This is a genomic window from Streptomyces sp. NPDC005483 (assembly GCF_040606035.1).
Lineage (GTDB): Bacteria > Actinomycetota > Actinomycetes > Streptomycetales > Streptomycetaceae > Streptomyces.
The window spans coordinates 172,073-229,743 of the sequence record NZ_JBEXEA010000005.1; the positions used below are offsets into that span (position 1 = coordinate 172,073).

Annotated in this window: 47 protein-coding genes (2 of these 47 running past the window's edge); 6 read left to right on the top strand and 41 right to left on the bottom strand. The window is 69.9% G+C overall.

Features of this window, described 5'->3' with window-relative positions; all coding sequences use genetic code 11:
* The 4 genes from ABZT06_RS12050 to ABZT06_RS12065 all read right to left on the bottom strand — a co-directional run.
* On the bottom strand, nucleotides 1-1,514 hold the 5' portion of the coding sequence (locus ABZT06_RS12050) for an LCP family protein (RefSeq protein WP_355738679.1). It extends 280 nt beyond the left edge of the window; the window shows 1,514 of its 1,794 coding nt (coding positions 1-1,514); the start codon lies at nucleotides 1,512-1,514; its stop codon lies beyond the left edge, outside the window.
* A 16-nt stretch (nucleotides 1,515-1,530) separates the two neighbouring features.
* Entirely contained in the window at nucleotides 1,531-2,169 is a 639-nt protein-coding gene (nadD, locus tag ABZT06_RS12055; RefSeq protein WP_355738682.1) for a nicotinate-nucleotide adenylyltransferase, read from the bottom strand.
* 79 nt (nucleotides 2,170-2,248) lie between these two features.
* A complete protein-coding gene (locus ABZT06_RS12060; RefSeq protein ID WP_037716950.1) occupies nucleotides 2,249-2,413 on the bottom strand; it encodes a hypothetical protein in 165 nt (54 codons plus the stop codon).
* 118 nt (nucleotides 2,414-2,531) lie between these two features.
* Entirely contained in the window at nucleotides 2,532-2,690 is a 159-nt protein-coding gene (locus ABZT06_RS12065) for a hypothetical protein (protein ID WP_355738686.1), read from the bottom strand.
* Between the two features lie 156 nt (nucleotides 2,691-2,846).
* On the opposite strand from ABZT06_RS12065, the gene ABZT06_RS12070 reads away from it, so the two are divergent.
* The gene (locus ABZT06_RS12070) at nucleotides 2,847-3,947 is read left to right on the top strand and encodes a M48 family metallopeptidase (protein WP_355738689.1); all 1,101 of its coding nucleotides are present in this window, start codon (nucleotides 2,847-2,849) and stop codon (nucleotides 3,945-3,947) included.
* Between the two features lie 184 nt (nucleotides 3,948-4,131).
* Here ABZT06_RS12070 and ABZT06_RS12075 read toward each other — a convergent pair whose 3' ends face one another.
* The 5 genes from ABZT06_RS12075 to proB form a co-directional block, all read right to left on the bottom strand.
* Nucleotides 4,132-5,199 (bottom strand): hypothetical protein, encoded by a 1,068-nt coding sequence (locus ABZT06_RS12075; protein WP_355738692.1) that lies wholly within the window; start codon nucleotides 5,197-5,199, stop codon nucleotides 4,132-4,134.
* Between the two features lie 78 nt (nucleotides 5,200-5,277).
* Nucleotides 5,278-5,871, bottom strand: coding sequence for a hypothetical protein (locus tag ABZT06_RS12080; RefSeq protein ID WP_355738695.1), 594 nt, complete (start codon nucleotides 5,869-5,871; stop codon nucleotides 5,278-5,280).
* Nucleotides 5,872-5,992: 121 nt separating this feature from the next.
* A complete protein-coding gene (locus tag ABZT06_RS12085) occupies nucleotides 5,993-7,279 on the bottom strand; it encodes a glutamate-5-semialdehyde dehydrogenase (RefSeq protein ID WP_355738698.1) in 1,287 nt (428 codons plus the stop codon).
* A gap of 90 nt (nucleotides 7,280-7,369) precedes the next feature.
* Complete coding sequence (locus ABZT06_RS12090; RefSeq protein ID WP_355738701.1) at nucleotides 7,370-7,933, bottom strand: hypothetical protein; 564 nt, start codon at nucleotides 7,931-7,933, stop codon at nucleotides 7,370-7,372.
* Between the two features lie 184 nt (nucleotides 7,934-8,117).
* Entirely contained in the window at nucleotides 8,118-9,224 is a 1,107-nt protein-coding gene (gene proB, locus ABZT06_RS12095; protein WP_355739320.1) for a glutamate 5-kinase, read from the bottom strand.
* A gap of 253 nt (nucleotides 9,225-9,477) precedes the next feature.
* Here proB and ABZT06_RS12100 point away from each other — a divergent pair, with 253 nt between their 5' ends.
* Complete coding sequence (locus ABZT06_RS12100; protein WP_355738704.1) at nucleotides 9,478-11,463, top strand: hypothetical protein; 1,986 nt, start codon at nucleotides 9,478-9,480, stop codon at nucleotides 11,461-11,463.
* 69 nt (nucleotides 11,464-11,532) lie between these two features.
* Here ABZT06_RS12100 and ABZT06_RS12105 read toward each other — a convergent pair whose 3' ends face one another.
* The 18 genes from ABZT06_RS12105 to ABZT06_RS12190 form a co-directional block, all read right to left on the bottom strand.
* Nucleotides 11,533-12,726, bottom strand: a complete 1,194-nt coding sequence (locus ABZT06_RS12105; protein ID WP_355738707.1) for a glycosyltransferase — start codon at nucleotides 12,724-12,726, stop codon at nucleotides 11,533-11,535.
* Nucleotides 12,727-12,890: 164 nt separating this feature from the next.
* A complete protein-coding gene (locus tag ABZT06_RS12110) occupies nucleotides 12,891-14,951 on the bottom strand; it encodes a hypothetical protein (RefSeq protein ID WP_355738710.1) in 2,061 nt (686 codons plus the stop codon).
* Nucleotides 14,952-15,101: 150 nt separating this feature from the next.
* Entirely contained in the window at nucleotides 15,102-16,601 is a 1,500-nt protein-coding gene (locus ABZT06_RS12115; RefSeq protein ID WP_355738712.1) for a bifunctional cytidylyltransferase/SDR family oxidoreductase, read from the bottom strand.
* A gap of 144 nt (nucleotides 16,602-16,745) precedes the next feature.
* Complete coding sequence (locus ABZT06_RS12120) at nucleotides 16,746-17,939, bottom strand: hypothetical protein (RefSeq protein WP_355738715.1); 1,194 nt, start codon at nucleotides 17,937-17,939, stop codon at nucleotides 16,746-16,748.
* A 91-nt stretch (nucleotides 17,940-18,030) separates the two neighbouring features.
* Nucleotides 18,031-19,581, bottom strand: a complete 1,551-nt coding sequence (locus tag ABZT06_RS12125) for an alkaline phosphatase D family protein (protein WP_355738718.1) — start codon at nucleotides 19,579-19,581, stop codon at nucleotides 18,031-18,033.
* Between the two features lie 202 nt (nucleotides 19,582-19,783).
* On the bottom strand, nucleotides 19,784-21,301 hold the full coding sequence (locus ABZT06_RS12130; RefSeq protein ID WP_355738720.1) for an FG-GAP and VCBS repeat-containing protein: 1,518 nt from the start codon (nucleotides 21,299-21,301) through the stop codon (nucleotides 19,784-19,786).
* 100 nt (nucleotides 21,302-21,401) lie between these two features.
* Nucleotides 21,402-22,838: a GTPase ObgE gene (gene obgE, locus ABZT06_RS12135; protein WP_355738723.1), complete on the bottom strand. Its 1,437-nt coding sequence runs from the start codon at nucleotides 22,836-22,838 to the stop codon at nucleotides 21,402-21,404.
* Between the two features lie 121 nt (nucleotides 22,839-22,959).
* Nucleotides 22,960-23,214 carry a 50S ribosomal protein L27 gene (rpmA, locus tag ABZT06_RS12140; RefSeq protein ID WP_030961848.1) on the bottom strand — a complete coding sequence of 85 codons (255 nt, stop codon included), beginning with the start codon at nucleotides 23,212-23,214 and terminating at the stop codon, nucleotides 22,960-22,962.
* A 14-nt stretch (nucleotides 23,215-23,228) separates the two neighbouring features.
* Nucleotides 23,229-23,549 (bottom strand): 50S ribosomal protein L21, encoded by a 321-nt coding sequence (rplU, locus tag ABZT06_RS12145; protein ID WP_007381993.1) that lies wholly within the window; start codon nucleotides 23,547-23,549, stop codon nucleotides 23,229-23,231.
* 207 nt (nucleotides 23,550-23,756) lie between these two features.
* On the bottom strand, nucleotides 23,757-24,350 hold the full coding sequence (gene rfbC, locus ABZT06_RS12150; RefSeq protein ID WP_355738727.1) for a dTDP-4-dehydrorhamnose 3,5-epimerase: 594 nt from the start codon (nucleotides 24,348-24,350) through the stop codon (nucleotides 23,757-23,759).
* A gap of 6 nt (nucleotides 24,351-24,356) precedes the next feature.
* Nucleotides 24,357-26,360, bottom strand: a complete 2,004-nt coding sequence (locus ABZT06_RS12155; protein WP_355738731.1) for a glycosyltransferase — start codon at nucleotides 26,358-26,360, stop codon at nucleotides 24,357-24,359.
* On the bottom strand, nucleotides 26,357-27,253 hold the full coding sequence (gene rfbD / locus ABZT06_RS12160; protein WP_355738734.1) for a dTDP-4-dehydrorhamnose reductase: 897 nt from the start codon (nucleotides 27,251-27,253) through the stop codon (nucleotides 26,357-26,359). The genes ABZT06_RS12155 and rfbD overlap by 4 nt, the downstream gene beginning before the upstream one ends.
* Nucleotides 27,250-28,236 (bottom strand): dTDP-glucose 4,6-dehydratase, encoded by a 987-nt coding sequence (gene rfbB, locus ABZT06_RS12165; RefSeq protein WP_007381997.1) that lies wholly within the window; start codon nucleotides 28,234-28,236, stop codon nucleotides 27,250-27,252. Before rfbB ends, rfbD begins: the two co-directional genes overlap by 4 nt.
* Nucleotides 28,233-29,300 (bottom strand): glucose-1-phosphate thymidylyltransferase, encoded by a 1,068-nt coding sequence (locus ABZT06_RS12170; RefSeq protein WP_355738737.1) that lies wholly within the window; start codon nucleotides 29,298-29,300, stop codon nucleotides 28,233-28,235. The genes rfbB and ABZT06_RS12170 overlap by 4 nt, the downstream gene beginning before the upstream one ends.
* Nucleotides 29,301-29,535: 235 nt before the next feature.
* Entirely contained in the window at nucleotides 29,536-33,633 is a 4,098-nt protein-coding gene (locus ABZT06_RS12175; protein WP_355738740.1) for an Rne/Rng family ribonuclease, read from the bottom strand.
* 263 nt (nucleotides 33,634-33,896) lie between these two features.
* A complete protein-coding gene (locus ABZT06_RS12180; protein ID WP_355738743.1) occupies nucleotides 33,897-34,661 on the bottom strand; it encodes a TIGR03936 family radical SAM-associated protein in 765 nt (254 codons plus the stop codon).
* Between the two features lie 48 nt (nucleotides 34,662-34,709).
* On the bottom strand, nucleotides 34,710-35,897 hold the full coding sequence (locus ABZT06_RS12185; protein ID WP_355738746.1) for a hypothetical protein: 1,188 nt from the start codon (nucleotides 35,895-35,897) through the stop codon (nucleotides 34,710-34,712).
* Nucleotides 35,898-35,912: 15 nt separating this feature from the next.
* Nucleotides 35,913-36,440 carry a GNAT family N-acetyltransferase gene (locus tag ABZT06_RS12190; RefSeq protein WP_355738749.1) on the bottom strand — a complete coding sequence of 176 codons (528 nt, stop codon included), beginning with the start codon at nucleotides 36,438-36,440 and terminating at the stop codon, nucleotides 35,913-35,915.
* Between the two features lie 118 nt (nucleotides 36,441-36,558).
* Between ABZT06_RS12190 and ABZT06_RS12195 the strand changes: the two genes are divergently transcribed.
* The 3 genes from ABZT06_RS12195 (at nucleotide 36,559) to ABZT06_RS12205 (ending at nucleotide 38,929) form a co-directional block, all read left to right on the top strand.
* The gene (locus ABZT06_RS12195; protein ID WP_355738752.1) at nucleotides 36,559-37,143 is read left to right on the top strand and encodes a TerD family protein; all 585 of its coding nucleotides are present in this window, start codon (nucleotides 36,559-36,561) and stop codon (nucleotides 37,141-37,143) included.
* Nucleotides 37,144-37,280: 137 nt separating this feature from the next.
* On the top strand, nucleotides 37,281-37,979 hold the full coding sequence (locus ABZT06_RS12200; protein WP_355738755.1) for a DUF899 family protein: 699 nt from the start codon (nucleotides 37,281-37,283) through the stop codon (nucleotides 37,977-37,979).
* A 110-nt stretch (nucleotides 37,980-38,089) separates the two neighbouring features.
* The gene (locus ABZT06_RS12205; protein WP_355738758.1) at nucleotides 38,090-38,929 is read left to right on the top strand and encodes a class II glutamine amidotransferase; all 840 of its coding nucleotides are present in this window, start codon (nucleotides 38,090-38,092) and stop codon (nucleotides 38,927-38,929) included.
* Between the two features lie 63 nt (nucleotides 38,930-38,992).
* Here the strand turns inward: ABZT06_RS12205 and ABZT06_RS12210 are convergent, their stop codons facing one another.
* The 14 genes from ABZT06_RS12210 to ABZT06_RS12275 form a co-directional block, all read right to left on the bottom strand.
* Entirely contained in the window at nucleotides 38,993-39,406 is a 414-nt protein-coding gene (locus tag ABZT06_RS12210; protein WP_355738761.1) for a hypothetical protein, read from the bottom strand.
* A 136-nt stretch (nucleotides 39,407-39,542) separates the two neighbouring features.
* Nucleotides 39,543-40,226, bottom strand: coding sequence for a DUF4389 domain-containing protein (locus ABZT06_RS12215; RefSeq protein ID WP_355738764.1), 684 nt, complete (start codon nucleotides 40,224-40,226; stop codon nucleotides 39,543-39,545).
* A 177-nt stretch (nucleotides 40,227-40,403) separates the two neighbouring features.
* The gene (locus ABZT06_RS12220) at nucleotides 40,404-40,811 is read right to left on the bottom strand and encodes a hypothetical protein (RefSeq protein WP_355738767.1); all 408 of its coding nucleotides are present in this window, start codon (nucleotides 40,809-40,811) and stop codon (nucleotides 40,404-40,406) included.
* A gap of 464 nt (nucleotides 40,812-41,275) precedes the next feature.
* Complete coding sequence (locus tag ABZT06_RS12225) at nucleotides 41,276-43,246, bottom strand: TIGR03960 family B12-binding radical SAM protein (protein ID WP_355738770.1); 1,971 nt, start codon at nucleotides 43,244-43,246, stop codon at nucleotides 41,276-41,278.
* Between the two features lie 76 nt (nucleotides 43,247-43,322).
* Nucleotides 43,323-44,822 carry a CYTH and CHAD domain-containing protein gene (locus ABZT06_RS12230; RefSeq protein ID WP_355738773.1) on the bottom strand — a complete coding sequence of 500 codons (1,500 nt, stop codon included), beginning with the start codon at nucleotides 44,820-44,822 and terminating at the stop codon, nucleotides 43,323-43,325.
* A 65-nt stretch (nucleotides 44,823-44,887) separates the two neighbouring features.
* The gene (gene rodA / locus ABZT06_RS12235) at nucleotides 44,888-46,087 is read right to left on the bottom strand and encodes a rod shape-determining protein RodA (RefSeq protein ID WP_355738776.1); all 1,200 of its coding nucleotides are present in this window, start codon (nucleotides 46,085-46,087) and stop codon (nucleotides 44,888-44,890) included.
* Nucleotides 46,084-48,333: a penicillin-binding protein 2 gene (gene mrdA / locus ABZT06_RS12240; RefSeq protein ID WP_355738779.1), complete on the bottom strand. Its 2,250-nt coding sequence runs from the start codon at nucleotides 48,331-48,333 to the stop codon at nucleotides 46,084-46,086. Before mrdA ends, rodA begins: the two co-directional genes overlap by 4 nt.
* 80 nt (nucleotides 48,334-48,413) lie before the next feature.
* Nucleotides 48,414-49,091, bottom strand: a complete 678-nt coding sequence (gene mreD, locus ABZT06_RS12245) for a rod shape-determining protein MreD (protein ID WP_355738781.1) — start codon at nucleotides 49,089-49,091, stop codon at nucleotides 48,414-48,416.
* 11 nt (nucleotides 49,092-49,102) lie between these two features.
* Nucleotides 49,103-50,050, bottom strand: a complete 948-nt coding sequence (mreC, locus tag ABZT06_RS12250) for a rod shape-determining protein MreC (RefSeq protein WP_355738784.1) — start codon at nucleotides 50,048-50,050, stop codon at nucleotides 49,103-49,105.
* 115 nt (nucleotides 50,051-50,165) lie between these two features.
* Nucleotides 50,166-51,185, bottom strand: a complete 1,020-nt coding sequence (locus ABZT06_RS12255) for a rod shape-determining protein (RefSeq protein WP_004931372.1) — start codon at nucleotides 51,183-51,185, stop codon at nucleotides 50,166-50,168.
* 309 nt (nucleotides 51,186-51,494) lie between these two features.
* Entirely contained in the window at nucleotides 51,495-51,908 is a 414-nt protein-coding gene (gene ndk / locus ABZT06_RS12260) for a nucleoside-diphosphate kinase (protein ID WP_007382017.1), read from the bottom strand.
* Nucleotides 51,909-51,972: 64 nt separating this feature from the next.
* Nucleotides 51,973-52,365 carry a DUF4233 domain-containing protein gene (locus ABZT06_RS12265; protein WP_355738789.1) on the bottom strand — a complete coding sequence of 131 codons (393 nt, stop codon included), beginning with the start codon at nucleotides 52,363-52,365 and terminating at the stop codon, nucleotides 51,973-51,975.
* A 10-nt stretch (nucleotides 52,366-52,375) separates the two neighbouring features.
* The gene (locus ABZT06_RS12270; RefSeq protein WP_355738792.1) at nucleotides 52,376-53,860 is read right to left on the bottom strand and encodes a folylpolyglutamate synthase/dihydrofolate synthase family protein; all 1,485 of its coding nucleotides are present in this window, start codon (nucleotides 53,858-53,860) and stop codon (nucleotides 52,376-52,378) included.
* A 187-nt stretch (nucleotides 53,861-54,047) separates the two neighbouring features.
* Nucleotides 54,048-56,678, bottom strand: a complete 2,631-nt coding sequence (locus ABZT06_RS12275) for a valine--tRNA ligase (RefSeq protein WP_355738796.1) — start codon at nucleotides 56,676-56,678, stop codon at nucleotides 54,048-54,050.
* Between the two features lie 136 nt (nucleotides 56,679-56,814).
* Here ABZT06_RS12275 and ABZT06_RS12280 point away from each other — a divergent pair, with 136 nt between their 5' ends.
* Nucleotides 56,815-57,671 carry the 5' portion of a hypothetical protein gene (locus tag ABZT06_RS12280; RefSeq protein WP_355738799.1) on the top strand. Its footprint extends 118 nt past the window's final position, so only the first 857 of its 975 coding nucleotides appear in the window; its start codon is at nucleotides 56,815-56,817; its stop codon lies off the right edge, out of view.

The following is a 57,671-nucleotide window of genomic DNA, read 5'->3' on the forward strand; positions in this document are numbered from 1 at the left end:
CTCACCGCCGCGTCCTTGTCGGGGCTCTTCGCCTTGCCGCCGAGGACGTCCTTGACCACACTCGCGCCGGCCGCCGCGCTCAGGGTGCCGTCCTGCTGGACGGGCAGCAGCGCGGTCTTGTAGTCGCCGCTCTTGGCGAGGTCCGCGAGCTTGGCGAGGAAGGTGCCGAGGTCCTTGTCCGTCAGGGACGGGTCGAGGATCTGGGCCAGCGTCTGCACGGTGGTGGTCGCGGCCGTCGGGTCGGAGGACAGCTTGCGCAGTACGGCTTGCAGGACCTGCCCGAACCGCTCCAGCTGGGCGTTCTGGGCCTCGCCGGAGGCGCGGTAGGTGGCGTAGGCGACGGCCATCTTGCCGCTGAGGGTCTGGTCCTTCCCCTTGCTGACCAGGGGCGCCTGGCCCTTCTTCTTGGCATCGGGGTCGGGCACGGCGGCGTCGGTGTCGACGTCGATGTTCCCGACCAGGTCCACCAGGTTCTGCAGGTAGGGGGTGTCCAGCCGCCAGGTGCCCTCGATGTCGGTGCCGAGGACGGTGTCGAGGGAGTCGACGGTCCCGGAGGATCCGTCGTCGTCGACCGACTTGGCGAGGGTCGTCGTGGAGCCGTCGTCGGACGTCAGGTTGAGGGAGTTGGGGATCAGGACGGTGGTGCCCTGCTTGGTGGTGGTGTTGTCGACGAGCAGCGCCGTGGAGGTGCCGCCCTTCGTGGTGTTGTGGAGATGGACGACGATCACGTCGCGGTTCTGGGCGCTCGCCGCGACCGTGGTGTCCTTCTTGCTCTCCGACTCCGGCAGACCGGGCAGTTTCCCGGCGTACCAGAGGTAGCCGACGCCGCCCACCGCGACCAGGGCGAGGACGACGACCAGGGCGACGAGCCGGCTGCGGGCGCGGCGTTTGGCCTCCTCGCGGCGCTCGGTGCGGTTCTCGGTGAAGTTGAGCCAGTCGATGACGTCCTCGGAGTCACCGTCGGGGTCCTCGACGAACGCGAACTGCGCGGTGTGGTACTGCCGTTCGTCCCCCTCGGCGGGCTCCGCACCCGCCTGGCCCCCGCCGGGACGGCCTGCACCGGCACGCCCCGCGTCGGCCGGGTTCTCGTCGACCCGGGCACGGTGACCCTGCCCGGCCTGCGTTCCCCCGGCCGGCCCGCCCTGCTGCGGGATGTAGGCCGTCTGCTCGGCGACACGGGGCTGCTGGCCGCTGGCGGCGGCCCGGCCGTAGGGGTCGTACGCCGTCGCCGGACCGCCGCCCTGCTGGGCCCCGTCGGCGTACGGGTCGTAGGGCGGCACCGGCGCCTGCTGACCGGTGTCACCGGCGCCGTACGGGTCGTACGCGGGGTTGTGGGTGCCCGTGGCGTACGGGTCGTAGCCGTAACCCTGCTGGGTGTAGGGGTCGTACTGCTGCTGCGGGGCCTGTTGCGGCGGGATCTGCTGGTACACCGGCCGGCCGTACTCGTCGTAGCCGACGAGCGCGTACTGGTTCTCCTGGCCGTCGCCGTAGCCCGCGTCGTATCGGTCGTTCACCGGTGCCCCTCTCGACTCATTCGCCGCGGTACAGCTCGCGCTTGTCGATGTATCGCACGACTCCGTCGGGCACCAGGTACCAGACGGGGTCGCCCTTGGCGACTCTCGCCCGGCAGTCGGTGGAGGAGATGGCGAGGGCGGGGACCTCGACCAGCGAGACGCCGCCCTCGGGGAGCCCTGGGTCGGCCAGGGTGTGGCCGGGCCGGGTGACTCCGATGAAGTGCGCCAGGGCGAACAGCTCTTCCGCGTCCCGCCAGGTGAGGATCTGGCCGAGGGCGTCGGCGCCCGTGATGAAGAAGAGGTCGGTGTCGGGGTTGAGGGCCTTGAGGTCGCGCAGGGTGTCCGTGGTGTAGGTCGCGCCACCGCGGTCGATGTCGATGCGGCTGACCGAGAACTGCGGGTTCTCGGCGGTCGCGATGACCGTCATCAGATAGCGGTCCTCGGCCGGGGAAACCACGCGGTGGGTCTTCTGCCACGGCTGGCCCGTCGGCACGAACACCACCTCGTCCAGGTGGAACTGCGCGGCAACCTCGCTGGCCGCCACGAGGTGCCCGTGGTGGATCGGGTCGAACGTCCCGCCCATGACGCCCAGGCGGCGTTTGCCGGGCCTCGACGGGCTGTTGCCCGGGCCGGTAGGCATGTCCTGCTCTCCCATGCGTGCAGACCCTACCGGCCCGGCCTGAGGACCCCGGCCGGCGGTGGCCCGGAGTGCCCTGCTTTGGGCACCCGGTGCCTCAGCGGTCGCGGTTGAAACGGGTGGTGATCCACAGCAGGAGCAGCAGGATGATGAAGGCGCCGCCGCCGGTCACCAGGGGGTTGAGGCTCTCGTGGTTGCCGCCGTGCTCCTCGCCCTCTGCGGCGAGGGTGACCAACTGGGCAGCGGTGCTGTGGAAGCTCATCTTCGGCAGGACCTATCCGGTGGGCGGGATAAAGATGTCGGCCCATCGTAAGCGGGCGCGGTGAGGGCGATCACGCCGACTCCACCGTTGGGGGACGGCGGGGAACCTTCGCCCTTCCTCAGTCGTCCTTCCGCTTGTACCCCCGCAGCAGGAACCACGCGGTGAACGCACAGCCCACGAACATCACGATCAGTACGACCCGGAGCAGATTTCCGGACCCTTGCTGCTCGGCGGCGCTCGCGGCCTCGGTGAGCCAGGCGGCTCGGGTGTGCTCCATGACGTGGACTCCTTCGCTGTACTGCCCGTCCACGCTATCTCCGCCTACGCTGGGGTCTGCTTCGGGGGCGCAAAGGGCCGCACAAGGGTCCGCAAAGGATCTCGGAGGCCGAAGGGGCCGAAGAGGCACAGCCAAAGACGCACATGGGGGGAAGACATGTCCGACGACGGCCATCAGAACAACGGACACGAGCACGTGCCGAGCAGGCAGCGCAGGCGTTTCCCGGGAATCTCCTCACGTGCGTACGAGCACCCCGCCGACCGCTCCGCCCTGGTGGCGCTGCGCAAGCTGAGCGGATTCGACACGGTGTTCAAGGCGCTCAGCGGCCTGCTCCCGGAGCGGAGCCTGAGGCTGCTGTTCCTGTCCGACTCGGTGCGCGTCTCCGACCAGCAGTTCGCGTACCTCAACGACATGCTGCGGGACGCGTGTTACATCCTGGACCTGGAGAAGGTCCCGCCGATGTACGTCACCCAGGACCCGCAGCCGAACGCGATGTGCATCGGCCTGGACGAGCCGATCATCGTCGTCACCACGGGTCTGGTCGACCTGCTCGACGAGGAGGAGATGCGGGCGGTCGTCGGCCACGAGGTGGGTCACGCCCTCTCCGGCCACTCGGTCTACCGGACCATACTGCTGTTCCTGACCAGCCTCGCCCTGCGGGTGGCGTGGATCCCACTGGGCAACCTCGCGATCATGGCGATCGTGACCGCGTTGCGCGAGTGGTTCCGCAAGTCGGAGCTGTCGGCGGACCGGGCGGGCCTCCTGGTCGGCCAGGACCTGCGGGCCTCGATGCGGGGTCTGATGAAGCTGGCCGGCGGTCACCATCTGCACGAGATGAACGTGGACGCGTTCCTGAAGCAGGCCGAGGAGTACGAGGCCGGCGGCGACCTGCGCGACTCCGTGCTGAAGATCCTGAACGTCCTGCCGCGCTCCCACCCCTTCACCACCGTGCGGGCGGCCGAGCTGAAGAAGTGGGCCGAGTCCCGCGACTACCAGCGGATCATGGACGGGCACTATCCGCGCCGCACGGAGGACAAGGACACCTCGGTCACGGATTCCTTCCGTGAGTCGGCGGCGAGCTACGCGACCAACGTCAAGAGCTCCAAGGACCCGCTGATGAAGCTGGTCAGCGACCTCGCGGGCGGAGCGGGCGACCTGGGCGGCAGGGTGCGCAGGGGCTTCGGCGGCTTCTCGAACTCGGCACCGCGGGAGGACGAGCCCCCGACGGACACGCCCCGCGACAACGAGGCGGACTGAGACTTTCCAAGGCGCGCGGGGCGGTATCCATGTGCGGCTACCGCCCGCACCGCGCGGACACGACCGCCCCCGCCGCCCGCCCCCTCACCGGTCGGACCCCAGCCGTCGGACCCCGGCGGTCGGACCCCACCGGTCGGCAGCTACCGGACGCGCTCAGCGGCCCGCACCGGACGACCGCCTCCGGTCACACCTTCGGCTGCGCGCTGGTGGCCAACGACCCGCACAAGGCCGTAGCGCTGCCGGTGGCATAAGGGTCCGTCCCCGCCGGCCCACCGGCCTTCGCGGTCTGCCCGGCGAGCAGCGGGTGCAGCCGGTTCGTGGAGTCCTCCGCGCAGGACAGCGGGCCGGCCTGGACGTACGACACGACCAGCTGGGCCGTGTGCATCCGCAGATCGTCCCGGTCGAACCGGAAGTGCAGCTCACGCCGCACGGTGAACAGCGACACCGCGGAACCCGCGCTGCCGGCCGACCGCAGTGCGTACACGAACGTGTGGTCCGCGGTGACCTCCAGCGTCGACGCGTCGGTCTCGGCGGCCTGGAGACTCCCCTGCACCCGGATCCTGCCGTCGGCCAGCCGCACCTCGGCGGGGTCGAAGCGAACCAGCCAGCCGGTCGGCGCATGCCGACCGTCGGCGGCGGGGTGGGTGAAGCTCTGGTCGAACTGGTCGAGCTGGTCCGTGTCGAGGAGCACCCGCACGGCGCGGACCTGGTCGCCGACGAGGACGTCCGGGTCGAGCGAGGACCGCACGAGGTAGTCCTTGGCGGTGGTCAGCGCGGACACGACCTGGCCGTCGGAGAAGTGCGCGGTGCGTCGGGAGGCGGGCAGCGGGATGCCCTCGGCGCCGATGCGGTACTGCGCGGCGGGGCTGTGCGCGTAGAGGTACTCGGCGTCGGGGTGCCCCGGGACCCTGCCCGCGGGGGCCAGCGGGATGACGGTCATCCGCAGGGGCTCGACGGGCTGCCGGATCGGGGAGGTCTGGTAGGGGTGCCGTACGCCCATGTAGATCGCGGTGCCGAAGGCGACGGCGATCAGCAGGAGCAGGATCAGCGCCTGCCGGGACAGTCCCCGGTGCAGCGGCGGACGGCGGCGTACTGCGGGCGCGTGGTCGGACATGCGCTCGTGCGCGGAGTACTCCTGGAGGCGGGCAGCGCGGACGAACGACTCGTCGAAGACGACGGATCGGTACTCGTCCTCACCACCCACGGGGGCGCCCTCGGGTGTCCCCTCAGGTGGGTCTCCTGGCCCTCCCATATCTTCAGGGTAGGTCTCGGGGAGCTCAGGTAAACGCGCTGCTGTGCGACAAGTTCTGACAGGTTCTCACCAGGATCGTCAGGGCGTTCGCGGGACTGCGGAGACGGCTGGCTGGGAGTAGTCGGCGGACGCCGAGGGCGTCACCGTGCTCCCCTGTTCCAGACCGGTCGAGGCGGGCGGCGGAACCCGGTCGCGGCTGCCTGAGGAGGCGCCCCGGTAGACCGCCGTGAAGGCCAGCGCGACCATGCCGATCCCCATGACGAGGGCGAGCATCCAGGCGACGGGGCGGTGCCAGCGGACCTGTTTGCCGTACGTCCCCGGGGCGCCGTAGCGGCCTTCGAGGACCTCGGTGTCGTCCAGGTCGTCGAGGTCGGGATCATGGCCGAAACCGCCGGGTCCGAAGCCGTCGTCGTACCGCTCGGCTCTGAGGCGGGCGCGGCGGGCCTCGGCCTCGGAGGCCTCCGCTCTCGCCTGGGCGGCTGCCAGGAGGCGCTCGACGGCGGTCGGCTCGTGCACCACGGCCGCCTGTATGAAGGCCTCGTCGAAGACCACGGAGGCGAACTCTTCGTCCGACACCCCGCGGTCGTGGTCGTCGTCGGGCTCCCAGCCGTCAGGGAACGGCGTGCCCCCCACGTCCTCCGGCACGAATCCAGAGTAGACCTGGGGGGTCAATTTGGGCAGACGGTACGGAAATTCATCCGCCCTGTGAGACACCTCTCGTGCGCCCGGGAAGCAGGCCCGGGGCGCCTGCCGGACGCATATGCCCTGGCAGTGCGCCCCCTGACGGACGGGCTCAGCGGCGGATGTGACCGTCGCCGGTGACGATGTACTTCGTGCTCGTGAGCTCCGGCAGGCCCATCGGGCCCCGCGCATGCAGCTTCTGGGTGGAGATGCCGATCTCCGCGCCGAAGCCGAACTGGCCGCCGTCGGTGAAGCGGGTGGAGGCGTTGACCGCGACCGTCGTGGAGTCGACCAGCTGGGTGAAGCGGCGGGCGGCCTGCTGGGAGGTGGTGACGATGGCCTCGGTGTGGCCGGAGGTCCACAGCCGGATGTGCTCGACGGCCTTGTCGAGCGAGTCGACGACGGCGGCCGCGATGTCGTAGGAGAGGTACTCGGTGTCCCAGTCCTCCAGCGTGGCCTCGACGACGGTCGCCTTCGTGTCCTTCGCGTACGCCAGCACCCGCTGGTCGGCGTGGACCGTCACACCGGCCTCGGCGAGGGCGTCCAGGGCCCGCGGCAGGAACTCGGGGGCGATGTCCTGGTGGACCAGGAGGGTCTCGGCCGCGTTGCAGACGCTCACCCGCTGGGCCTTGGAGTTGATCAGGATGTCGATCGCCATGTCGAGGTCGGCCTGGGCGTCGACGTAGACGTGGCAGTTGCCGGTGCCGGTCTCGATGACGGGGACGATCGACTCGGTCACGACAGTCTGGATCAGGGAGGCGCCGCCGCGCGGGATGAGCACGTCGACCAGGCCGCGGGCGCGCATCAGCTCCTGCACGCTCTCGCGGGACTGGCCGGGCACGAGCTGGATCGCGTCGGCGGGCAGTCCGGCGCCGCCCACGGCGTCCCGCAGGACCCGTACCAGGGCGGTGTTCGACTCGTATGCGGAGGCCGAGCCCCGCAGCAGGACGGCGTTGCCGGACTTGAGGCACAGCGCCGCCGCGTCCACCGTCACGTTCGGGCGGGCCTCGTAGATGATGCCGACCACGCCGAGCGGGACCCGGACCTGGCGCAGGTCGATGCCGTTGGGAAGGGTCGAGCCGCGCACGACCTCACCGACCGGGTCGGGCAGCGCGACGACGTCCCGGACGTCGGAGGCGATGGCGCGCACCCGCTCCGGGGTGAGCGTCAGCCGGTCGATGATCGCCTCGCTGGTGCCGGCCTCGCGGGCCTTGGCGATGTCCTTGGCGTTGGCCTCGACGATCTCGCTGGTACGGACCTCCAGGGCGTCCGCGATGGCGAGCAGCGCGTCGTCCTTCTCGGCCCTGGGCAGCGGGGCGAGGTCGGCGGCGGCGGCCTTGGCCCGGTAGGCGGCCTGGGTGACCGGGGTCATGGAGTCGTACGGCGAGAGCGAGGTCATACCGGAAGGGTAGTGCGCCGGGCGAGGCCGTCCATCTGTTGTTCCACAGCGCGAGACGGGATCAAAGGGACATCGGCAAAGGGGTGGTCGTCAGAACGGGTGGGCCCCCACCGGCGTGGCCGGCGGCGGGCCGTACCCCTCGGCGATGCGCTGGTGGTAGGTCTGGCGGTCGATGACCTCCAGGCCGACGATCTCCCAGGGCGGCAGTCCCGCGGTCTGCCGGTGCTCGCCCCACAGGCGCAGGGCGACGGCGGCCGCGTCGTGCAGGTCGCGGGCCTCCTCCCAGTACCGGATCTCCGCGTGGTCGTTGGCGTAGCGGCTGGTCAGCAGGAAGGGGTGGTCGTGGGCGAGCTGTTCGAGGGCGCGCCGGACCTCTTTCAGCGGGGCCTCCTCGCCGGAGACGCTGAGAGTGACATGCCACAGGCGCGGCAGATCCCGGGGTTCCTCGCCCTTGTACCGGTCACCGGCGGCGACGCTCGTCAGGGCCCGCTCCTCACCGGCCGCCCGCGTGGCCGAGCCGCCTGCCCCGCTCGTCGCCGGAGCCGAGGATCCGCCGGCGGCCCGCGCGACGGTCCCTCCGGGCGGCCCTGATCCGCCGCGGGAAGCCGCCGCACCAGCGCGGGACGCCGCCGCCCCAGGGCGCACTCGTCTCACGACGGCCTCCTTCATGCACAGATCGACCCCACGGGTCGGGCGGAATGTGTCCCTGGGACAAAGTTGAGCAGGCTGCAAGGGCTCGTGGGGCGGTTTTGCGGAACGTCCACCTCAGGGCGACGCTCTTGGCAGGGCGTTCACCCCGTTTTCGGTCACACCGGCCCCGGGGGGCGTCGGGCGGCCCTCAGGGGTGCAGGATCACCAGATCGTCCCGGTGGACGACCTCCCGCTCGTAGGCCGGTCCCAGGTCGCGTGCCAGCTCCCGCGTGGAGCGGCCGATCAGCTGCGGGATCTCCTTGGCGTCGAAGTTGACGAGCCCGCGGGCGACCGCGTGCCCGGTGCCGTCTCGCAGCTCCACGGGGTCGCCCGCGACGAAATCGCCCTCGACGGAGGCGATCCCGGCCGGCAGCAGCGACTTGCGGCGTTCGACGACCGCCTTCACCGCGCCGTCGTCCAGGGTCAGAGCGCCCTGCGGAGTGGACGCGTGCTGGAGCCACAGCAGCCGGTCGGCGGAGCGTTTGCCGGCGGGATGGAAGTAGGTGCCGGTGTCGCCGCCGGACAGTGCCTCGGCCGCGTGGATCGTGCTGGTCAGCACCACGGGGATGCCTGCGGCGGCCGCGATCCGGGCGGCCTCGACCTTGGTGACCATCCCGCCGGTACCGACACCCGCCTTGCCCGCGCTGCCGATCTCGATGCCCGCCAGGTCGGCCTGCCCCCGCACCTGAGCTATCCGCGAGGTGCCCGGCTTGCTGGGGTCGCCGTCGTAGACGCCGTCGATGTCGGAGAGGAGGACGAGCAGGTCGGCGTGGACCAGGTGGGCCACCAGGGCGGCGAGCCGGTCGTTGTCGCCGAAGCGGATCTCGTCGGTGGCGACGGTGTCGTTCTCGTTGACGATCGGGAGGGCGCCCATCGCGAGGAGCTTGTCGAGGGTGCGGGAGGCGTTGCGGTGGTGGGCGCGGCGGCTCATGTCGTCGCTGGTCAGCAGCACCTGGCCGACGCGGACGCCGTAGCGCGCGAAGGAGGCGGTGTAGCGGGCGACGAGCAGGCCCTGGCCGACACTGGCGGCGGCCTGCTGGCGGGCGAGGTCCCGGGGGCGGCGGCGCAGGCCCAGCGGGGCGAGGCCTGCGGCGATGGCTCCGGAGGAGACGAGGACGATCTCCTTCTCTCCTCCGCTGCGGCTCTTGGCGAGGACGTCGACGAGCGCGTCGACCCGGTCGGCGTCGAGGCCGCCGGCAGCGGTGGTCAGCGACGAGGAACCGACCTTGACGACGATCCTGCGGGCCTCGCCCACGGCCTGCCTTGCCCCTGTCACCTTGCTGTCCTGTCCCCTCGCGCCACTTCGGGTACCTCGCCCGCAATGTACGCGAAGGGGGCGCGGCGGCGCGCGTCCGTCCGGTCCCCGGACCGGATACCGGACGCGTTTCTCCCGAGGTCCGGTTCCCGTTCCGAGAAAAGCGGAATTACACCTTCCTATTAATCGAAAGTGAATTCTTTCCGACTTCTTGATGTACAACCTTCGGTCATCGACCCGTGTCGAACTGGCCATGAACATCCGTCGGCTGTGCGCCGTCCTGCGCGTACGCGGGAGAACCGAACTTCTCCTGGTGATCCTTTTCGGCGCCGGTTTCGTGGCGCTGCCCGTTCTGGCGCTACTGCCGTCGCTGTGGGGTTTCACGGCGGCGTGGGCCGTGACGTATCTGACGGATGAGGCCCTGCACGCCAGGGCCCCGGGATTCGTCCGCCGCCTGGCGAATCTGCAGCTCAGCCGCACGTTGCGGTTCGCCGTGCGCACGGTGATGCTGCTCGCCCTGGCCGACCGGATGGACGCGCCGGACACGGTGCTGGTCACCGGGCTCGCCGCCCTCAGCGCCCATTTCCTGCTGGTGACGATGTATTCGGCGCTGCATCACGCGATCCGCAGGCGCCGCGTACTGCCGGTGATCGTGCGCAATCTCGACATGAGCGGTATCGACATCCCCGAACGGCCGCCCGCCCTTCTCTACCGGCGTTTCCTGCGCAAACTGCTCCACCTCGATCTGCCGGCCCACGCGGGACTGATCGTCGCGCTGGCGACCGGAACCTGGTATTCGGCCTACGTCGGTTACGCGCTGACGATTGGCACCGCTCTGGCCGCCGTGGCAGCCCTGCTGGGACAGTTCCGCGCGGTCCGCCGGATGCCGCGCCGGGACGCGGTGATCGACGAGGTCAACCGCCAACTGGCCGGGTACCGGCCCGAGGTGGCCCTGTACTTCAGCTTCGCCGCGGTGTCCCGGGACTTCATGTACCAGGTCAACATGTGGATCGAGACGCTGGAGCAGCTCGACCGGCGCCCGGTGATCGTCCTGCGCGAGCGGGCCTCGTTCCGCTACCTGGGCCGCACCCGCGTCCCCGTGGTGTGCGTGCCCAAGGCCGACGACCTGGCCGAGCTGGAGCTGTCCGGCGTCCGGGTCGTGCTCTACCCCGGCAACGCCGGCAAGAACGTCCACATGCTCCGGATCGCCGAGGCCAAGCACGTCTTCATCGGTCACGGCGACAGCGACAAGCTGGCCAGCAGCAACCGCGTCAGCAAGGTGTACGACGAGATCTGGGTGGCCGGACGGGCGGGGCGGGACCGCTACCAGCGGGTGCGGCACGCCATCAGCGACGAGGCCATCGTCGAGGTGGGCCGCCCGCAGCTGGCCCCGGTCCGGCTGCACACCGACCACGTCCCGGGCCCGGTGCCCGTCGTCCTCTACGCCCCCACCTGGGAGGGCTGGAGCGACGACGACTGCCACACCTCCCTGATCCCGATGGGGGTAGCGCTGATCGAGAAGCTGCTGGCGGAGAACGTCCGGATCATCTACAAACCGCACCCGCTCACCGGCAAGCGCTCGCCCGAGGCGGCCGCCGCGGACCAGGCCATCAGGGAACTGCTGAGGGCCGACGGCCAGAAGGACACGGAGGCCACGAGGGCCCGGCTCCAGGAGATCCGGGTCCGTCTCGAGGAGATGTCGGGACGTCACGAGGGCGACGACGCCCAGCAGTTGAGGGACGCGCGGGTCCCGGACGGGGACGGCGCGGCCGAGTGGCAGGAGCTGCGGGACGAGTGGCACCGCGTCTTCTGGGCGAGCCGGAGCACCGCACGCCACCATGTGATCCTCGAACAGCTGCCCACCCTGTACGAGTGCTTCAACCAGGCGGACCTCCTCATCAGCGACGTCTCCTCGGTGGTCGCCGACTTCGTGGCCAGCCTCAAGCCGTACGTCCTGACCAATGCCCAGGACCTGCCCGACGAGGAGTTCCGGGCCGCGTACACCACAGCGGGCGGCGCGTATCTCCTCGACCGTGCCTGCGCCCGGCTGCCGGAGATCCTGCGCTCGGTGCGGGAACCCCTGGACGACCCGATGGCCCCGCGGCGCCGCACCCTCAAGGAGTACGTCCTCGGGCCGGACCACCCGACCTCCATGGAGCGGTTCAACGCGGCCGTCAACGACCTGGCCGACCGGTCGACGGCGGAACGTGCCGAGGATCTCCTGGCCCCGCTCGCCTGACGGCAGCGCCCCCCGCGCAGAGCACCCGACCGCGACGGGGGGCAGAGGACACGCTCGTGTCATCCACGCTCACGCCGCCTGGGTGAGGACCCTGCGCGCCTTGCGGACCGCCCGACGCAGCAACTGGTCGACCCCGACCTCGCGGTAGCCCGGGACCTCCCGGGCCTCGCGCGGCTCGGCCAGGTAGAGGGCGTCGGCCAGGCCCACCGACCGGTCGCGGAAGAACGGGTAGGCGAAGTACGCCCGGCGGCCGCCCTTCTCCAGCACCGCCTCCGGGGTCTTCTTCGCCTTCATGAACTCCAGGACCTCCACCAGGAGATCCGGGCGGCCCATCGCCACCAGCTGGAGCCGCAGACGTTCGTGGACGCGGAGGCGGTGGGCCACCTCGCCCGTCCAGTACGCGTCCAGGAGCGGCTTCGCCAGCTCCAGCTTCTCCCGGCGTACCGCCTCGCCGTCCTTGAGGAACTTCGGGCCGAACTGCGGGAGCAGGGTGACGAGGAAGGGGCGGACCATCAGCGCGTCGCGCCTCGCGCCCGCCGGGACCATGTCGGCGATCAGGTTCATCAGGGCGCGCGCGGAGTCGAAGCGCAGGATGTGGCTGCCGGTCCTGGTGACGTGCTTGCCGTCCTCGCGGCCCACCAGGTAGTAGCAGGTGTGGTCGGCGATCACGGAGACGCCGTCGGCCCGCAGATAGGCCTCCATGGTGAACAGCGCGTCCTCGCCGGTCCACAGGGACTCGTCGAAGCGCATGCTGTGCTGTTCGAGGAAGGCGCGGCGGAACAGCTTCTGCGCGCTCAGCGTGAACTTGATGTTGGAGGAGAAGACGTCGGTGCGCTCCAGGGTCTGCCCCCACATCGACGTCGGCGGCTTGCGGTTGACGCCCTCGACCCGGCCGAGGACGACGTCCGTGCCGTTGCGGTCCCCCATCGCGACCATCCGCTGAAGGGCCTCGGGGCCGAGCCGGTCGTCGGCGTCGAGGAAGAAGACGTACCGCCCGGTCGCCTTGCCCAGACCGACGTTGCGCGGGCCGCTGGGGCCGCCGGAGTTGTCCTGCCGGATCACCGTGACGTCAAGGGGGGTGCGCGCGGCGAACTCCTCCAGGTACTCCCCGGTGCCGTCCGCCGAGCCGTCGTCGACCGCGATGACCTCGATACGCGCGGGGCCGATCGTCTGCGCCTCGACGGAGGCCAGGCAGTCGACCAGATACGGCATCGCCTCGTACGCCCCGATGACGACGGTCACATCAGGCTGCACAACGGTCACTTCTCCCCCAGTAACGGTTCTGTTTCCCCCAGATCCGCTCAGGGGCAATCCCCTAGACGGCCGACCGGGGAAAAGGGTTGCTTCCGGCACTGGGACATACGCAGGAAGGGCCCGCTTTTCGGGATCACCCCCGAAAAGCGGGCCCTTTCTTTACGAAGGGGAGGTCAGGCCTTGGTCGTGGCCTCCGCCGCCGAGGCCGCCGCCCGTGACTCCTGGCCGACGTTGCGCGCCTCGGCCTTGATCGCGAGGTTGGCCACCGCGGTGTTGAACTGCTCGATGGACGTGGGCTCGTCCGGTCCGAGCAGGTACTGCTTGAGCTCCACCCGGTCCTCGGCCAGCGGGTCGGCCGCCGGGGCCCGGACCGCGTCGAGCAGCTCGCCCAGCTCGGTGGCCTTGTTGGACAGGATCGTGGCGGCCCGCACCGCGGTGTTCTGCCGCTTGAACTCCTCCACGCCCAGCTCGGCGGAGTCCGTGACCGCGTACGGCTTGCCGCTCGCGATGAAGTCGGACACCACGCTGGAGATGTCGGAGACCATCGCGTCGGAGACGTTGAAGCAGTCGTACAGCCGCGGTTCGGCGCCGGTGACCACCCGGTGCTCCCACACCGGGAAGGAGCGCCAGTACGCGTCGTTCCACTCGCCGCGCAGCCGGGCGATCTCCTCGTACTTGGCCACGTCGACCACGCCGTCACGGGTGGCCTCGGCCTCGTCGCCCTTCTCGCCGCCGCTGCCGGCCAGGACCGCGATCCGCGCCTGGACACGCTCGAGCTCCGCCTTGGCCGTGGCCTGTGCGGCCGCGTCGGCCTGGAAGCGGGGGTCCGTGGCGCGCTCGGCGGCGGCCTTCTCGATCAGTGCGGTGACCTTCTGGTGCGCGGCACCCGCGGCGGCGAGGACCGTGCCGGTGAAGGGGTGCGGCTTGTAGAGGACGCGGACCGGCGGGTCGGCCTTCAGCAGCTGCTTCACGATGTTCTCGCCGGCCAGCATGAGCGAGGTGTTGCCCGGCTCGCCGTCCCAGCCCTCCCAGGTGGGCGCGTAGAGCACGGTGGGGCAGCCGTCAGCGGGACCGTCCGGCACGACCTGCCGGGGCCGGATCGGTGCCAGCTGCGGGCGGCCGACCTCGACGATGTCCTCGTCGCGGACGCCGACGTCGGCGATGGCGTAGCGGTCGCGGCCGGCCCGGCCGGCCACCCACACCTCGTCGTACGCCTTGCTGAACGGGTTGACGCTCGCCAGCTTGTCGCTGTCGCCGTGGCCGATGAAGACGTGCTTCATGGTGGGCACGCGCAGCAGGTGGATGTTCTTGCCGACGTTCGCCGCGTACAGCGCGACCCGCACCGTGGACAGGTCCATGTTCATCAGGTGCACCCCTCCAGGCACGCAGATGACGGGGACCGTGGTGGGCGCGAGGTTCTGCAGGATGACCCGCTCACGCAGGATGATCAGCGGCCGGGTGTCCAGCTCCTCCATGGTCTCCAGCCACATGTTGACCTGGTAGGCGGAGTCCTTGGAGCCGGAGAAGTAGAGCACCGTCTCCGGCTGGTAGTCGCGCAGCCACTCGTCGACCTTGGCGAGGACCTTGTCGGCGTTCGGCGGGACCTTCTTGCCGCGCACGTAGGGCATCAGCGCGAGGACGTACAGGGAGCCGAGCGCTATCGTCACGCCGATGCCGATGAAGCCCGGCAGCGCCGAGTCCATCGCGGCGGCGACGAGTATGCCCACCACGGCCGCGAGGTCGAGGTGGAGCATCTTCTCGGCCGACCGGTTCAGCAGACCCAGCGGCGGGGCGTCCGGGATGCGGACACGGGAGGCCAGGTCGACGTTGCGGGTGGCGACCGGGAGCCGGCGGCGGTTGCGGATCAGGGTGACCAGCGCGCCGTGCGGGGCCTGGAGGCCGTAGAACGCGATGAAGCAGGCGGTGGCCCCGTAGAAGATCAGGTTGTTGGAGAGGTCGAGCCGGGCCAGCAGCAGGATCAGCAGGAGCTGTCTGATCAGGAAGCGGATCGACAGTCCGGCGCGCACCTTGCTGAGGCGGTTGATCAGATAACTGCCCTGGCGGTGCAGATAGTGGTCCGCAAGGTACGTGACGGCGGTCGCGGCCGCGAAGGCGGGGACGCTCGGAATGAGCGCGGCCACCATTATGGCGGGGAATCCCGCCAGCATGAGGACCGCCGCGGCCAGCTCGGCCGCACTGCCCACCCGGGCGACGCGAATAGCGGTGCTTATCACTGAAAACCTGCTCTGGGAGGGATGCCGGTTGTTTGACGAATTAGCGGTGCTTGCGACTTCAGGCCTTGCTGAAGGCTTCAGGCCCCTGTGAATGCGCCAGGAACGGGCAGCCACAGAGGCCTGAATTTACCGAAGACTATTTGTCCCTGATTATGCCACGCCGTCCTGACGGTCCAGGACACTGGCCAGCGCGGCCTCGAAGCCGGACGCCTGGCCCGCGGAGGCCGTCGGGTCCTGCTGGCGGACGTCGATGACATGCCCGGTCAGCTCGGAGAGCAGCACGTCGAGCGAGGTGCGGGCCACCGCCTCGGAGGACAGCAGGCTGCCCGCGGGCTCCTGGCCGAAGGCCTTGGTGCGCATGGGCGTGGCGGTGCGCTCGGGGTTGATGCAGTTCACCCGGACGCCGTCACCCGCCCATTCGTCGGACAGGGCCTGCGTCAGGTTGACCATCGCCGCCTTGGTCGAGGAGTACAGGCTGTACTCGGCGCGGCCGCGGGTGTAGCTGCTGGAGGTGTACAGCAGCAGCTGGCCCTTGGTCTCCGCCAGGTACTTGTACGAGGAGCGCGCGATCTGCACCGGGGCCAGGTAGTTGACCTTCAGCGCCTCCTCGATGGTGGCGTTGTCGGTCTCCGCCAGCTTGCCGATGCGCAGCACGCCCGCGGTGTTGACGACGTAGTCGATGCGCCCGGTCTCGGCGTACGCCTTGGACAGCGCGTCGTCGACCTCCTCGGGGTTCTCGACGTGGGTGCCGGTGGTGGAGCGGCCCAGCGCGTACACCTTGGCGCCGTAGGACTCGGCGAGTTCGCCGATGTCCTTGCCGATGCCGTAGGAGCCGCCGAAGACGACGATGGTCTTGCCGGTGAGCAGCTCGCGGTAGGCGTCGTCGCTGACCTGCTCGGGAGCGGCGGTCGAGGCGAGCTGGAAGAGCTTGTCGGCGATGAAGACGTCGACGGGCTGGGTGACCTTCATGTTGTACTCGTCGCCCGCGACGACGTGGATCGGCACGTCCGGCAGGTACCTGAGCACGACCGAACAGTCGTCCGTGGCCTGGAAGTTGGGGTCACCGGCGGCGACCTCGTAGGCGCGCTTGATGGTGGACAGCTTGAAGGCCTGCGGGGTCTGGCCGCGGCGCAGCCGGGAGCGGTCCGGGATCTCGGTGATGAACTCGCCGTCGTCGCCGTGCTTGCGCGTGACGATGATGGTGTCCGCGGACGGGATGGCGACGTCGACGGCCTGGTAGCGCTCCAGGGCGACCACGCAGTCGTCGATCACGCGCCGCGAGAGCAGCGGGCGCACGGCGTCGTGGAACAGGACGTTGAGGTCCTCGCCCTCGGCCAGGCCCTCGCCGAGGGCCTCGATGGCGCGCTCGGTGGTCTCGTTCCGGGTGGAGCCACCCTCGATGATCTTCTTGACCTTCGTGAACCCGGCCTTGGCGACGATCTTCTCTATGTCGGGCACATAGCCCGGCGCCATCAGGACGATGATGTCGTCGATGGAGTCGGCCTTCTCGAAGGTGGTCATGGTGTGCTCGATGACTGCCTTGCCGGCGATCTTCAGCAGCTGCTTGGGGATCGAGAGACCCACGCGCTGACCGGTACCACCGGCCAGGATCACTGCGGTGGTACGGGGCTTGGCGATGTGCTGGGACACAGAAGACCTACCTCGGGGCGACAGGGAACGGGGAAATGGTCCCACTTGCGGTTACCGCTGTGCAAGGCGACCGCCGTTCGCTGCATATGTACGCGCTACCTGTCATTCATCTTGCACTGCCGGTGACGGCGGCCGTCCGGGAGTTCAGCGCCGGCGCAGCTTCTTCAGGCACCGGTGACCGAGTACCCGCACCAGTTCCCTCGACGACGTCTGGTGCACGGTACGCGCCTTGGCCGGCGAGGTGTGCCGCACCGGAGCCTCGGCCGCCGCGGCGAGCGCCCCGTACAGCGCCTGGGCCGCCACCTCGGGAGAGATCCGCGGGGCCGGGATGCCGTCCAGGGCGGGCGCCTCCGGTACGGCGGACAGGAGCCCGGGGTCTCCGATGACGCGCACACCCATGTCACCGATGCTCCTGGCCATCTCGGCGCCGATCCCGGCAGCGGCTTCGACGGCCCACTCCGGAGTGAGTATCTTCACGTCTTCGGGCGAGGGACTGCACGCGTTCTTCATATGCATGACCGCGCCGTTGCGGACGAGCTTGGAATACAGCTCGTCGGGCAGCCCATTGCCACGGAATTCCTTGTTGAGGTTCCGCAGCATTTCGGTCTCGGCAAGGGTGAGAGAACGATTCGCGGCGTCCGGAACGGGCTGGAGCAGATGGTCGGGCAGCCCGAGAAGCTGTTCGAAAGTGCGCAGCAGAGCACCGCGGTCGCGGTCGTCGACCACGACGACGGTGATCCGCTCCGGACCGACCGCCCGGGCCCAGCGCCCGACGAGCCGGTCGTGCCGGTGGCGGCGCCAGAAGCTGGGGTTGGGCTGCTCGTACGGAGCCCTTTTCAGCATGTGGGTGAGCCAGTCGTCGTAGCCCATGCGCAGGCCGTTCTGCACGTACTGCTGCCACTGCGAGGGCATGATCCTCGTCAGCGGCCGCAGCGTGACCAGCACATGCACGAGCTCCCCGCCGAGCTGCTCGACGATCCGCGCGATCGTGGCGTCGTCCTCGGCGTCGGCGAAGAACTCGCTGCTGATCACCGGGGTCTTCCCGCCGCCGGCCTCGACCTGTTCCAGCAGACGTGTCCAGTGCTTCTCGGTGGGCACGGTGTCGCCGATCATCGCGGGCCTCGCGCACGCCGCCAGGGCCGCTTCCACGGGGTGTCTGGTGTGCGCGGGGAACACGACACCGTGCTCGGGCAGCAGGTCCTTCGCCGCGAACAGCGCGCCCTGGATGGCGGTCGTGCCGGTCTTGTGGGGGCCGATGTGCAGCAGGCGCGTGCCGAGGGGAAGCGGAGCGGTCACGCCGTTCACCGGAAGGTCGTCTCTCGTACAGTCCGTCTCCATAGTCAGAGGACGGTAAGAGAAGTGCCTGAGTGTCACCTGAGAGGAGCGTGGGACCGCGATGAGGAGCACGCCCCTCTCAGGCCACCCGCGCTCAGGCGGGCCGGATCCCCGGCTTGCCCGCGTGCACCCGCAGCTGCGCCAGCGTGGTCGCCGTCGCCTGCGGCCTGACCACCGTGTCCACGGCCCGGACCTGCGCGTCGATGCCGTGCCGGTCGATGTCGAAGAGGTGGTAGCCGCGGTGGGCGTCGATGAACTTCCAGTGCGGGTTGTCGGCCATCAGCGGGTCCCACTGGGCGTGGAAGGCGGCCTGGTCCTGGTCGCCGTTGCTGGAGATGGACGTGCCGACGAACTCGGCGCCGACCACCTGGGAGGACGGGTCGGCGTAGTCCACCTTCAGGTCGCTGATCATCGTGAGGTGGCGGTCGCCGGAGAGCACGACCGGGTTGCGCACGCTCCTGAACTCCTCCAGCAGGGCGTTGCGTTCGACCTGGTAGCCGTCCCAGGCGTCGTAGTACCAGAGCTTGCCCTCGCCGGGCAGGATGTCGGTCTCGGCCATCATGATCTGCGAGGCGATGAGGTTCCAGCGGGCCGGTGAGCCGTGCAGCCCGTCCAGGAGCCACTGCTTCTGCTCGGCGCCGAGCATGGTGAGCGAGGGGTCCTGGGCGGCGGCCTGGCCGGTGACCTGGTCGCTGCGGAACTGCCGGGTGTCGAGCACGTTGAGCTGTACCAGGCGGCCGAAGTCCAGGCGCCGGTACATCTGGATGTGCGGGCCGTTCGGGACCGCGCTCGCGCGCACCGGCATGTGCTCGTAGTACGCCTGGAAGGCCGCCGTGATCCGGGCCACGAAGGCGTCGTGCTGCTGCTTGTCGGGGTCCTGCGGGACCTCGCCGGCCCAGTCGTTGTCGACCTCGTGGTCGTCGAAGGTCACCACCCAGGGCACGTTCGCGTGGATATCGGCGAGGTCCGGGTCGGTGCGGTACTGGGCGTACCGGTTGCGGTACTGGACGAGGCTGTACGGCTCCCCGGTGCCCTCGTGCCGGCGCGGACCGGCCGACGACGGCGCCGACTCGTAGATGTAGTCGCCGACGAACAGCACCACGTCGGGGTCCTGGTCCAGCATGTCGGCGTACGGCGTGAAGTAGCCGTTCTGCCAGTTCTGGCAGGAGGCGAGCGCCACGCGCAGGGTGCCCCGGGAAGTGTGCCGGGCGGGGGCGGTGCGGGTGCGGCCGGTGCGCGAGAGCTGGCCGTCGGCACGGAAGCGGTACCAGTAGGTGCGGCCCGCGCGCAGGCCCCGTACATCCACGTGAACGCTGTGTCCGTATGCGGGCAGGGCCTGGGCGGTGCCCCGCCGGACGACCTTTCTGAAGCGCTGGTCCTCGGCGAGCTCCCACTCGACCGGCACCACCCTGTCGGGCATGCCTCCCCCGTTCAGCGGATCGGGAGCGAGCCGCGTCCACAGCACGATGCCGTCCGGCAGCGGGTCACCGGAGGACACGCCGAGGCTGAACACCCCGTCGGGCAGCGGAGTCTCCGCCGCCCGTGCGGTGCCCGGGAGCCACAGCTGGGCGGAGGCGGCGGCGCCGAGTACGGCGGCGCCTGCGGTCAGAAAGCGGCGTCGGTTGGGTGATGCTGCTCCGTGCATGGGCGAACTCCCTTGCGTCGCTGACCTCTTGGACACCCTGGAAGCTCACGCTTCGGGGTGATCCGCGCGTTGAACCAGAGTGTTCGCGTGCATGACAAATAGGTAGACAACAGAAGAGCCGTTGCGACTCGGGTATCACATGATGAACGTGATCCCGGCGCAACGGCCTTCAGGACACTGCTGTCTGACGATCTTTTGGGTACTAGTTGGCGAAGTACGAGCCCAGACGGGCCTTCGCGGCGGTGGTGCCGAGGAGGGTGTGGCCGAAGGTGAACGTCCCGTTCGGCCCCAGGACGGTGGCCGGAATCGGCACCCCGCCGGGCGAGACGACGTACTCCGCCCGGGAGCGGAAGGACCACACGGCCCCGGCACCCGCGTTCTCGCCGGGCGCGCCGACCGCTACGTCGGCCAGTCCGTCGCCGTTCGCGTCACCCACATGGACGGCCCCGCCGAAGGCGTCGCCCTTCTCGGCGGCACCCGGCACCCCGGGACTGTCCTGCGTGACCACCTGGTGGGAGCCCACCCCGGTCAGCCCGTCGGCCCGGCCGCTCAGCACGACGAGCGCGCCGGCGTCCTTGACGGAATTCGGTGCGGTGGCGGGGCCCAGGTCCTCGCCGGGCACGCCGGTGACCACGTCGAGGTACCCGTCCCCGTCGACGTCGGCGAGCTGCACGTCGGTGCCGAAACCGTCGCCCTTCTCGGCGGTGCCGGGCACCCCGGGGCTGTCCTGGTTGACGGACTGCGCCGCCACCCCGTCGGGGGCGCCCGAGGTGCCGGGGATCCAGGTGACACGGCCGCCCTTGGCGCGGTAGGCGTCATGGTCGCTCTCGTAGCCGTCGACGGCCCGGCCCACCACGATGTCGGCGTAGCCGTCCCGGTTCACGTCGCCGACCGCGAGGTTCTCGCCGCCCTGGAGTCCGGCGCCGTCGATGTCGTAGACCAGGGTCCAGGGCGTGAGGCCGTCCTTGGTGCCCCACCAGTACGCGATGCGCCGGGAGTCGAACGTGTCGGTGCCGTTCTGGGCGGCCACGACGTCGGTGATCCCGTCCCCGTTGAGGTCGCCCACGTCGAGGTCGAGGACGCGGCTGTCGTACCTGTCCTTCACCACCTGGCGCTCACCGGTGGCTGAGCCGGAGCGGGTGAAGGGGCCGCCGGTCGCCACCAGGTCGTGCTGGTTCACCACGGTCAGCAGGTCGCTCGCGCCGTCCCCGTCGACGTCGGCCGCCGCGAGGTGTCCCTCGGCGCCCAGCCGGTCGTGGGTCGCGCCGGAGGCGAGGGTGGCACCGCCCGACAGACCGCGGGCGCCGCCCCAGACGACCTGCACCAGACCGGAACCGCCGTTCTCGCCCCCCACCCCCACGACCAGGTCGGTGTACCCGTCCCGGTCCAGGTCCGCGGTGGTGAGCGCGCCGCCGAACCGGTCGCCCGCCTCGGCGGTACCCGGTATCCCGGCGCTGTTCTGGCTGAACACCCGCTTCGTGGAGGACTTCAGGCCGCTCGCCGAGCCGTACAGCACGCCGACGAACCCGGCCTTCGCCCGCCCCGCGACGCTCCCGTCGGGCGCGGCCACCGCGAGGTCCGCGTACCCGTCCCCGTTGAAGTCGTCCCGTACCCGGTGAGGGGCGCCCGCGGCTCCCGCGGCGGCGGGCAGTCCTACGACACCGCTGACCGCCAGCACGACGGCGAGCCCTGTGCGCCACCCTCTTCGTTGTCCGCGCATGCCGCATCCTCCTGTGACGGTCGTACGAATTGCCTCGTACGACTCACAGGACGAGCGGTTGGTTGTCCTTCGGTAGGCCGGGGCGTCACCCGGAGTTCGCTCAGAACGGCTCGAAGTCGTCGAACTCCTGGGCGGACTCGTCCCGTTCGGCCTGCTTGTCGCGGCGGCGCTGGGCGGCGGGCCGGGGCTCCTCGAAGCGGTGGTCCTCGCCGCGTCGGCCGAGCATCTCGGCGCCGGCCATGACGGTCGGCTCCCAGTCGAAGACGACCGCGTTGTCCTCGGGGCCGATGGCGACGCCGTCGCCCGAGCGGGCGCCCGCCTTCATCAACTGGTCTTCCACACCGAGGCGGTTGAGCCGGTCGGCGAGGTAGCCGACGGCCTCGTCGTTGCTGAAGTCGGTCTGCCGCACCCAGCGCTCCGGCTTCTCGCCACGCACCCGGAACAGCCCGTCCTCCTCGCGGACCACGGTGAAGCCGGCGTCGTCCACGGCCTTGGGCCGGATGACGATCCTGGTCGCCTCCTCCTTGGGCTTGGCGGCCCGCGCCCTGCCGACCAGGTCGGCGAGTGCGAAGGAGAGCTCCTTCAGCCCCATGTGGGCGACCGCGGACGCCTCGAAGACGCGGTAGCCGCGCGCCTCCAGATCCGGCCGCACCATCTCGGCGAGGTCCTTGCCGTCCGGTACGTCGATCTTGTTCAGGACGACGATGCGGGGACGGTTGCCGAGGCCGCCGTACTCCCTGAGCTCCGCCTCGATGATGTCGAGGTCGGAGACCGGGTCGCGGTCGGACTCCAGCGTGGCGGTGTCCAGGACGTGCACGAGAACGCTGCAGCGCTCCACGTGCCGCAGGAACTCCAGGCCCAGGCCCTTGCCCTGGCTGGCGCCCGGGATCAGGCCCGGCACGTCGGCGATGGTGTAGACGGTGTCGCCGGCGGTGACCACGCCCAGGTTCGGGACCAGCGTGGTGAAGGGGTAGTCGGCGATCTTCGGCTTGGCCGCCGAGAGGACGGAGATCAGCGAGGACTTGCCGGCGCTCGGGTAGCCGACCAGCGCCACGTCGGCAACGGTCTTGAGTTCCAGGACGATGTCCTGGAGGTCCCCCGGCACGCCGAGCAGCGCGAACCCGGGGGCCTTGCGGCGGGCGGAGGCCAGCGCCGCATTGCCGAGGCCGCCGCGGCCGCCCTGGGCGGCGACGTACGAGGTGCCGTGCCCGACCAGGTCGGCGAGGACGTTGCCCTGCCGGTCGAGGACGACGGTGCCGTCCGGCACCGGCAGGACCAGGTCCTGGCCGTCCTTGCCGGAGCGGTTGCCGCCCTCACCGGGCTTGCCGTTGGTGGCCTTGCGGTGCGGGGAGTGGTGGTAGTCGAGCAGCGTGGTGACGGACTGGTCGACGGTCAGGATGACGTCGCCGCCCCGTCCGCCGTTTCCGCCGTCGGGACCGCCGAGCGGCTTGAACTTCTCCCGGTGGACGGAGGCACAGCCGTGACCTCCGTTACCCGCGGCGACATGCAGTTCGACGCGGTCCACGAAGGTGGTCATGGTCAGTGCCTCCAGAAAGCGTGGGGAAAACGTACTACGGGCTTAACACGCGAAAGGCGGACCCGCCTTCCCACCAGGGAAGTGAGGTCCGCCTCGCGAAAAGTTCGGTCTGAGCCTGAGATCAGGCGACCGGAACGATGTTCACGACCTTACGGCCACGGTGGGTGCCGAACTGCACCGCACCGGCGTTCAGCGCGAACAGCGTGTCGTCGCCGCCACGGCCGACGCCCGCACCCGGGTGGAAGTGGGTGCCGCGCTGGCGGACCAGGATCTCGCCCGCGTTGACGACCTGACCGCCGAAACGCTTCACGCCGAGGCGCTGAGCGTTGGAGTCACGACCGTTACGGGTGGACGATGCGCCCTTCTTGTGTGCCATCTCTCCTCAGTCCCTTACTTCGCAGCCGCGGGGATCTCAGTGACCTTGATCGCCGTGTACTGCTGGCGGTGGCCCTGACGACGGCGGTAGCCGGTCTTGTTCTTGTAGCGAAGGATGTCGATCTTGACGCCCTTGTGGTGGTCCACGACCTCGGCCTGGACCTTGATGCCGGCCAGGACCCACGGGTCGCTGGTCACAGCGTCGCCGTCGACAACGAGCAGGGTCGAGAGCTCGACCGTGTCGCCAACCTTGGCAGTGGAAATCTTGTCAACCTCAACGATGTCGCCGACAGCAACCTTGTGCTGGCGACCACCGCTGCGCACGATGGCGTACACGCGGATCTCACTCTCTCGCTCGGGAACGGCACCCCCGCAGTCCAGCCACCCGGCAGAACGAGCGGCCTCTCCCGGCCAGAAAGAAAGACGCGAGAGGAAGAGGTTTACGGGGATGTGGCGTGTCACCAGTGGACACGCCGACGGTCCAGGTTACGGGGCCACGGCCAGACGGGTCAAACCGGGCCCGCCTCGCTTCAAACCCTCGGGTCAGGAACCGAGGCTCTCGCGGTACGCCACGCACTCCTCGTAGGAGGGCAGCAGCCCCTGCTCACGGGCCTCGGCCAGGGTGGGTGCCTGCTCGTCCTTGGGGGACAGCAGCGGGGCGACCCCTTCGGGCCACTCGATGCCGATCTCCGGGTCGAGCGGGTGGATGCCGTGCTCGCGCTCGGGCGCGTACCCCTCCGAGCAGAGGTAGACCACGGTGGCGTCGTCGGTGAGCGCCATGAACCCGTGGCCGAGTCCCTCGGAGAGGTAGACGGCGTGGTGGTCCTGGTCGTCCAGGCGGACGATCTCCCACTGGCCGAAGGTCGGCGAGCCGGTGCGGATGTCCACGATCACGTCCAGGACCGCGCCGCGCACGCACTTGACGTACTTGGCCTGCCCGGGCGGCACGTCGGCGAAGTGGATGCCGCGCAGGGTGCCCCGGCTGGACACCGACATGTTGGCCTGGGCCAGTCCGAGCGAGTGGCCGGCGGCCTCCGCGAAGACGGGGGCCTTGAACCACTCGTGGAAGCTGCCCCGGCCGTCGGGGAAGACCTTCGGCTCGAACACCCAGGCACCGGAGATGGAGAGAGGTCGCACGGGGTCTCAGCCCTTCTTCTGGTTGGTCAGGGCGCGCTTGATACGCCCGGCGGCCCGGCGCCACAGCGGGCGCGGCGCGGCCGCCTTCTTCTTCGGAGCGGCCGCCTTCTTGGCGGCCGGCTTCGCGGGCGGGGTGTGCCGGTCGATCACCTCGGCGGCACCGGAGGCGTCCACCACGACGTCGACGGGCAGCCGGGTCCACTTGCGCTCACCGCGAGCCGCGGACGGAACACCGACGCGGACCGCCCACCGCATGCCGGTGAGCTTCTCCATCGGCAGCGTGGCGGTCGCGATACGGCCGTCCAGGACGGCGTCGGCCGGGTACTTGCCGACGTTCTTGCGCTCGAAGCGCAGCTGGACGGGGTCCCCGCCGGTCGCGGCGACGTGCAGCGGCAGAGGCAGCCGTACGACGGACCCCTCGACCGCGGCCTCGGCGGGCGGCATGAAGGTGACCGCCTCGCCCTCCAGCTTGTTCGTGTGCTGGTCGACGTCGAGCGAGAGGTTGCCGGGACCGTCGGTCCAGTACGGCAGAACGAGTCGCCCGGGCTCGCCGGTGAGGGCGGCCAGGCGGCCCGCCTCGACGTCCTCGCCGCGCACCGCGCCGAGCCGGGTCTCCTTGCTCCAGCCGCAGGACTTGATCCTGAGGTGCAGGTCCCAGATGCCCTTGTCGAGCGGGGCCCCGGAGGCCGCGGTCTCGGGGTCGAGCTCGGCGCGGGCGGAGATCCGCTGCCGGAACACGTCGTCCCCGGCCGCGATCTCCTGCAGCTCGCTCTTGACGGGGAGGTAGAACTGCCGGGCGTCCTCGCGGTGCCGGACCACCAGGTCCACGTCGCTCTTGGCCAGCGGGGCGTCCAGCTCGATGCCCTGGTCGTCGAGGGCCTTGAGGGCCTCGTCGGACAGGGGCAGACCGAGCAGCTGCCGCTCGCCCTCCCGGCGGAAGGTCATCGGCTCGTCGCCGATGTGCAGTTCGGAGTCGAAGCCGACGCGCAGGGTGCCGCCCTGCCACTCCAGCGAGGTGAGTTCGCCGGTGGGCCTGATCCCGGCCTCCCACTCGGCGAGGGTGCGGATGTCCTGGTACCGGTCGGCGAAGACCAGGCCCGCGACCACCTTCTGGGTGAGGCCGAGACGGGCCACGACGCCCGGTCCGAAGCGCTCGGTGACCACCTTGTGGATCTCGGTGTACAGCTCCTCGGCGTAGTCCTCGGGGAGCTTGAGGAGGCGCTTGCCGCGCAGCCGCTCGACCATCTCGTTGCGCAGCCAGCGGCTGTACAGCTTGTCGCGCAGCGCGCCGGGCTCGGTCAGCGACTCGACGACGTCGAGGGCCTCGCGCAGGTTGCCGAAGTAGCCGACCGGGTCGAAGCGCTGGAAGCCGGCGTTGGAGCCGTCGTCACGGGTGATGTGGTAGTAGCACAGGTAGTCGCTGAGGACGGAGACGTTCTTCGCCCGCAGATAGGTCTCCACGACGAAGACGTGGTCCTCAAGGCGGCGGCGACCCTCCTTGAAGCGGATCTCGTGCTCGTTCAGGAAGTCCCGGCGGAACATCTTGTGCGGGGTGAGGCTGTCGATCAGCGGCGCGTTCGACACGCTGGCACGCGGCCGGTTGACCCGGAACAGCTCCTGTGGGACCGGGCGCCCGATGCCCGCCATCTTGCCCACGACCACGTCGGCCTCGTTGGCCTTGCCGTAGTCGTACATCCGCTCCAGGGCCTCGTCGCCGAGCCAGTCGTCGTGGTCGGCGAACATGACGTACTCGCCCTGCGCGGCCGCGAGGCCGGTGTTGCGGGGGCGGCCCGACCAGCCGGAGGACTCCTGGTGGATGACGTGGAAGTGCGGGTGCTCGGCGGCGAGCTGGTCCAGCCGGGCCGGGGTCTCGTCGGTGGAGCCGTCGTCGACGAAGAAGACCTCGAACTCGTCCGGCGTCAGGCTCTGCCGGAGCAGGCCCGTGATGCAGTCCTCGACGTATTTGCCGGGGTTGTAGACCGCGATGACGACGCTGACCTTGACCGTCACGCCGTGTTCTCCTTCAGGTGGACCCGGTGGATCTCCGGGAAGGCCTCGGTGAGAGCCGTGCGCCAGTCGCGCAGCGGCTCGATGCCGGCCTCGGCGAACCGGTCGTGACCGAGGACGCTGTAGGCGGGACGGGGGGCGGGGCGGACGAACGCGTCGCTGGTGGTGGGGCGGACCCGGTCCGGGTCGGTGCCGAGCAGGCGGAAGATCTCCTGGGTGAAGCCGTGCCAGGTGGTCTCGCCGGAGTTGGTGCCGTGGTAGACGCCGGCCGGTGCGGTGCCCGCCAGGGCACCGAGGCCCAACTCGACCAGCAGGCCCGCGAGATCGGCGCTCCAGGTGGGCTGGCCGCGCTGGTCGTCGACGACGTCGAGGGTGTCCTTGACGCCCTCCAGCTTGATCATCGTGCGCACGAAGTTGGGGCCGCCGGTGCCGTAGAGCCAGGCGGTGCGGACGACGTACCCGCGCTCGATTCCGAGGACCGCCTTCTCGCCGGCCAGCTTGGTGCGGCCGTAGGCGCTGCGGGGCGCGGTGGGGGCGTCCTCGGCGTACGGCTCCTTCGCGTCCCCGGCGAAGACGTAGTCCGTGGACACGTGCAGCAGGACGGCGCCGGTGCGGGCGCAGGCCCCGGCGAGGTGGCGCGGCCCGTCGCCGTTGATGGCGAGCGCGTCGTCCTCACGGGTCTCGGCGTCGTCGACGGCGGTCCAGGCGGCGCAGTTGACGACCACCGCGGGTCGGTGCTCGTCCAGCGCCGCGCTCACGGCGTCGGCGTCGGTGAGGTCGAGGGCGGCACGGTCGAGGGCGACATACCGCTCCCCCGCCCGGTCCAGCCGGGCCAGGACGTCCTGGCCCAGCATGCCGCCCGCGCCCGTGACCAGCCAGGTGCGGTTGTCGGTCACAGCGCGGCCCGCTCCTTCAGCGGCTCCCACCAGGCACGGTTGTCGCGGTACCACTGCACGGTCTCCGCGAGGCCCTGCTCGAAGCTCTTGCGGGGCTCGTAGCCGAGCTCCTCGCGGATCTTGGTGCAGTCGACGGAGTAACGGCGGTCGTGGCCCTTGCGGTCCTCGACGTACTCGACGCTGGTCTCCCAGTCGGCGCCGCACGCCTTCAGCAGCAGCCCGGTGAGCTCCTTGTTGGAGAGCTCGGTGCCGCCGCCGATGTTGTAGACCTCGCCGGCGCGGCCCTTGGTGCGCACGAGCTCGATGCCCTGGACGTGGTCGTCGATGTGCAGCCAGTCGCGGACGTTGCCGCCGTCGCCGTACAGCGGGACCTTCTTGCCGTCGAGAAGGTTGGTCACGAACAGCGGGATGACCTTCTCGGGGAAGTGGTGGTGCCCGTAGTTGTTGGAGCAGCGGGTCACGCGCACGTCGAGGCCGTGGGTGCGGTGGTACGACAGCGCGATCAGGTCGCTGGACGCCTTCGCCGAGGAATAGGGCGAGTTGGGCTCCAGCGGGTGCGTCTCGGGCCAGGAACCCTCGTCGATCGAGCCGTAGACCTCGTCGGTGGAGATGTGCACGAAGGTCTTGATGCCCGCGCGGTGGGCCGCGTCGATGAGGGTGTGGGTGCCGACCACGTTGGTGCGCACGAACTCCGCGCCGCCGTCGATGGAACGGTCGACGTGCGACTCGGCGGCGAAGTGCACCACCTGGTCGTGCTCGGCCATCAGCTTGCCGACCAGCTCGGGGTCGCAGATGTCGCCCTGCACGAAGGCGAATCCCGGGTGCTCGCGCACCTCGTCGAGGTTGGCCGGGTTGCCCGCGTACGTCAGCTTGTCCAGGACGGTGACCGAGACGTCACCGGGTCCCTGGGGGCCGAGCACGGTACGGACGTAGTGCGAGCCGATGAAGCCGGCACCGCCGGTCACCAGAATCCGAGTGGTCATGAAGAGATCTGCACCTTGCTGTGATCACCGAGCACGAGCCGGTGGGCCTTGAGGTTACGGGGAGCGGGCGTCACCTCGACGTCACGCCCGATGAGCGAGGCCTCCACCCGGCGCACGCCGGTCACGGACGAGCCGCGCAGCACGATGGAGTACTCGATTTCGCTGTCCTCGATCCGGCAGTCCTCCGAGACGGACGTGAACGGACCGATGTACGCGTCCTTGACCACCGTGCCGGCACCGATGATGGCAGGCCCGACGATCCGGCTGCCACTGACGCTGGCGCCCGCCTCGACGCGGACCCGGCCGATGATCTCGCTGCTCTCGTCGACCGTGCCCTCGGCCACCGGCTCGACGGTCTCCAGGACCGACCGGTTGACCTCCAGCATGTCGGTGACGTTGCCGGTGTCCTTCCAGTACCCGGAGATGGTCGTGGAGCGGACGTCACGCTTCTGGTCGATCAGCCACTGGATCGCGTGGGTGATCTCCAGCTCGCCGCGCCAGGAGGGCTCGATGGAGCGGACGGCCTCGTGGATGGCCGGGGTGAAGAGATAGACGCCGACGAGGGCCAGGTCGCTCTTGGGCTGCTTCGGCTTCTCCTCCAGGCCCACCACCCGGCCGCCGGCGTCGAGTTCGGCGACACCGAAGGAGGTGGGGTTGGGAACGCGGGTCAGCAGGATCTGCGCGTCGGGCCGATCGCTGCGGAACTCGTCCACCAGACCGGTGATGCCGCCGACGATGAAGTTGTCGCCGAGGTACATGACGAAGTCCTCGTCACCGAGGAACTCCTGGGCGATGAGGACGGCGTGGGCGAGGCCCAGCGGTGCTTCCTGCGGGATGTAGGTGACCTTGATCCCGAACTGGGAGCCGTCACCGACCGCCTCGCGGATCTCCTCCGCGGTGTCGCCGACGACGATGCCGACCTCGCTGATCCCGGCCTCGGCGATCGCCTCCAGGCCGTAGAACAGCACCGGCTTGTTGGCGACCGGCACCAACTGCTTGGCGGACGTGTGGGTGATCGGGCGGAGGCGGGTGCCCGCTCCCCCGGAGAGCACGAGAGCCTTCACGAAAATCCCTATTTGTCTAAATTAAGCGTCAATCTCGGCTCACATCATAACCCTGTGGACAGGCCGGGGATTCACCAGCCATTCACATGATCGATCACCGGTTGACAACTTTCCGTCGGACGCAATACCCACAGAATCACGAAATCCGCCCCCGGCGAACCGGGAGCGGATTTCGATCTTCATACGGCCGAATCTATGCGGTGACCGTCCGTCAGGCCATCTGTCAGGTCACCTGTCAGGCCTCGTCGGTCTGCATCGAGACGGACCGCGGCGGCTGCTGCTCGGCCGCCACCGTCTTCTTCGACGTCGCCTTCTTGGCGGTCGTCTTCTTGGCGGCGGTCTTCTTCGCGACCGTCTTCTTGGCGACCGTGGCCTTCTTGGTCGCGGCCTTCTTCGCCGTGACCTTCTTGGCCGTCTTACGGGCCGTCTTCTTGGCCGGAGCCGCCTCCTCGGCGGACTCCTCCGCGTCGACCGTCACCTCGGCCGGTGCATCGGCCGTCGCCTCGGCCGAAGGCACGACCACGACGGCCGCCTCCTCGGACGCGGTGGGCGCGGTGGCCTTGCGGACGGCACGGCGGCGCGGACGGGCCGGGGCCGCGCTCTCGGCGGCCACCTCGGTCTCGGCCGGAGCGGCCGGAGCCGGTTCGGCCTGCGGCGCGGCCACCGGCGAGGTCTCGGCGACCGTCACCACTGCGACTTCCGCCCCCGCGGGCGACCCCGCGGGCGCGGACACCTTGCGGGTGGCGCGACGCCGGGTACGGCCCTTCGGTGCAGCCTCGTCGACGACGGGCGCGGCCTCGACGACCGGGTCCTCCGCCGCGACCGGCTCGGCCTGCGCCTCGGCGGCCGTCTCCGGCTGCACGGGGCGTACGGCCTCCACCTCGGCCGGTACGGCCTGAGCGGTCGGCACCTCGACGTCCTCGGACACCGGGCTCTCCTGGTCGGCCGGCGCCTCGGCACCGCCCGGCCTCCTGGACCCGGCACCCCGCGGGGCACCGGCCGGAGAGGACGCCCGGCGGCTCGCCCTGCGACGGCCACGCCCGCGCGTGGCCGCGGCCTCCGCCTCGGCGACGCTGCTGTACAGCTCCTCGTCCGGCTGGAACTCGGCCGGCGTGAGCGCGATCGGCTCGGCCACCTCGGCGGCGAGCTCCGCCTCGGTCTCGACCTCGATGTCCTCCGGCGCCTCCACGACGGCCACGGCCTCGTGCGTGTGCTCGTGCCCGTCGCCGCCGCGCCCGCGCTTCTTGCGCTTGCCGCCGCCACCGGCGGAGGTCGGCGTCTCCATGTGCACGATGACACCGCGGCCGTTGCAGTGGACGCAGGTCTCCGAGAAGGACTCCAGCAGACCCTGCCCGACCCGCTTACGGGTCATCTGGACCAGGCCCAGCGAGGTGACCTCGGCGACCTGGTGCTTGGTCCGGTCCCGGCCCAGGCACTCGAGGAGGCGCCGCAGCACCAGGTCCCGGTTGGACTCCAGGACCATGTCGATGAAGTCGATGACGATGATGCCACCGAGGTCGCGCAGCCTGAGCTGACGCACGATCTCCTCGGCCGCCTCCAGGTTGTTCCTGGTGACCGTCTCCTCCAGGTTGCCGCCCTGGCCGGTGAACTTGCCGGTGTTGACGTCGACGACGACCATCGCCTCGGTCCGGTCGATCACCAGCGAACCGCCACTGGGCAGCCAGACCTTGCGGTCCAGCGCCTTGGCGAGCTGCTCGTCGATCCGGTACGTGGCGAAGACGTCGACCTCGGAGGTCCACTTCGACAGCCGGTCGGCCAGGTCGGGCGCGACGTGGGAGACGTATCCGTGGATGGTCTCCCAGCCCTCGTCACCGCTGACGACGACCTTGGTGAAGTCCTCGTTGAAGATGTCGCGGACGACCCGGACGGTCATGTCCGGCTCGCCGTAGAGCAGCGTCGGGGCGTTGCCGCTCTTGGCCTTCTTCTGGATGTCCTCCCACTGCGCCTGGAGCCGCTCGACGTCGCGGCGCAGCTCGTCCTCGCTCGCGCCCTCGGCGGCGGTGCGCACGATGACGCCCGCGTCCTCGGGGACGATCTTCTTGAGGATGGTCTTCAGACGCGCGCGCTCGGTGTCCGGCAGCTTGCGGCTGATGCCGGTCATGGAGCCCTCGGGGACATACACGAGGTAGCGGCCCGGGAGGGAGACCTGGCTGGTCAGACGCGCACCCTTGTGCCCGATCGGGTCCTTGGTGACCTGGACGAGCACGGGCTGGCCGGACTTGAGCGCGGACTCGATGCGGCGCGGCCCGTTGGCCATGCCGAGCGCCTCGAAGTTGACCTCACCGGCGTACAGCACCGCGTTGCGGCCCTTGCCGATGTCGATGAAGGCTGCCTCCATCGACGGCAGCACGTTCTGGACCTTGCCCAGGTAGACGTTGCCGACGTACGAGGTGGCCTGCTCCTTGTTGACGTAGTGCTCGACGAGCACACCGTCCTCGAGGACGCCGATCTGGGTGCGCTCACCGCTCTGCCGGACGACCATCACACGCTCGACGGCCTCGCGGCGGGCCAGGAACTCGGCCTCGGTGATGATCGGGACGCGGCGACGCCCCTGCTCACGGCCTTCGCGCCGGCGCTGCTTCTTGGCCTCCAGACGGGTCGAGCCCTTGATGGACTGCACCTCGTCGGACGGCTCGGCGCCCCTTTCCCGTGCGGGACGGGGCTCGCGCACCTTGACGACGGTCCGCTCGGGGTCGCTGTCACCGGGCTCGGTGTCGACGGAGGAGTCACCGGCCCGACGCCTGCGGCGACGGCGGCGACGGCTGCTGGAGCTGGAGCCGCCGGACTCGTCCGAACGGGCGTCCTCGTCGTCCTCGTCGTCCTCGGCACCGTCCTCGTCCTGGGCGGACTGCCCGGACTGCTCGGCCGCGAACTCGTCGGCGTCCTCGGAGTCCTCGTCACCGGCGGCCTCGGGGGAATCGCCCCGGCGCCTACGACGGCCACCGCGACGACGGCGCCTGCGCGACCCCGTCTCCTCGGCCTCGTCCTCGTCGACGGAGTCCTCGGCGGTCTCGTCCGCCTCCTCGTCCTCGACGACGGCCTCGGCGACGGTCTCCTGCGCCTCGGGCTCGTCGACGGCACCCCGACGCCGGCGGCGGCGCCGCGAACCGGTCTGCTCCTCGGCGATCTCCTCGACCGGCTCGACGGACTCGGCCGGCTCGCTCGGCCCGGCCTCCGCCTCCGCGGCGGCCTCGGCGGCGGCCCGCTGCGGGGTCTGGAACTGCGGCTCGGTGAAGACGGGCGCCTGGAACACGGCGACCGCGGGACGCGCGGGCCGACGCGCCGACCCGTCCTCGTCCTGGTCCTCGGCACCCGTACCGGCGGCGCGCCGCGCGGGCTCGGAGAACCCGGTGGCGGCCTGACGGACGGACCGACGCCGACCACGGCGCGGGGCGGCCTCCTCGGCGGCGGGGGCGGGGGCCTCGGCGGCGGCTTCCTGCACGGCGGGGGCCGCAGCGACCGGCTCGGACGGCGCGGTCTCGACGGCCTCGCCCTCGGGAGCGCCGGCGGGCGTGGAGACGCGACGCGTGGCACGGCGGCGGGTACGACGCGGGCCCGTGTCCTCGGCATCGGCGGTCTCGGCGGGCGCTTCCGCGGCCACCGGCTCGACGGTCTCGGCGGAAGGCGCCGCTTCGACGGACTCCTCAACCTCCACGGCCTCCGGAGCACCGGCGGGCGCGGCGGCACGCCGGGAAGCCCGGCGACGCGTACGCCCCGCGGGCGCGGCGGTCTCGGCGGCGGGCGCCTCGGCGGCGCTCTCGGCGGCGGCAGGCGTCTCGGCGGTCACCGGCACCACGGTCTCGGCGGACTCGTCGGCGGCGGAGGCACCGGCGGGTGCGGACACCCGACGGGTCGCGCGCCGGCGGGTACGCCCGGCGGGCGGAGCAGCTTCCTCGGCCTCGACGGCGGGCGCGCTGTCCGCGGCCGCGGTCTCGGCGGGCGCCTCGGCGGCCACCACGGGCACCACGGTCTCGGCGGCCTCGGCCGCAGCGGGCGCCCCGGCAGGGGCGGACGCCCGACGCGTCGCACGCCGACGCGGACGCCCGGCGGGCGCGGCAGCCTCGGCCGGCTCCTCCGCCTCGACGTTCCCGGCGTTCTCGACTGTCTCGTCGAGCTTCTCCTCCTCGTCCGTGACGAGGTCCTCCGCCTCCGCGGCCGCGACGGCCGGAGCGACGACCTCCTCGCCGCCCGGGGCGGCGGCGACCGGCGGACCCGCCGGCCTGGACGCGGCACGGCGCCGACGGCGCGGCGGCAGCGTGTCGCTGGGAGTGTTCTGTTCGGAACCCTCGATGGGTTCGGTCGGTTCGAGCATGCGGGCTTGTCTCCCGTCAGGCTCCCGGGCGCCGCGCCTGGTCCGGCGAGGATGCCGGTGACGTCCGCGGCTCGCGCGATGCGCGGTGCCGCCGTCCGGGGCGCGGGCGCCGCACGGGAGCTCTCTGTGTCCTGTCTCGCCGGTTCCGTACGCCCTTGTTGGGTACGGCCTGGCGAAAGTCTTGTGGTCAGTGCGCTGCCCGACCCAGGTGGCTCCCGAGTCCGAGGGCTGCGCTACGACGCCCGTCCTTCGCGGGACCTTCCTTACGCCGGTGCCTTCGCGGCGGCAGTCGGTTCGGCCGTTGAGTAGGCCTCGACTGCCTCGCGGTCGGGCGCGAGCGGGTCGGTCACCGTGCCGGTCTCTTCATCGAGCAGCCCCTGCGCCAGCCTGGTCACCGCTGCGGGGACCGGCGGCGCCAGGTCGGCCACGGCGCGGAGACCGGACAGGACGTCGTCGGGTCGAACGGCAGGCGTCACGTGCCGAACAACCAGCCGCAGTATCGCACAGGGCTGGTCGGTCGGCCTATCAGCAGGTTCACTCTGCGTTTCCAGTTGTACGACCGCGGGGCGGGCGTCAAAGGTCCGGAGGCCGTTCTTGGTGGTGCGCTGGACCTCGACCGCCTCGGCGGAGTCGAACGCGGCGACCGCGCGCTCGGCCTCGGCCGGATCCACGCCGTCCAGCCTGAGCTCCCACACGGAAGCGGTCAGCCGGTCGGCGAGTCCCGAGGTCCGGGCCTCGACCGCGTCGACGACATCGAGCCCGGCGGGCAGCGACTCGTCGAGGAGGAGCCGGAGCTTCTCCGGGTCGCGCGCCTGCGTGAGCGCGATCTCCAGGTACTCCGCCTCACTGCCCGTGCCGGTGGGTGCGGCATTGGCGTACGACACCTTCGGATGTGGCGTGAACCCCGCCGAGTACGCCATGGGCACCTCGGCACGGCGCAGCGCCCGCTCGAAGGCGCGCTGGAAGTCACGGTGGCTGGTGAACCGGAGGCGGCCGCGCTTGGTGTAGCGCAGTCGGATGCGCTGCACCGCCGGTGCGGGCGGCGGGCCTTCGGGCTGTCGCTTGCCCAGTGTCGCTCAGTCCTTCGTGAGTGCGGTCGTACTACTACCAAGAGTACGTGTGTCGGCGCCCGTCGGTTCCCGCCGGGCCACGGCCTCACGCTCACGGGTCACCGCGGCATCGCCGAAGAGCATCCGCCGGAAGTCGGCGCGGGCCTGCCGTACGGACTCACGGGCGGAGGCGAGCGTGGCCCGGGTGATCCGCCCCACACTGCGCGCGGCCTCGTCGACAGGACGCAGCACCATGTCCCGGATCACGTGCCCGACAGGGGTCAGGACCTCGCTATACACCCAGCGCACCGGCTCGACGAAGATCCACCTGAAGAGGGTTCCGAGGAACCGTCCGACGGCCAGCGAGAGGTGCCCGGCGATCCGCCAGGCGTGCCCGAGCGCGTCCCCCACCTCCCGGCCGACTACGGCGAGGACCCGGCCGACGGCGGCGAGGCCCCTTCCCACGGGCGCGAGGATCCAGCGCCACAGGGCGACGGCGGGCAGGACGAGCAGGATCCGGGCGATCCAGTACAGGGCGACACCGATCCCGGTGGCGACGGCGCCCGCCAGCCATGCGAGCCCCCTGGCGCACCAGACGATCGCGCGCCCGATCGGCGTGAAGATCCAGACGAGCACGGCACCGACACCCTTGAGGAGCCACAGGATCGCGTGCCCGACGGGGGTGCACATACGCGCGTACACCCATGTCAGGCCGGCCACGATCCCCCGCACCACCCACGCGATGCCGTGCCCGACCAGGGTGAAGCTCCAGACGAGCCCGGCGACCAGACCCTTGAAAGCCCACACGGTTCCGTGCCCGACCGGGGTGAGCACGCGCGCGTACACCCACACCAGCGCGGCCACGATCCCCCGCACGGCCCACGCGATGCCGTGCCCGACCGGCGTCAGCACGTACCGGTACAGCCACACCACGGGGATGCCCACGAGCACCTTGGCGAGCCATCCGACCGCCTTGGCGAGGGGCACGACCACGTATCGCCACAGGGCCACGCAGGGCCAGACGACCAGCGCCCGCCACAGCGGCCGCAGCACGCTGTCGCGCAGGAACCGCCCCACGACCACGACCGCGTCCCACACGATCCGCACGGGCACGACCAGCACGAGCACGATGATGCGTACGGGGATGCGAATCGCGACCGTCAGACATCCCTCGGGCCCGGACGCATGCGGCGCGGGCTGCTTCTCCAGGTCCATAACGACGTAGACGCCTCAGTTCCCCGTCCGGATCCAGTACCGAAGCTTTACGCCGCGCCGGTTCTCGAATTCTCCCCCATTGGCCTCGATCACTTTACGAGACGCGGTGTTGGTGGCGTCACAGGTGACCAGGGCACGGTCGATGCCCAGTTGACGGCAGACGGGCAGCGCGGCCGCGAGCATGGCGGTGGCGTGTCCCCGTCGCCGGGCGCCGGGACGGACCACGTATCCGATGTGACCGCCGAGCTCCAGCAGGTACGGGGTGAGCCGGTGCCGTACCGAGAGCCTGCCGAGGAAGGTGTCGCCGTCGACGTACCAGAGGTTCGTCATCGGCACCCAGTCCGGCCTGCGGGGCTGCTCCGTCTCCGCACGCAGCATGTCCACGAAGGCCGCGAATGCCGCCGGCTCCCGCCACGTCTTCTCGTACCCCCCGAGCTGCCCACTCTCCAGCACGGCCGGGTCGAGGCCCGCCTCGGTGAACTCCCGTACGGCGTCGAGGTAGGAGGCGTGAAAGCGGACGTCGGGCGGGGTCAGCTGCGGCATCAGCCCATGATGGCGAGACCGCGGGCCGCCCGGCCACGGGTTTACACGGGCCCCAGGTCCCGGCCGTGAGGGTGGGTCCGCCCTGGGACCTCGGCGAGAGCCCGTGCACTATGTCCCCATGATTACGCTTACGAAGGAAGACGGCCCCGCCGACCTGGACGGCGTGACCCATCTGTCCATAGGGGTCTCCTGGGATCCCACCGCGGGCGCCAGCGGTGGGGTGATCGGCAAGCTCCGCCGCAAGACCGGCACGGATCTCGACCTGATCGCCATAGCCATGCACGACGGCGACCCGGTGCGCCTGGCGGGCCTCGACTCGCTCGACCCCATCGGCAACGGCTCCCTGCTCCACAGCGGCGACAACCAGACCGGCCACGGGGACGGCGACGACGAGACGGTCACCGTCGAGTTCGCGAAGATCCCGCCGCACATCACGTCGATCGTCTTCGTCGCCGCGGCCTACAAGAAGGGCAGCTCCTTCCAGAAGGCCCGCAACGTCAGCTTCAAGGTCTACGACGCGACCGGCGGCAGCTCCCAGCAGGTCGCCGACATCTGGCCGAGCATGCTCACCACGGACAACGGCTGCGCGGTCGCCAAGGCGGTCCGGGTCGGCACCACCTGGAAGCTCGAGGTCATCAACACCACCGGCAAGATCAAGCAGGGCGACGAACTGGCCCTGATGCGCTTCGCCGCGAGCAAGTAGCGCTGCCGGCAGCGGGATGCCAGGGGGAGGCCGCCACGCCGACGGCCCTCCCCCTCTCTCGACCGATGACTTCCGGAGCCCGACAGGGTCTGCCTCTGCACAAGAGAAAGCTGCGCACGCACTCTGTGAGGGAACCCATGACCGCACACGCACTGCCTCCCGTCGTCGACACCGCGACATGGGAGCACCGGCTCGAAGCACTGCGGGCCCGGGAGAAGGCCGCCACGCGGGAACTCGACGCCATCGCGGCCGAGCGTCGCCGTCTGCCGATGGTCGAGATGCCCGACTACACACTGGAGAGCGAGGACGGCCCCGTACGACTGGCGGACGTCTTCGAGGGCAAGCGGCAACTGATCGTCTACAACCACATGTGGTTCACCGGCCAGGAATGGCAGTGCCCGGGCTGCACCGGCTTCACCTCGCAGTACACCCGCCTGGAGTTCCTGGACAACTACGACGCACGGTTCGTCGTCGTCACCCAGGGTCCGATCGAGGAAGTCCTCGCCTACAAGGAGCGGGTGGGCAACAGGATGCCGTGGTACTCGACAGCGAACAGCCCGTTCGGGACCGACGTCGGCGCCCCGCCCGACGGAGGATTCGCGGTCAACGTCTTCCTGCGCGACGGCGACACCGTCTACCGCACCTGGCACACGAGCGGCCGCGGCACCGAGCAACTCAGCCACACCTTCGCCCTGATCGACCTCCTCCCCTACGGCCGCCAGGAGGAATGGCAGGACTCCCCGGACGGCTGGCCCCAGTCCCCCACCTACAGCCGCTGGGCCACATCGAAGGACATCGCAGCGCTCTACGGCCCGAACCCGGGCGCCGCGCGCTGAGCCCGACGCCCGGACGGGGGGCAGCGCTTCACGCCCTGCTCCCCCGCCCGGGCGATCCGTACTGGTCGCAGGAGTGTCGCCGTCCTTGGTCGAGGAAGGTGAGTGCCCACATGTGCCGCTGGATCGCCTCCTCAGGCACGCCGGTCCTTCTCAGCCACGTCCTGTTCGAGCCTCGACACAATCTGACCGACCAGAGCCTGCACTCCCGCCTGGGAGTGGAGACCACCAACGGCGACAGCTTCGGCGTCGGCTGGTACGCACAGGACCTCACCACACCGGCGGTCCTACGGGACGTGGGCCCTGCCTGGAACAACCGGAACCTGCAGGAAGTAGCTCACCACGTGCGTTCGGGTCTGTTCTTCGCCCACATCAGGGCCACGACCGGAACAGCCGTCCAGCAGACCAACTGCCACCCCTTCCGACGGGATCGCTGGCTGTGGATGCACAACGGCATGATCAACGAATTCCATCGGCTCAGACGTGACCTGGCCCTGGCCGTCGACCCGGCCCTCTACCCCGAGATGGAGGGTTCCACCGACTCCGAGCTGATGTTCTACCTGGCCTTGACCTTCGGTCTCGCCGAGGACCCGCCGGGTGCCGTGGCCCGCATGGCCGGCCTGATCGAGGAGACGGCACGCAGACACGGTGTCCCCCACCCCCTGCAGATGTCCGTCGCCCTCGCCGACGGTGATCGTCTGTGGGCTTTCCGCTACTCCGGTGAGGGCTCGTCGCGGTCCCTGTTCTACAGCGCCAGGGTGGACTCCCTCCGCGCACTCCACCCCGACACCGAGTTCCTCCGAGAGGTCGGGGACGAGACCCGCCTCGTCGTGTCCGAGCCACTGGGCGACCTGCCCGGCGCCTGGAACGAAGTACCCGAGAGCAGCTACGGCATCGTCCAGCCGGGCCAGGACATGCTCCACCCCTTCCGCCCCCAACTCCACCAGCCGTAGCAGGCGCCCACCGACGACTTGGGCAGTCGCCCGCCACCTACTCCGGAAGCCCGCGCGGTCGCGTCAGACAGCAACGCCTGGAATCAGCGCCACCAGCCCGGAAAGGAAGCTGCCCAGCGCTGCGAGGGTGACGAGGGTGGCTTTGCCGTCCGAGAACAGCCCAGAGCAGAACTCGCGCACGCGGCGCCGAAAGATCAGCATCTTGAGCTTCTGCCAGCGGTGTTGATGAATGTGGCAGCCCATGAGGATGCCGGTGGCGTTGTTACGGCAACCGTCGGTCCGTCCTCGGACGGGCGCCCCGCAGGTCACCGGAGCTTGGAAGAAGGACCAGAGCACGACCAAAGCCGACAGGGTGACGATCACCACTGGGCCGGCTGCCGCGTTGATCCATGCCGCGATGAGAAGCGCCCCAGCCAGGACACCCCACCACTGCCCCAAACCACCGAACCGACTGCTTCTCGCCCCCGAAGTCGCCATGCCAGTAATCGTGGCTACGCGTCCGACGAATCATGCAGCCGGCGAGCGAGATGACCGAAAGGAGACCCAGGGTGAGCATGCGAAGCACCGACCGCAACAAACGCAGCCGCCACAGCCCCTTGCTTGCCTGCTTGTACTACCGACCGGAACCGTTCCCCGAGGTCTTTGCCAGCGGGGAGTCCTGCCCGCCCATGTCGAGGCGGAATGGTGGGTACTCATCGGTCATCAGTGCGGCATAGGCCACCACCCGTGCGGCCCAGCGGGCCAGGCCCAGCAGGAAGTCGAAGAGGTGAACCGGGTAACGGGCGGTGAACGCCAGGATGATCACGGCGACCAGGGAGAGGAAGGGAATCAGGCCCACGCCGCGCCAACTGTCCGCTTCTCCCGAGCCCCAGCCACCGACGAACATCCCGACGACGATGTACTGCGGGATCGCCAGGAGCCACCACTTCACGAGGACCAGGCCGCGGGAGAGACGTTCGGGATAGGCGACGTCGAAATGCGCTGGGTAGTCGGGCACATCCGCGAGGGTGAACGGGGGGTACCGGTCGGTGCCGAGCGCGGTGTGGGCGTAATAGCTGACACGCCAGTTCCAGCGCAGTACGCCGACGTTGAAGTCGAAGAGGGATCGGGGGTAGCGACCGGTGAACAGGATGGCGAAGAACGCGACGACGGTCACTAAGACGAACGCAATCCACAAGAAGAACAGCACGATGTAGTGCGGGACAGCGAGGAGCCACTTCACCAGCCACAGCAATCTGGACAGTCGCGGGTCGAGAAACGCTTCGATACGCACAGATGACGCGGTGACAGGAACCATGTGGCCAACTCCTTTCGAGCGTCCCCGCCCGGCGGCCACCCGTCCGTGCCCTCACCCCCACAGGCAGGCGCCGAGGCGGTCGCCTGATCATGAATTCAGGTTCGCACGCGAGATGGAAGGCCGCGAATCGGGCGGGTCCGCTTGCCCAGAAAAGGACTCAGCCGCTTGTTCAGTTCATTAGCTGGCAGTCCGGTCAAAGCTGGTGACGTTGAGCTTGATGCCCTTCACGCTCTTGAGCGTCGTGGGGTACTCGCCCCGAGCCGTCTGGCCCGGTTGCACGTTGGTCTCCAGCTGCGAACCGTTCGCCAAGCGAGTGCCGCCGGCGTCGACCGCTTCCCAGTCCCAGGAGTAGTTGGACTTCTCGCCGCTGCTGTTCTTGATCATCCAGACGAGCCAGATGTCGGTGATGCCGGCTTGCGAGCGGTCGTCGAGCTGGAAGCTGATGAGGTCAGCTCGTTCCCCTGCCGGTTCCCGTGTCTGCCTCTGCTGTGTCTTCGCAGTGGGCTTCGCACTGGGCGCAGAAGTGGTGCTCTCGCCCTTGTCCCCCGACGCGATCACCAGCACAACCATGACGATCACGACCACCGCGGCCAGGGCACCGGCACACCCCCAGAGACAGCCACGGCCCCGTCGCTTCTTCTGCGGTGGCCCAGGAGGCGAGGTCCACTGCCCGGGAGGGGAAGAGGCCTGCCCAGGACTTCCCCACCGCGGATTACCCCCTGGCGGCTCGCTCGCTGACATGGCGCCTCCTCCGTAGCGGATATCGCCACGCTAGGAAAGCCATGAGGCCCGCCGCGAACCAAGAGCAGCCACTCAGGCGACAGCCACCGGGTACAGGGCTATACCGGGGCCCACAACCACCTCAGACCCACTCCACCTCGGAATGGACAGTCGCCGAGCCTCCAGCGGGCGGCAGAGGCGTTCTCGCCGCCTCCCGCACAACCGCCCGCCGCCCACTCTCCGCCCCAAGCGCCCTCAGGACAGCAGCCGTCTCCTCCTCGCTGCCGTCCCCGAGGGCATCCACAATGCGCCGCAACGCCTCGCTCACCTCAGTGCGTATGACCGCTCGAAGCCGGCGCCGGACCCGCGTTCTTGACCGTCAGCGGAAGCAGCTTCTTCCCGGTCGGTCCGATTTGTATAGCCGTGTCCATCTGAGGACACACCCCGCAGTCGAAGCAAGGCGTCCACCGGCAGTCCTCGACCTCCGTCTCGTCGAGGGCGTCCTGCCAGTCCTCCCAGAGCCAGTCCTTGTCCAACCCCGAGTCCAGGTGGTCCCACGGGAGGACTTCCTCGTAGGTCTTCTCGCGGGTCGTGTACCAGTCGACGTCCACGCCGAACGCGGGGAGCGTCTTGTCGGCGCAGGCCATCCAGCGGTCGTAGGAGAAGTGCTCGCGCCAGCCGTCGAAGCGGCCGCCGTCCTCGTAGACGGCCCGGATGACGGCGCCGATGCGGCGGTCGCCCCGCGACAGCAGGCCCTCCACGATGCCCGGCTTGCCGTCGTGGTAGCGGAAGCCGATCGAGCGGCCGTACTTCTTGTCGCCGCGGATCTTGTCCCGGAGCTTCTGCAGGCGGGCGTCCGTCTCCTCGGCGGAGAGCTGCGGGGCCCACTGGAAGGGCGTGTGCGGCTTGGGGACGAAGCCGCCGATGGACACCGTGCAGCGGATGTCGTTCTGGCCGGAGACCTTGCGGCCCTCGGCGATCACCTTCGTCGCCATGTCGGCGATCTGGAGGACGTCCTCGTCCGTCTCCGTCGGCAGGCCGCACATGAAGTACAGCTTCACCTGGCGCCAGCCGTTGCCGTACGCCGTGGAGACCGTGCGGATGAGGTCCTCTTCCGAGACCATCTTGTTGATGACCTTGCGCATGCGCTCCGAGCCGCCCTCGGGGGCGAAGGTCAGGCCCGAGCGGCGGCCGTTGCGGGTCAGTTCGTTCGCGAGGTCGACGTTGAAGGCGTCGACGCGGGTGGAGGGGAGGGACAGCCCGATCTTGTCCTCCTCGTACCGGTCCGCCAGGCCCTTGGCGATGTCACCGATCTCCGAGTGATCCGCCGAGGAGAGCGAGAGGAGGCCCACCTCCTCGAAGCCCGTCGCCTTCAGGCCCTTCTCGACCATGTCGCCGATGCCCGTGATGGAGCGCTCGCGGACCGGGCGGGTGATCATGCCCGCCTGGCAGAAGCGGCAGCCCCGGGTGCAACCGCGGAAGATCTCCACGGACATGCGCTCGTGGACCGTCTCGGCGAGGGGCACGAGGGGCTGCTTGGGGTACGGCCACTCGTCCAGGTCCATGACGGTGTGCTTGGACACGCGCCACGGGACGCCCGACTTGTTGGGGACCACGCGGGCGATACGGCCGTCCGGGAGGTACTCGACGTCGTAGAACGCCGGGATGTACACCGAGCCCGTCTTCGCGAGGCGGAAGAGGACCTCCTCGCGGCCGCCCGGCCGGCCCTCCGCCTTCCACTCGCGGATGATCTTCGTCATGTCGAGGACGGCTTGCTCGCCGTCGCCGATGATCGCCGCGTCGATGAAGTCCGCGATCGGCTCGGGGTTGAAGGCCGCGTGGCCGCCGGCCAGCACGATGGGGTCGTCGAGGCCACGGTCGCGGGACTCCAGCGGGATGCCCGCCAGGTCCAGTGCCGTGAGCATGTTCGTGTAGCCCAGCTCCGTGGAGAAGGACAGGCCGAACACGTCGAAGGCGCCCACCGGGCGGTGGCTGTCCACCGTGAACTGCGGGACGTGGTGCTCCCGCATCAGCGCCTCCAGGTCCGGCCACACGCTGTACGTGCGCTCGGCGAGGACGCCCTCCTGCTCGTTGAGGACCTCGTAGAGGATCATGACGCCCTGGTTGGGCAGACCCACCTCGTAGGCGTCCGGGTACATCAGTGCCCAGCGGACGTCGCAGGACTCCCACGGCTTGACGGTGGAGTTGAGCTCACCGCCGACGTACTGGATGGGCTTCTGCACATGCGGGAGCAGAGCTTCGAGCTGCGGGAACACCGACGCGGCGGTTTCGGCTGACATCTCGCACTTCCATGGACGGACAGGGGTGACCATCTAGCCTAACGCGGCCGCGCCCACCCCCCGTACGCCCGCGGGGTCACAGGGCGTCCGCCTCCCCCTTGATCCCGTCCCAGAACCCGGGCAGCTCGGCCTCCACCGCCGCCGCCCGCTGCTCCTCACGCCCGTACAGCAGCCCGTAGGTGAAGGCACTCTCCCCCGCCGCGTGGGCGACGGCGGACAGCTCGCGCAGGGTCTGCCGGGCCATCACGCTGTCCTGGTGCTCGCCCAGCAGGTTCTGGAGCGCCTTCATGGACTTGACCATGGTCTTGGCGGGATCGCCGAGGGACGGGCGGGCCGCCTCGGCGGCGTAGCGGGTGCGCTTGGTCTTCTTGCGGGCCTCGTGGATCGCGACGTCCCGGTCGGTGCCGGGTTCCAGCTCCAGGGCCTGACCGACGAGCCCGGAGACCTTGCGGAAGTCCTTCCGGACGGTTTTGGCGATCACCTTGTGGGGTTTCTTCCCGGCCGCCTTCAGCAGCGGCGGGTCGGCGATCAACGCGTCCAGGGCGTCGAGCAGGGCGAGATGGCGCCGGGAGTCCAGCACGCCGACCAGCCGCGCGCTCGCCCCGCCGGGGTTGCCCCCCGACCAGACGCTCAGACGTTCGGTCACGGGCCCCGAGACCAACGTCACGGGCACCTCGTCGAGGGCCGTCGACAGACGCTCGCTGAGCACCTCACGGTCCCGGTCCACGCCCAGCTCGCCGGCCAGCCACTTCAGCTCGTCGCTGATCGGGTCGGTGACGGCCCGGTCGAGGACCTTGCCGTACGACTTGAGGGTGCTGCGCAGTCGGCGGGTGGCGACGCGCATGCTGTGCACGGAGTCCTCGGCGTCCTGGCGGACGGCCGGGTCGAGTTCGACGATCGCGTCCCGCTGGGCGCGCACGTACGCGAGGACATGGTCGCCGGCGGTCACCGGGTCCGCGGTGACGGGGCGCTTCTTCCTGGGCGCGGTCTCCGCGAGGGCCCGGGCCAGCTTCGAGGAGGACCCGGACGGCCGTACGCCCGCTTTGCGCAGCCGCTTCTCCACCTTGTCGAGGAAGGCCGGGTCGCCGCCGTCGGCGAGTTCCACCTCGATCTCGGTCCACTGGGCGTCGCCGACTCCGCCGCTGAGCCGCTCGGCGTGCACGGCGTCCACGCTGACCTCGGCGAGCAGCCGGCCGTCCGCGTCGAGGAGGTGGCGCACGTCGCGGGCGGAACGGAGCCGGACGACGGGCAGCAGTTCGACGTCCCGGACGCGGGAGCGGACCAGCGCGGCGAGTTCGTCGGGGAGGGTGTCGGAGAGCGGGGACCGGATCTCGTCGCGCACGCCCTCGGAGACGGGGAACTTCAGGTGCCAGCCCGCGTCCGATCCACCCGTGCGGCGGCGCAGGGTGATCGAGGACGTCATGAGGCGTTCGTCGGGCGTGTCGTAGTAGGTGGCGTCCAGCTGTGCGACTCCCTTGTCGACGACGGCCTCGACCCCGGCGACTCCGGTCAGGTCGGGCAGGCCGCTGTCGTCGGACTCATACTTGCGTTCGATCTCCCGCTTTGTGTCCGCCATGATTCAAATCTACTGGTCGTCCCCCGGTTCCGGCAGGGGGCCGACCGCCACCCGGACGAGGCGGCCTACGCCGACATCGGCCGTTGCACCCTGATCGACTGCAGCAGCCCCACCGCCACCCACACGGCGAACATCGACGATCCGCCGTACGACACGAACGGCAGCGGCAGACCGGTGACCGGCATGATCCCGAGGGTCATGCCGATGTTCTCGAAGGCCTGGAAAGCGAACCAGGCGACGATCCCGGCGGCCACGATCGTGCCGTACAGCTCGGTCGTCTCGCGGGCGATCCGGCAGGCCCGCCACAGGACGACCCCGAGCAGGAGGATTATCAGGCCCGCGCCGACGAAGCCCAGTTCCTCCCCGGCGACGGTGAAGACGAAGTCGGTCTGCTGCTCCGGCACGAACTGGCCCGTGGTCTGCGAGCCGTGGAAGAGCCCGGCGCCCGTGAGGCCGCCCGAACCGATGGCGATGCGGGCCTGGTTGGTGTTGTAGCCGACGCCCGCCGGGTCGAGGCTCGGGTTGGCGAAGGCGGCGAAGCGGGCGATCTGGTACTCGTCGAGCACCCCGAGCTGCCACACGGCGAGCGCGCCGAGCGTCCCCGCGCCGAGGAGCCCGAAGACCCAGCGGTTGGAGGCGCCGGAGGCGAGCAGCACACCGAGCACGATGATGACCATGACCATGACCGACCCGAGGTCGGGCATGAGCATCACGATCAGCATCGGTACGGCGGCGAGGCCCAGGGCCTGGAGCACCGTGCGGTGGTCCGGGTAGGGCTTGTCGCCCGCGTCGACCCGGGCCGCGAGCAGCATCGCCATGCCGAGGATGATCGTGATCTTCACGAACTCCGAGGGCTGGAGCGAGAACCCGCCGCCGAGCACGATCCAGGAGTGGGCGCCGTTGACCGTGGAGCCCAGCGGGGTGAGGACCAGCAGGAGCAGGAAGACCGAGGCGCCGTACAGCAGGGGCACGGCGGTGCGCAGGGTGCGGTGGCCGACCCACACCGTGCCGATCATCAGGGCGAACCCGATGCCGGTGTTCATGAGGTGGCGGATCAGGAAGAAGTACGGGTCGCCCTGGTTGATCTCGGTGCGGTTGCGGGTCGCCGAGAAGACCAGGATCGAGCCGATCAAGGACAGGGCGAGGGCCGAGAACAGTATCGGCCAGTCCAGCCGGCGGGCGAGCGAGTCGCGGGCCAGCAGCCGGGTCCAGCCCGCGCGTGCGGGGCCGTACCCGGAGACCTGGAAGCTGTTCGCCCCGGTCATGTGAGCATCCTCCGGCTCCCCCTGTTGCGGCGCCGCCTGCGGGTGTCACGGTTCCCGTTGGTCGGCGTGTTCACGGTCGCGCCCTGCTGTGTCTCGTCCGGCTGGGGCGTGGCCTCCTGGCTCGCCCGCTGGTCCTTGGCCGGGTCCTTGGCGATCTTCGGGGACTTGATGGTCCCGTCGGTCTGGATCTTCGGCAGGCTCGTCTGCGGGGTCGGCAGGAGCGCGTTCTTCTTGTTGATGGTGCCGTCGGCCGAGACGCCGTACATGGCGTTGTAGATCTTGCGCACGGCCTCACCCGAGGCGCCGGAACCGGTACCGGCCTGGGCGATCGTCATGACGACCGTGTAGTCCTTGGAGTACGTGGCCAGCCAGGACGTCGTCTGCTTGCCGTAGACCTCGGCGGTGCCGGTCTTGGCGTGCAGCGGGATCTTGTCCTGCGGCCAGCCGCCGAACTTCCAGGCGGCCGTACCGCGGGTGACGACGCCTTCCAGGGCGGCGTCCATGCCCTTGAGGGTGGCCTGGCTGACCGGAAGCTTCCCGGTCGGCTTGGGCTTGATCTCCTGGACGGTCTTGCCGTCGGCGCTGATGATCGCCTTGCCGATGCTCGGCTGGTACATGGTGCCGCCGTTGGCGAGCGCCCCGTAGATCCTGGCCTCCTGGATCGGGGTGACGAGGGTGTCGCCCTGACCGATGGAGTAGTTGATGGAGTCACCCTCGCGCATCTTGTTGCCTTCGAGGCAGTTCTCGTACGCGATCTTCTCGACGTAGGTGCCGTCCTTCTTGCCGGTCTTGCACCAGGCGTCCTTGTTGGCCTTCCAGTACGACTCCTTCCACTGGCGGTCGGGGACACGCCCAGTGACCTCGTTCGGGAGGTCGATGCCGGTCTCCTTGCCGAGGCCGAACTGGTGGGCGGCCTTGTAGAAGTAGTCCTTCGGCTCGCCCTTCTTGGGGTTGATGCCGCCGTCCTTCTTCCACTCCCGGTCGGCGAGGCCGTAGAAGACGGTGTCGCAGGAGACCTCCAGGGCGCGGCCGAGGGAGATGGGGCCGAAGTTCTCGCCCTCGAAGTTCTTGAAGACCTGGCCGCCCACGGAGTACGAGCTGGTGCAGGGGTAGCCGCCGTCCCACACGTATCCGGCCTCGACCGCGGCCGCCGTGGAGACGACCTTGAACGTCGAACCGGGTGCGGACTGACCCTGTATGGCCCTGTTGAGCAGCGGGTAGTCGGAGCCCTTGCCGGTGAGCTTCTTGTAGTCCTTGGCGGAGATGCCGCCGACCCAGACGTTCGGGTCGTAGGTCGGGGCGGACGCCATGGCGACGATCCGGCCGGTCTTGGCCTCCATCACGACGACGGCACCGGAGTCGGCCTTGTAGTTCTCGCCGGTGATCTTGTCGTACTGCGTGCGGGCGATCTTCATCGCCTGGTTCAGCTCGTACTCCGCGACGCGCTGGACGCGGGCGTCGATGCTGGTGACGAGGTTGGCGCCGGGCTGGGCCTCGTCGGCCTCGGCCTGGCCGATGACGCGGCCGAGGTTGTCGACCTCGTAGCGGGTGACGCCGGCCTTGCCTCGCAGTGCCTTGTCGTACTGGCGCTCGAGACCCGAGCGGCCGACCTGGTCGGAGCGCAGGTAGGGCGAGTCGGTGTCCTGGGCCTTGGTGATCTCGTCGTCGGTGACCGGGGAGAGGTAGCCGAGGACCTGAGCGGCGTTGGACTTGCCGGGGGCGGCGTAGCGGCGCACGGCCTCGGGCTCGGCGGTGATGCCGGGGAAGTCCTCGGCGCGCTCGCGGATCTGCAGGGCCTGCTTCGGGGTGGCCTCGTCGGTGATGGGGATGGGCTGGTAGGGCGAGCCGTTCCAGCAGGGCTGGGGGGTCTTCGCGTCGCAGAGCCGGACCTTGAGCATGACGTCCTTGGCCGGCATCCCGAGGACCTTGGCCAGCTTGGCGAGGACGGCCTTGCCGTCGTCCCTCATCTTCAGCAGGTCGGTGCGGGAGGCGGAGACCACGAGCCGGGTCTCGTTGTCCGCCAGGGGCACTCCGCGGGCGTCCAGGATCGAGCCGCGTACGGCGGGCTCGACGACCTGCTGGACGTGGTTCCCGGAGGCTTCCTTGGCGTACGCGTCGCCCTCGCGGATCTGGAGGTACCAGAGGCGGCCGCCGAGGGTGCCGAGGAGGGACAGCACCAGGATCTGGATGACGACGAGTCGGATCTGGACCCGTGGGGTCCGTCCGGTCTCGGGGATATTGGTCACTGCGGCTGCCGCCCCCTCTCAGTGTGTGTACGTGTCATATACGGCGAAGCTGTGAACGCGGTCCGCCGACTCCCGTGGGGTCACAGCCGCTTGACCCCCTTGATGCGGCCCACCCGCGCGGTACGGGTGCGCGCCTTGGTCTTCAGGCTGCCCAGGCCGCCCCGCTGACCGCCGATCTTCAAGCCCGTGCCCGAGGAGAGCCAGCCCGAGGAGATGTCCGTCGACTTGGCCGCGGAACCGGCCTCGGCGAGCGGGTCGTTGTCGGCCCGGCGGGCGAGCGCCATGATGCCGGGAACGACGAACGGGGCGAGCAGCAGGTCGTACAGGGCGGCCGTGAACAGCAGGCTGGGGAGGCCGACATGGCGGGCGGCGGTGTCGCCGACGAGGGCGCCGACACCCGCGTACAGCAGGGTGGTGCCGATGGCGGCGGCGACCACGACGACCATGGGGCCTGTGGCCGACTTGAGTCTGCCGTTCTCCGGTTTGGCGAGCCCCGCGAGGTAGCCGATGACGCACAGCACCAGGGCGTAACGCCCGGCGGCGTGGTCGGCGGGCGGGGCGAGGTCGGCGAGGAGACCGGCGGCGAAACCGACGAGGGCGCCGCCGACATGGCCGTAGACCAGGGCGAGGCCGAGGACGGTGAGGAGCAGCAGGTCGGGGACGGCGCCCGGGAGGTGCAGGCGGGCGAGGACGCTCACCTGGACGACGAGGGCGACCACGATCAGGGCGGCGGACAGCAGGATCCGGTTGACGCGCATGACTACAGCTCCTACTGCTCTTGCTGGATCTGGCCGCCGACCGGCGCGTTGGCGGACGGGGTGACGGTGACCGTCACGGTCGGCGTGGGCGTCGGTTTCGGTTGTGCGGGCAGCACCCTGTCGCGCGGGTCCTTCTTCGGGGCCTGGACGACGACGCCGACGATGTCGAGCTTGCTGAAGCTGACGTACGGCGTGACGTAGAGGGTGCGGGTGAGGTCGCCGCCGGAGGGGTCGACGCGGGAGACCACGCCGACCGGGACGCCGGGTACGAACGGCTTGTCGGCCTGGGAGCCGAAGGTGACCAGGCGGTCGCCCTTCTTGATCTCGGCCTTGCCGTTGAGGAGTTCGACGCGCAGCGGGCGGTCGCCCTGGCCGGAGGCGAACCCGAGTTCGTCGGTGGCCTCCATGCGGGTGCCGACGGTGAAGTCGGGGTCGTTGGCGAGGAGCACGGTGGCGGTGTTCGGGCCGACGGTGGTGACGCGGCCGACCAGGCCGTCGCCGTTGAGGACGGTCATGTCGCGCTTGATGCCGTCGTTGGCGCCGACGTCGATGGTGATGGTCCAGGAGAAGCCCTGGGCCGCTCCTATGGCGATGACCTGGGCGCCCTTGATGCCGTACTGGCCCTCGCCGGAGAGCTTCAGCATCTTGTCGAGCTGCTTGAGACGGCTGGAGTTGCGGTCGTCGCTGCCGAGTCTCGCCTTGAGGGCGGAGTTCTCCTTCTCCAGCTCGGCGAGCCGGTCGTGCCGCTCGCCGGAGTCGCGGATGGCGGAGACGGCGTTTCCGACCGGGTCGACCGCGGCTGACACACCGTTCTCGATGGGGCCGAACACGGCGGCCGCGCCTTGGCGGGCACCGTCGACCGGCGAGTCCTCCCCGCCACGGATGTCGACCGTGATCAGCGCGAACGCGACGGCGATCAGCAGCACCAGGAGCAGCCGGCTCTCTCGTGTGTCCCTCACGTGCGGCGGCCGTGCCCTTCTTATTGGAGTTGCGTTTGTGGGAGCTTATGCCTCTATATCAACGATCCGCCGTACGAGAGCAGATCATCTCGTACGGCGGAATCGAAGAGTTACGTCATCTGCGCGGCTGGGCGTCCAGCACCTGCTGGAGCGCCTCGAATTCCTCGACGCACTTCCCGGAGCCGAGCGCCACGCTGTCCAGCGGATCCTCGGCGATGTGGATCGGCATGCCGGTCTCCCGGCGCAGCCGCTCGTCGAGTCCGCGCAGCAGGGCGCCGCCGCCGGTGAGGACGATGCCGCGGTCCATGATGTCGCCGGAGAGCTCCGGCGGGCACTTGTCGAGGGTCGTCTTGACGGCGTCCACAATGGCGTTGACGGGTTCCTCGATCGCCTTGCGGACCTCGGCGGCCGAGATGACGACGGTCTTGGGCAGCCCGGAGACGAGGTCCCGGCCGCGGATTTCGGTGTGTTCGTCAGCGTCGAGGTCGTACGCCGAACCGATCGTGATCTTGATCTGTTCGGCTGTCCGCTCACCCAGCAGGAGGGAGTACTCCTTCTTGATGTGCTGGATGATCGCGTTGTCCAGCTCGTCGCCCGCGACACGGATGGACTGGGCGGTGACGATGCCGCCGAGGGAGATGACCGCGACCTCCGTGGTGCCGCCGCCGATGTCCACCACCATGTTGCCCGTGGCCTCGTGGACCGGCAGGCCGGAACCGATGGCGGCCGCCATGGGCTCCTCGATGATGTGCACCTGGCGGGCGCCGGCCTGGGACGACGCCTCGATGACGGCGCGGCGCTCGACACCGGTGATGCCCGAGGGGACACACACGACGACGCGCGGCCTCGCGAGATACCGCCGCTTGTGGATCTTCAGGATGAAGTAGCGGAGCATCCGCTCGGTGATCTCGAAGTCGGCGATCACGCCGTCCTTCAGCGGCCGCACGGCAACGATGTTGCCGGGGGTCCGCCCGATCATCTTCTTGGCCTCGGCACCGACTGCCAGAATTCCACCGGTGTTCGTGTTGATCGCGACGACGGACGGCTCGTTGAGTACGATCCCGCGACCCCTGACGTACACCAGCGTGTTGGCGGTCCCGAGGTCGACAGCCATGTCACGGCCGATGAACGACATTGAGTTCCCCATCAGGATTCGTCTGGCCTTCCTGGGAGCTTTTGAGGGCTTTTCAGGTCGGCGAAGTGGGTGCTGTGACGTGAAGGCTTCCATCGTAGACGCGCCTGCACGAACACTGCGCGAGGGTCTTCGCCATTGTCAGCAGATCAAACACCGCCTCGCTTGTGGAGACGGTCCATAGGGGGCACTCGTTCCCCCGATCGGCGCGCATATGCCGAGGGACGGCCGAAAAGGTCCGGCCGCCCCAGGTCAGAGGGGAGAGCGAGCTGACACGCCCTCAGAAATTGCCACCAAACCTACGCACGGGACCTATGCGCGGCCGGGGAAGAAGATCTTCACCTCGCGCTCGGCGGACTCCTCCGAGTCGGACGCGTGGATGAGGTTCTCGCGGACGATGACACCGAAGTCCCCCCGGATGGACCCGGGCGCGGCGGCGATCGGGTCGGTCGGTCCCGCCAGTTGGCGTACCCCCTCGATGACCCGCTCACCCTCGACGATCAGCGCGACGACCGGACCGGACGCCATGAACTCCACCAGCGGCTCGTAGAAGGGCTTGCCCTTGTGCTCCCCGTAGTGCTGCTCCAGCGTGTCCTGGTCCAGGGTGCGCAGTTCCAGCGCGGTGATCTGCCAGCCGGCCTTGCGCTCGATACGGCTGATGATCTCGCCGGTCAGGCCACGACGGACGGCGTCGGGCTTGAGGAGGACGAGGGTGCGCTGGCTCACGAGGGGCTCCTAACCTGCTGACATGTGCGGTGGGACGACATTACAGGGCGTGTCGGTGCGCTCGTCACACAGCGTCAGGTGTAGAGGAGTCCGCCAGGGGGGCTCGGTCGGGTTGGGCGGCTTGGTCGGCTTGGCGGGCGAATCTCGCCTTCGCCTCGTCGATCTTCCGGCCGTAGTGCACGGAGGCCCACCACAGGGCCGCGAAGATCGCGCCCATGAAGAACATGGTCGGAATGACGAACCCGGAGGCGATCAGGGCGATCTGGAACGCCCAGCCGAGGGCGACGCCGCCGGGCCGGGTCACCACCCCGCACAGGGCGAGGCACAGGAACATGGCGATGCCGCTGACCGTCCACACCGTGGACGTGGCCAGGTCGGGGTCCTTCATGGCGACCAGCCCGGCGAAGCCGACGACGAAGAACTCGCCGATCAGGGTCGATGCACAGAGCGTACGCATGGCTTGCGACTCAGCCCCTTCCCAGCAGCAGCCGGGCCTCGCCGACCGTGATCACCGACCCGGTGACCAGCACACCGCCGCCCGCGAACTCGCCGTCCTCCTCGGCCAGCGTGATCGCCTCCTCCAGGGCGTCCGGCAGCCGCGGCTCGACCTGGACCCGCTCCTCGCCGAACACCTCGACGGCGATCGCGGCGAGTTCGTCGGCGTCCATCGCCCGGTGGCTGGAGTTCTGGGTGATCACGACCTCGGCGAAGATCGGCTCGAAGGCCTCGAGGAGCCCCCGCACGTTCTTGTCGCCGCTCGCGCCCACCACGCCGATCAGCCGGCTGAAGTCGAAGGCCTCGCCGACCGCCTCGGCGGTGGCACGGGCGCCGGCCGGGTTGTGGGCGGCGTCCAGGACGACGGTCGGGGAACGCCGTACGACTTCGAGGCGGCCCGGCGAGGAGACGGCCGCGAAGGCCTTGCGGACGGTGTCGATGTCCAGGCGGTCCGGACGCTGGGCACCCACCCCGAAGAACGCCTCCACGGCGGCCAGCGCCACGGCCGCGTTGTGCGCCTGGTACGGGCCGTGCAGCGGCAGGTACACCTCTTCGTACTCACCGCCGAGACCGCGCAGGGTCACCAGCTGCCCGCCGACGGCGACCTGCCGGGAGACGACCCCGAACTCCAGCCCCTCACGCGCGACGGTCGCGTCGACCTCGACGGCCTTCTTCAGCAGCACCTGCGCCGCGTCGACCGGCTGCTGGGCCAGGACGACGGTCGCGTCCTGCTTGATGATCCCGGCCTTCTCGACGGCGATCTCCCCCGGCGTCTCGCCGAGCCGGTCGGTGTGGTCCAGGTCGATGGGGGTGACCACGGCGACATCGCCGTCGATGACGTTGGTCGCGTCCCAGGAGCCGCCCATGCCGACCTCGACGACGGCCACGTCGACCGGCGCGTCCGCGAAGGCGGCGTACGCCATGCCGGTCAGCACCTCGAAGAAGGACAACCGGTACTGCTGCTGAGCGTCGACCATCTCGATGTACGGCCTGATGTCTTCGTACGTCTCGATGAACCGCTCGGCGGAGATCGGGGCGCCGTCCAGGCTGATGCGCTCGGTGACCGACTGGACGTGGGGGCTGGTGTAGCGGCCCGTGCGCAGTTCGAAGGCGCCGAGGAGCGCCTCGATCATGCGGGCCGTGGAGGTCTTGCCGTTCGTCCCCGTGATGTGGATCGAGGGGTACGACCGCTGCGGCTCACCCAACAGGTCCATCAGCGCCGCGATGCGGCTGACCGAGGGCTCCAGCTTGGTCTCGCCCCAGCGGGTGGCGAGCTCCGCCTCGACCTCGCGCAAAGCCTTGTCGACCTCGGGGTTCTCGGGGCGTGCGGGCACGTCGGCCTCCGGCGGGCCGCCCTGGGTGCGCAGGGTGCGGCTGCCGGCCTCGATGACCGCGAGGTCGGGGTCTCGGTCGGTCTCGGCGGCGACGATCTCGTCGAAGGGGTCGGTCTCACTCACGGGGCCCAGTCTACGGACGCGGACTGACAGAGTGCCTTCGGAGTGGGGTGGCTGATGCCGCCTGGCGGGCGCGGGGAGGTTTGTGGCTGGTCGCGCCCACGCGGCGGAGCCGCACATCGACACGGCCCCGCGCCCCTGAAAGCAGCAGGGCCCCGGAGTCCAGACGACCCCGGGGCCCCACGAAGCCTTACGCCTGAGGCAAGCGGTCCAGCTGGGTCTTGATCCTCTCGATGTCCTCGTCCGCCTTGGCCAGGCGGCCCCGGATCTTGTCCACGACGTTGTCGGGAGCCTTGGCCAGGAACGCCTCGTTGCCGAGCTTCCCGGTCGCCTGGGCCTTCTCCTTCTCCGCCGCCGCCAGATCCTTCGCGAGGCGCTTGCGCTCGGCCGCCACGTCGATCGTGCCGGAGAGGTCGAGGGCGACCGTGGCACCGGCGACCGGGAGGGTCGCCGTGGCCGCGAAGCCCTCGGCCTCCGGCTGGAGGCGCAGCAGCTGGCGGATGGCCGGCTCGTGCGGGGCGAGGGCGGTGCCGGTCAGTTCCAGACGGGCCGGGACCTTCTGACCGTCCTTGAGGCCCTGGTCCTTGCGGAACCGGCGGACCTCGGTGACGACCCGCTGGACGAGCGCGATCTCGTCCTCGGCGTCCTTGTCGCGGAAGCCGCTGTCCGCCGGCCACTCGCCGATGACGAGGGACTCGCCGCCCGTGAGGGTGGTCCACAGGGCGTCCGTCACGAACGGGATGACCGGGTGGAGCAGGCGCAGTGTCACGTCGAGGACCTCGCCGAGGACCCGGCCGGAGACCCTGGCCTGCTCGCCGCCCGCGAAGAACGTCGTCTTCGACAGCTCGACGTACCAGTCGAAGACCTCGTCCCACGCGAAGTGGTAGAGCGCGTCGGCGAGTTTGGCGAACTGGTAGTCGTCGTAGTACGCGTCGACCTGGGCGACCGTCGTGTTCAGCCGGGACAGGATCCAGCGGTCCGTCGCCGACATCTCGGAGGCGTCCGGCAGCGGGCCCTCGACCGTGGCGCCGTTCATCAGGGCGAAACGGGTGGCGTTCCAGAGCTTGTTGGTGAAGTTCCGGGAGGCCTTGACCCAGTCCTCGCCGATCGGCACGTCCGCGCCGGGGTTGGCGCCGTTGGCGAGGGTGAAGCGCACGGCGTCGGAGCCGTAGGCGTCCATCCAGACCAGCGGGTCGACCGCGTTGGGATTCGACTTCGACATCTTCTTGCCGAACTCGTCGCGGACCAGGCCGGTCAGCGCGATGGTGTGGAAGGGGGCCTGGCCGTCCATGGCGTACAGGCCGAACATCATCATCCGGGCGACCCAGAAGAAGATGATGTCGTGGCCGGTGAGCAGGACATCTGTCGGGTAGAACTTCCGCAGGTCCTCGGTCTGTTCGGGCCAGCCGAGCGTGGAGAACGGCCACAGGCCGGAGGAGAACCACGTGTCCAGGACGTCGGAGTCCTGGGTCCAGCCCTCGGCCTCCGTGCCGGGCGGCTCCTCGTCGGGGCCGACGCAGACGACCTCGCCGTCGGGGCCGTACCAGATCGGGATGCGATGGCCCCACCACAGCTGGCGCGAGATGCACCAGTCGTGCATGTTGTCGACCCAGTCGAAGTAGCGCTTCGACATGTCCTCGGGGTGGATCTTGACGCGGCCGTCGCGGACCGCGTCACCGGCGGCCTTGGCGAGCGGGCCGACCTTGACCCACCACTGCAGGGAGAGACGCGGCTCGACCGTGGTCTTGCAGCGCGAGCAGTGGCCGACGGAGTGCATGTAGGGGCGCTTCTCGGCGACGATCCGGCCCTGCTCCTTGAGGGCACCGACGACCGCCGAGCGGGCCTCGTAGCGGTCCAGGCCGACGAAGGGGCCGTGGACCGTGATGACGCCGTGCTCGTCCATGATCGTCAGGGACGGCAGGTCGTGGCGGCGGCCGATCTCGAAGTCGTTCGGGTCGTGCGCCGGGGTCACCTTGACCGCGCCGGTGCCGAACTCGGGGTCGACGTGGGTGTCGGCGACGACCGGGATGGTGCGGTCGGTCAGCGGGAGCTTGATCTGCTTGCCGATGAGGTGCCGGTACCGCTCGTCGTCGGGGTGGACGGCGACGGCCGTGTCACCGAGCATCGTCTCCGCGCGCGTGGTCGCGACGACGAGGCTGTCCTCGCCCTCGCCGTAGCGGATGGAGACCAACTCGCCCGCGTCCTCCTGGTATTCCACCTCGATGTCGGAGATGGCCGTCAGACAGCGCGGGCACCAGTTGATGATGCGCTCGGCGCGGTAGATCAGCTCGTCCTCGTAGAGCCGCTTGAAGATGGTGAGGACGGCCTTGGACAGGCCCTCGTCCATCGTGAAGCGCTCACGGCTCCAGTCGACGCCGTCACCGAGGCGCCGCATCTGGCCGAGGATCCGGCCGCCGTACTCCTCCTTCCACTGCCAGACGCGCTCGACGAACTCCTCGCGCCCCAGGTCGTGCCGGGACTTGCCCTCCTCGGCGAGCTGCTGCTCGACCTTGTTCTGGGTCGCGATACCGGCGTGGTCCATGCCCGGCAGCCACAGCGCCTCGTAGCCCTGCATGCGCTTGCGGCGGGTGAGGGCGTCCATGAGCGTGTGCTGGAAGGCGTGGCCCAGGTGGAGCGAACCGGTGACGTTCGGCGGCGGGATGACGATGGTGTACGGCGGCTTGTCGCTCTTCGCGTCGGCGGTGAAGTAACCGCGCTCCACCCAGCGCTCGTACAGCGGCCCCTCTACCTCGGCCGGCGCGTACTGGGTCGGCAGTTCGGTGCTGGGCGCTGTGGGCTGCTGCTGAGCGTTCTCGGTCACGGGGTCAGTTTAGGGGTGTCGCGGGCGTGTCCCGAAACGCGTTTGTTCTGTAACGGTGGGGCCCCCGATGCCGTGCGCCGTCCGTGCCTGAGCCAGGATGTCGGGAACACATAAGCATCTGGAGGGGAACCCAGAGATGAGTCACAACCAGCCGGGCCCGTACGGGCAGCCCCAGCAGCCCGGGCAGCAGCCGCAGCCCGGGCCGTACGGCCAGCCGGGCCCCTACGGCCAGCCGCCGCAGGGCCAGCCCCAGCCCGGCTACGGCTACCCCCAGCAGGCTCCGCCGCCCCAGCAGCCCGGTTACGGCTATCCGCAGCAGGGCGGCGTCCCTCCGCAGACCCCGCCGTACGGCCAGCCGCAGGCTCCCTACGGCCAGCAGGCCCCGTACGGCCAGCAGCCGCCGTACGGCCAGGCCCCCTACGGCGTCCCGCAACCCCCTCCGCCGGGCGGCGGCAAGGGCAAGACGATCGGCATCATCGTCGGCGCGGTGGCGGTCGTGGCCGCGATCGGGGTCGGGACGTATCTGGTCCTCGGCAACGGGGGCGGCAGCGGCGGCTCCGACGTCACCGACGACGGGGCGCACAAGCTGACGGCACCGGCGACGATCCTCGGCGGGGACTACAAGAAGGGCAGCGACGGCGGGCTCGGTGCGCTGAGCGAGAGCGACGTCAAGGACGCCGAGTCATGGGGCGTCAAGGACGCCAAGGACGTCAGCGCGACCTACTCCTCGGGCACGGGGCTCAGCGTCAAGTCCCTGATGTTCGCGGGCGTGTACGGCACGATCGACGACCCGGAGAAGGTCGTCGACTCGATGTTCGCCCAGGCCAAGAAAGGCTCCTCGAAGGACTCCGGCTCGGGCACTTTCGTGGGCAGCCCCCAGGAGTTCACCCCCGCGGGCTTCGAGAACGGCGTCATGAAGTGCCAGGAGATCAAGACCACCGAGTCCGGCCAGACCCTGTCGATGCCGGTGTGCATCTGGGGTGACCACAGCAC

What these genes read in the sequence shown, in the direction of transcription:
- nadD (WP_355738682.1), bottom strand. Translation starts at nt 2,169, where the DNA reads ATGGGAGAGCAGGACATGCCTACCGGCCCGGGCAACAGCCCGTCGAGG.
- ABZT06_RS12060 (WP_037716950.1), bottom strand. Translation starts at nt 2,413, where the DNA reads ATGAGCTTCCACAGCACCGCTGCCCAGTTGGTCACCCTCGCCGCAGAG.
- ABZT06_RS12065 (WP_355738686.1), bottom strand. Translation starts at nt 2,690, where the DNA reads ATGGAGCACACCCGAGCCGCCTGGCTCACCGAGGCCGCGAGCGCCGCC.
- ABZT06_RS12070 (WP_355738689.1), top strand. Translation starts at nt 2,847, where the DNA reads ATGTCCGACGACGGCCATCAGAACAACGGACACGAGCACGTGCCGAGC.
- ABZT06_RS12075 (WP_355738692.1), bottom strand. Translation starts at nt 5,199, where the DNA reads ATGGGAGGGCCAGGAGACCCACCTGAGGGGACACCCGAGGGCGCCCCC.
- ABZT06_RS12085 (WP_355738698.1), bottom strand. Translation starts at nt 7,279, where the DNA reads ATGACCTCGCTCTCGCCGTACGACTCCATGACCCCGGTCACCCAGGCC.
- ABZT06_RS12100 (WP_355738704.1), top strand. Translation starts at nt 9,478, where the DNA reads ATGAACATCCGTCGGCTGTGCGCCGTCCTGCGCGTACGCGGGAGAACC.
- ABZT06_RS12120 (WP_355738715.1), bottom strand. Translation starts at nt 17,939, where the DNA reads ATGGAGACGGACTGTACGAGAGACGACCTTCCGGTGAACGGCGTGACC.
- ABZT06_RS12125 (WP_355738718.1), bottom strand. Translation starts at nt 19,581, where the DNA reads ATGCACGGAGCAGCATCACCCAACCGACGCCGCTTTCTGACCGCAGGC.
- ABZT06_RS12130 (WP_355738720.1), bottom strand. Translation starts at nt 21,301, where the DNA reads ATGCGCGGACAACGAAGAGGGTGGCGCACAGGGCTCGCCGTCGTGCTG.
- obgE (WP_355738723.1), bottom strand. Translation starts at nt 22,838, where the DNA reads ATGACCACCTTCGTGGACCGCGTCGAACTGCATGTCGCCGCGGGTAAC.
- rpmA (WP_030961848.1), bottom strand. Translation starts at nt 23,214, where the DNA reads ATGGCACACAAGAAGGGCGCATCGTCCACCCGTAACGGTCGTGACTCC.
- rfbB (WP_007381997.1), bottom strand. Translation starts at nt 28,236, where the DNA reads ATGACCACTCGGATTCTGGTGACCGGCGGTGCCGGCTTCATCGGCTCG.
- ABZT06_RS12175 (WP_355738740.1), bottom strand. Translation starts at nt 33,633, where the DNA reads ATGCTCGAACCGACCGAACCCATCGAGGGTTCCGAACAGAACACTCCC.
- ABZT06_RS12185 (WP_355738746.1), bottom strand. Translation starts at nt 35,897, where the DNA reads ATGGACCTGGAGAAGCAGCCCGCGCCGCATGCGTCCGGGCCCGAGGGA.
- ABZT06_RS12190 (WP_355738749.1), bottom strand. Translation starts at nt 36,440, where the DNA reads ATGCCGCAGCTGACCCCGCCCGACGTCCGCTTTCACGCCTCCTACCTC.
- ABZT06_RS12195 (WP_355738752.1), top strand. Translation starts at nt 36,559, where the DNA reads ATGATTACGCTTACGAAGGAAGACGGCCCCGCCGACCTGGACGGCGTG.
- ABZT06_RS12200 (WP_355738755.1), top strand. Translation starts at nt 37,281, where the DNA reads ATGACCGCACACGCACTGCCTCCCGTCGTCGACACCGCGACATGGGAG.
- ABZT06_RS12205 (WP_355738758.1), top strand. Translation starts at nt 38,090, where the DNA reads ATGTGCCGCTGGATCGCCTCCTCAGGCACGCCGGTCCTTCTCAGCCAC.
- ABZT06_RS12210 (WP_355738761.1), bottom strand. Translation starts at nt 39,406, where the DNA reads ATGGCGACTTCGGGGGCGAGAAGCAGTCGGTTCGGTGGTTTGGGGCAG.
- ABZT06_RS12215 (WP_355738764.1), bottom strand. Translation starts at nt 40,226, where the DNA reads ATGGTTCCTGTCACCGCGTCATCTGTGCGTATCGAAGCGTTTCTCGAC.
- ABZT06_RS12225 (WP_355738770.1), bottom strand. Translation starts at nt 43,246, where the DNA reads ATGTCAGCCGAAACCGCCGCGTCGGTGTTCCCGCAGCTCGAAGCTCTG.
- ABZT06_RS12230 (WP_355738773.1), bottom strand. Translation starts at nt 44,822, where the DNA reads ATGGCGGACACAAAGCGGGAGATCGAACGCAAGTATGAGTCCGACGAC.
- rodA (WP_355738776.1), bottom strand. Translation starts at nt 46,087, where the DNA reads ATGACCGGGGCGAACAGCTTCCAGGTCTCCGGGTACGGCCCCGCACGC.
- mreD (WP_355738781.1), bottom strand. Translation starts at nt 49,091, where the DNA reads ATGCGCGTCAACCGGATCCTGCTGTCCGCCGCCCTGATCGTGGTCGCC.
- ABZT06_RS12255 (WP_004931372.1), bottom strand. Translation starts at nt 51,185, where the DNA reads ATGTCGTTCATCGGCCGTGACATGGCTGTCGACCTCGGGACCGCCAAC.
- ABZT06_RS12265 (WP_355738789.1), bottom strand. Translation starts at nt 52,365, where the DNA reads ATGCGTACGCTCTGTGCATCGACCCTGATCGGCGAGTTCTTCGTCGTC.